This window comes from Xanthomonas sp. D-99, from assembly GCF_017746145.1.
Taxonomy (GTDB): domain Bacteria; phylum Pseudomonadota; class Gammaproteobacteria; order Xanthomonadales; family Xanthomonadaceae; genus Xanthomonas; species Xanthomonas cissicola.
Window position 1 is genome coordinate 1 of the sequence record NZ_JAGHWU010000029.1, and the last position, 49,747, is coordinate 49,747.

The 49,747-nt window shown below is 65.0% G+C and carries 42 protein-coding genes, 1 tRNA gene and 1 pseudogene; 11 read left to right on the top strand and 33 right to left on the bottom strand.

Going from position 1 to position 49,747, the window contains the following annotated elements; all coding sequences use genetic code 11:
* Nucleotides 1–43: 43 nt before the first annotated feature.
* The 9 genes from J7360_RS12490 to J7360_RS12530 form a co-directional block, all read right to left on the bottom strand.
* Nucleotides 44–1,909, bottom strand: a complete 1,866-nt coding sequence (locus J7360_RS12490; RefSeq protein ID WP_057661279.1) for a DUF885 family protein — start codon at nt 1,907–1,909, stop codon at nt 44–46.
* On the bottom strand, nt 1,906–3,723 hold the full coding sequence (locus J7360_RS12495; RefSeq protein WP_209033983.1) for a DUF885 family protein: 1,818 nt from the start codon (nt 3,721–3,723) through the stop codon (nt 1,906–1,908). Before J7360_RS12495 ends, J7360_RS12490 begins: the two co-directional genes overlap by 4 nt.
* 117 nt (nt 3,724–3,840) lie before the next feature.
* Nucleotides 3,841–5,040 (bottom strand): Xaa-Pro peptidase family protein, encoded by a 1,200-nt coding sequence (locus tag J7360_RS12500; RefSeq protein ID WP_057661259.1) that lies wholly within the window; start codon nt 5,038–5,040, stop codon nt 3,841–3,843.
* The gene (locus J7360_RS12505) at nt 5,037–6,653 is read right to left on the bottom strand and encodes an aldehyde dehydrogenase family protein (protein WP_057661257.1); all 1,617 of its coding nucleotides are present in this window, start codon (nt 6,651–6,653) and stop codon (nt 5,037–5,039) included. Before J7360_RS12505 ends, J7360_RS12500 begins: the two co-directional genes overlap by 4 nt.
* A gap of 210 nt (nt 6,654–6,863) precedes the next feature.
* Nucleotides 6,864–7,772, bottom strand: coding sequence for a dihydrodipicolinate synthase family protein (locus tag J7360_RS12510; protein WP_057661254.1), 909 nt, complete (start codon nt 7,770–7,772; stop codon nt 6,864–6,866).
* Complete coding sequence (locus J7360_RS12515) at nt 7,769–9,082, bottom strand: FAD/NAD(P)-binding oxidoreductase (RefSeq protein WP_057661252.1); 1,314 nt, start codon at nt 9,080–9,082, stop codon at nt 7,769–7,771. Before J7360_RS12515 ends, J7360_RS12510 begins: the two co-directional genes overlap by 4 nt.
* Nucleotides 9,075–9,320: a 2Fe-2S iron-sulfur cluster-binding protein gene (locus tag J7360_RS12520; protein WP_057661250.1), complete on the bottom strand. Its 246-nt coding sequence runs from the start codon at nt 9,318–9,320 to the stop codon at nt 9,075–9,077. Before J7360_RS12520 ends, J7360_RS12515 begins: the two co-directional genes overlap by 8 nt.
* On the bottom strand, nt 9,317–10,594 hold the full coding sequence (locus tag J7360_RS12525) for an FAD-dependent oxidoreductase (protein ID WP_057661248.1): 1,278 nt from the start codon (nt 10,592–10,594) through the stop codon (nt 9,317–9,319). The genes J7360_RS12520 and J7360_RS12525 overlap by 4 nt, the downstream gene beginning before the upstream one ends.
* On the bottom strand, nt 10,594–11,532 hold the full coding sequence (locus J7360_RS12530) for a proline racemase family protein (protein WP_057661246.1): 939 nt from the start codon (nt 11,530–11,532) through the stop codon (nt 10,594–10,596). Before J7360_RS12530 ends, J7360_RS12525 begins: the two co-directional genes overlap by 1 nt.
* Nucleotides 11,533–11,692: 160 nt before the next feature.
* On the opposite strand from J7360_RS12530, the gene J7360_RS12535 reads away from it, so the two are divergent.
* The 4 genes from J7360_RS12535 (at nt 11,693) to J7360_RS12550 (ending at nt 15,962) form a co-directional block, all read left to right on the top strand.
* Nucleotides 11,693–12,409 (top strand): AraC family transcriptional regulator, encoded by a 717-nt coding sequence (locus J7360_RS12535; protein ID WP_007965956.1) that lies wholly within the window; start codon nt 11,693–11,695, stop codon nt 12,407–12,409.
* Between the two features lie 205 nt (nt 12,410–12,614).
* The gene (gene ftsY, locus J7360_RS12540) at nt 12,615–14,243 is read left to right on the top strand and encodes a signal recognition particle-docking protein FtsY (protein WP_057661244.1); all 1,629 of its coding nucleotides are present in this window, start codon (nt 12,615–12,617) and stop codon (nt 14,241–14,243) included.
* Between the two features lie 346 nt (nt 14,244–14,589).
* Nucleotides 14,590–15,663, top strand: coding sequence for an A/G-specific adenine glycosylase (gene mutY / locus J7360_RS12545; RefSeq protein WP_057661242.1), 1,074 nt, complete (start codon nt 14,590–14,592; stop codon nt 15,661–15,663).
* 23 nt (nt 15,664–15,686) lie between these two features.
* The gene (locus J7360_RS12550; RefSeq protein WP_008571381.1) at nt 15,687–15,962 is read left to right on the top strand and encodes an oxidative damage protection protein; all 276 of its coding nucleotides are present in this window, start codon (nt 15,687–15,689) and stop codon (nt 15,960–15,962) included.
* Between the two features lie 375 nt (nt 15,963–16,337).
* Here the strand turns inward: J7360_RS12550 and J7360_RS12555 are convergent, their stop codons facing one another.
* Both J7360_RS12555 and J7360_RS12560 read right to left on the bottom strand, forming a co-directional pair.
* Nucleotides 16,338–17,960 carry a hybrid sensor histidine kinase/response regulator gene (locus tag J7360_RS12555; protein WP_057661240.1) on the bottom strand — a complete coding sequence of 541 codons (1,623 nt, stop codon included), beginning with the start codon at nt 17,958–17,960 and terminating at the stop codon, nt 16,338–16,340.
* 331 nt (nt 17,961–18,291) lie between these two features.
* A pseudogene (locus tag J7360_RS12560) lies at nt 18,292–18,875 on the bottom strand (hypothetical protein).
* A 307-nt stretch (nt 18,876–19,182) separates the two neighbouring features.
* Between J7360_RS12560 and J7360_RS12565 the strand changes: the two are divergent.
* Complete coding sequence (locus J7360_RS12565; RefSeq protein ID WP_005914053.1) at nt 19,183–19,383, top strand: KGG domain-containing protein; 201 nt, start codon at nt 19,183–19,185, stop codon at nt 19,381–19,383.
* A gap of 237 nt (nt 19,384–19,620) precedes the next feature.
* Nucleotides 19,621–20,475, top strand: a complete 855-nt coding sequence (gene cho / locus J7360_RS12570) for an excinuclease Cho (RefSeq protein ID WP_081027798.1) — start codon at nt 19,621–19,623, stop codon at nt 20,473–20,475.
* Between the two features lie 154 nt (nt 20,476–20,629).
* Here cho and J7360_RS12575 read toward each other — a convergent pair whose 3' ends face one another.
* Together J7360_RS12575 and J7360_RS12580 are read right to left on the bottom strand one after the other, a co-directional pair.
* Nucleotides 20,630–20,905 (bottom strand): hypothetical protein, encoded by a 276-nt coding sequence (locus J7360_RS12575; protein ID WP_209033985.1) that lies wholly within the window; start codon nt 20,903–20,905, stop codon nt 20,630–20,632.
* Between the two features lie 249 nt (nt 20,906–21,154).
* A tRNA-Phe gene (locus tag J7360_RS12580) sits at nt 21,155–21,230 on the bottom strand.
* 181 nt (nt 21,231–21,411) lie between these two features.
* Here J7360_RS12580 and J7360_RS12585 point away from each other — a divergent pair.
* The 5 genes from J7360_RS12585 to dxs all read left to right on the top strand — a co-directional run bounded on the left by J7360_RS12585 (nt 21,412) and on the right by dxs (nt 27,726).
* Nucleotides 21,412–21,948, top strand: a complete 537-nt coding sequence (locus J7360_RS12585) for a lipocalin family protein (protein WP_039568800.1) — start codon at nt 21,412–21,414, stop codon at nt 21,946–21,948.
* A 113-nt stretch (nt 21,949–22,061) separates the two neighbouring features.
* Nucleotides 22,062–22,538, top strand: coding sequence for an LEA type 2 family protein (locus J7360_RS12590; RefSeq protein WP_007974695.1), 477 nt, complete (start codon nt 22,062–22,064; stop codon nt 22,536–22,538).
* Nucleotides 22,539–22,576: 38 nt separating this feature from the next.
* Nucleotides 22,577–24,370, top strand: a complete 1,794-nt coding sequence (locus J7360_RS12595; protein ID WP_209033987.1) for an acyl-CoA dehydrogenase C-terminal domain-containing protein — start codon at nt 22,577–22,579, stop codon at nt 24,368–24,370.
* A gap of 349 nt (nt 24,371–24,719) precedes the next feature.
* Nucleotides 24,720–25,376, top strand: a complete 657-nt coding sequence (locus tag J7360_RS12600) for an HNH endonuclease (protein WP_007965971.1) — start codon at nt 24,720–24,722, stop codon at nt 25,374–25,376.
* A 433-nt stretch (nt 25,377–25,809) separates the two neighbouring features.
* Nucleotides 25,810–27,726, top strand: a complete 1,917-nt coding sequence (gene dxs, locus J7360_RS12605; RefSeq protein WP_057661278.1) for a 1-deoxy-D-xylulose-5-phosphate synthase — start codon at nt 25,810–25,812, stop codon at nt 27,724–27,726.
* 35 nt (nt 27,727–27,761) lie between these two features.
* On the opposite strand, the gene J7360_RS12610 is transcribed toward dxs, so the two are convergent.
* The 20 genes from J7360_RS12610 to J7360_RS12705 form a co-directional block, all read right to left on the bottom strand.
* Entirely contained in the window at nt 27,762–29,018 is a 1,257-nt protein-coding gene (locus tag J7360_RS12610; protein ID WP_209033989.1) for a glycosyltransferase, read from the bottom strand.
* Nucleotides 29,008–29,619, bottom strand: coding sequence for a hypothetical protein (locus J7360_RS12615; protein ID WP_057661232.1), 612 nt, complete (start codon nt 29,617–29,619; stop codon nt 29,008–29,010). The genes J7360_RS12610 and J7360_RS12615 overlap by 11 nt, the downstream gene beginning before the upstream one ends.
* A complete protein-coding gene (locus J7360_RS12620) occupies nt 29,597–30,751 on the bottom strand; it encodes a glycosyltransferase (RefSeq protein ID WP_042675674.1) in 1,155 nt (384 codons plus the stop codon). Before J7360_RS12620 ends, J7360_RS12615 begins: the two co-directional genes overlap by 23 nt.
* Nucleotides 30,742–31,701 carry an NAD(P)-dependent oxidoreductase gene (locus J7360_RS12625; protein ID WP_089096568.1) on the bottom strand — a complete coding sequence of 320 codons (960 nt, stop codon included), beginning with the start codon at nt 31,699–31,701 and terminating at the stop codon, nt 30,742–30,744. Before J7360_RS12625 ends, J7360_RS12620 begins: the two co-directional genes overlap by 10 nt.
* Nucleotides 31,698–32,546, bottom strand: coding sequence for an MBL fold metallo-hydrolase (locus J7360_RS12630; protein WP_022559455.1), 849 nt, complete (start codon nt 32,544–32,546; stop codon nt 31,698–31,700). The genes J7360_RS12625 and J7360_RS12630 overlap by 4 nt, the downstream gene beginning before the upstream one ends.
* On the bottom strand, nt 32,546–33,613 hold the full coding sequence (locus tag J7360_RS12635) for a 3-oxoacyl-[acyl-carrier-protein] synthase III C-terminal domain-containing protein (protein WP_007974706.1): 1,068 nt from the start codon (nt 33,611–33,613) through the stop codon (nt 32,546–32,548). Before J7360_RS12635 ends, J7360_RS12630 begins: the two co-directional genes overlap by 1 nt.
* 129 nt (nt 33,614–33,742) lie before the next feature.
* Nucleotides 33,743–34,759, bottom strand: a complete 1,017-nt coding sequence (locus tag J7360_RS12640; protein WP_057661229.1) for a TraB/GumN family protein — start codon at nt 34,757–34,759, stop codon at nt 33,743–33,745.
* A gap of 91 nt (nt 34,760–34,850) precedes the next feature.
* On the bottom strand, nt 34,851–35,312 hold the full coding sequence (locus J7360_RS12645) for a cupin domain-containing protein (RefSeq protein ID WP_057661227.1): 462 nt from the start codon (nt 35,310–35,312) through the stop codon (nt 34,851–34,853).
* Between the two features lie 34 nt (nt 35,313–35,346).
* Nucleotides 35,347–36,141 carry a WecB/TagA/CpsF family glycosyltransferase gene (locus J7360_RS12650; protein ID WP_057661225.1) on the bottom strand — a complete coding sequence of 265 codons (795 nt, stop codon included), beginning with the start codon at nt 36,139–36,141 and terminating at the stop codon, nt 35,347–35,349.
* 4 nt (nt 36,142–36,145) lie between these two features.
* Entirely contained in the window at nt 36,146–36,940 is a 795-nt protein-coding gene (locus tag J7360_RS12655; RefSeq protein WP_057661222.1) for a polysaccharide pyruvyl transferase family protein, read from the bottom strand.
* 37 nt (nt 36,941–36,977) lie between these two features.
* On the bottom strand, nt 36,978–38,174 hold the full coding sequence (locus tag J7360_RS12660) for a glycosyltransferase (RefSeq protein WP_057661220.1): 1,197 nt from the start codon (nt 38,172–38,174) through the stop codon (nt 36,978–36,980).
* A gap of 63 nt (nt 38,175–38,237) precedes the next feature.
* Nucleotides 38,238–39,728, bottom strand: a complete 1,491-nt coding sequence (locus tag J7360_RS12665) for a lipopolysaccharide biosynthesis protein (protein ID WP_057661218.1) — start codon at nt 39,726–39,728, stop codon at nt 38,238–38,240.
* Between the two features lie 17 nt (nt 39,729–39,745).
* Complete coding sequence (locus J7360_RS12670; RefSeq protein ID WP_057661216.1) at nt 39,746–40,795, bottom strand: glycosyltransferase; 1,050 nt, start codon at nt 40,793–40,795, stop codon at nt 39,746–39,748.
* Entirely contained in the window at nt 40,792–41,934 is a 1,143-nt protein-coding gene (gene gumH / locus J7360_RS12675; protein WP_005920309.1) for a GDP-mannose:cellobiosyl-diphosphopolyprenol alpha-mannosyltransferase, read from the bottom strand. Before gumH ends, J7360_RS12670 begins: the two co-directional genes overlap by 4 nt.
* Nucleotides 41,935–42,001: 67 nt before the next feature.
* Entirely contained in the window at nt 42,002–43,060 is a 1,059-nt protein-coding gene (locus J7360_RS12680; protein WP_209033995.1) for an acyltransferase family protein, read from the bottom strand.
* A 43-nt stretch (nt 43,061–43,103) separates the two neighbouring features.
* The gene (locus tag J7360_RS12685; RefSeq protein ID WP_057661214.1) at nt 43,104–44,195 is read right to left on the bottom strand and encodes an acyltransferase family protein; all 1,092 of its coding nucleotides are present in this window, start codon (nt 44,193–44,195) and stop codon (nt 43,104–43,106) included.
* Nucleotides 44,192–45,481 carry a polysaccharide biosynthesis protein GumE gene (locus J7360_RS12690; RefSeq protein WP_209033991.1) on the bottom strand — a complete coding sequence of 430 codons (1,290 nt, stop codon included), beginning with the start codon at nt 45,479–45,481 and terminating at the stop codon, nt 44,192–44,194. The genes J7360_RS12685 and J7360_RS12690 overlap by 4 nt, the downstream gene beginning before the upstream one ends.
* Nucleotides 45,482–45,575: 94 nt before the next feature.
* Nucleotides 45,576–47,030 carry an undecaprenyl-phosphate glucose phosphotransferase gene (locus J7360_RS12695; RefSeq protein ID WP_005920304.1) on the bottom strand — a complete coding sequence of 485 codons (1,455 nt, stop codon included), beginning with the start codon at nt 47,028–47,030 and terminating at the stop codon, nt 45,576–45,578.
* 242 nt (nt 47,031–47,272) lie between these two features.
* Entirely contained in the window at nt 47,273–48,712 is a 1,440-nt protein-coding gene (locus tag J7360_RS12700; protein ID WP_087945331.1) for a GumC family protein, read from the bottom strand.
* Nucleotides 48,694–49,392: a polysaccharide biosynthesis/export family protein gene (locus J7360_RS12705; RefSeq protein WP_209033993.1), complete on the bottom strand. Its 699-nt coding sequence runs from the start codon at nt 49,390–49,392 to the stop codon at nt 48,694–48,696. Before J7360_RS12705 ends, J7360_RS12700 begins: the two co-directional genes overlap by 19 nt.
* Nucleotides 49,393–49,747: the final 355 nt, after the last annotated feature.

Sequence of the window (49,747 nt, forward strand, 5' to 3'; positions counted from 1 at the left end):
AGTTGATCAGACCTTCCTTAAGGCCTTCACGTGCGCGCACGTGTCAGTCGCTGGCGGAGGCCTTCGCCTCTGCCGATTCCCCTGCCTGGTCATCCTGTGGGTACGGCGACACGCCGCCATCGGTGATGAAGCGGTCGATGCGCGCTTCCAGCACCGGCAATGGCACCGAGCCGGTCTGCAGCACCGCATCGTGGAAGTTGCGCAGGTCGAACTTTTCGCCCAGCGCGGCTTCTGCCTTGTGGCGTAGCTCCAGTATTTTCAGCTCGCCCAGGTAGTACGACAGCGCCTGCCCCGGCCAGGCGATATAGCGGTCCACCTCGGTGGTGACCTCGTGCTCGCTTAGCGCAGTATTGTCGCGCAGGTAGGCCTGCGCCTGCTCGCGCGTCCAGCCCTTGTGGTGGATGCCGGTATCGATCACCAGGCGGCAGGCGCGCCACATCTGGTAGGTCAGGTAGCCGAAACGGTCATAGGGCGTGTCGTACATGCCCATCTCCTGACCCAGATACTCCGAATACAGCGCCCAACCTTCACCGTAGGCGGAGATGAAGCCGTAACGGCGGAACGCCGGCAAGCCTTGCGCCTCTGCCGCGAGCGGCATCTGCAGTGCGTGGCCGGGCGAGGATTCGTGCAAGGTCAGCGCGGTCAGGTTGTACAGCGGCCGCGACGGCAGGTTGTAGGTGTTGACCAGATAGATGCCCGGCCCACCGCGACCACCGGTGTAAAACGGCGCCAGCTCCGGCGGCACCGGTTCGATGGCGAAGCGACGGCGCGGCAGCCGGCCGATGTAATCGCCCACATTGGCGTCCACGCGCTTGGCGATCCACGCCGCCTGCTTGAGCAACTCTTCCGGCGTCCTGGCGTAGAACTGCGGGTCGGTACGCAGGAAATGCAGAAACGCCGGGAACACTGCCTGCCCGGCCGGCGGCTTGAAGCCGCTGGCCGCGATGGTCTGGTCCATCTGCGTGCGCAGCTTGGCCACCTCCTGCAAGCCGATCTGATGGATCTGATCCGGGCTCAAGTCCAGCGTGGTGAACTCACGAATCTGCGCACGGTAATACGCCTGCCCGTCCGGCAATGCCTCGCCGGCCAGCGTGGTGCGCGCGCGCGGCTGGTAGTCATTGCGGATGAAGTCCAGCAGCCTGGCGTACGCCGGCACCACCTGCGTATCGATGGCCTTGACTGCCTGCTGGCGCAGTTGCGCCTGCACATCGGCAGGCAGCGTCGCCGGCATTTGCTTGAACGGCGCGTAGAACGGGTTGGCCTCGCCTTTGGCCTGCGCCACGTCGGCGATGGATTGGTCGCGCCCGGTCATCGTGACCCGCGGCTGGGTGAAACCGCGCGCCAGCCCGGCGCGCATATTGTCGGTGTGCTCGGCGAAATAGCGCGGGATGTCAGCCAGCATCTTGAGATAACGCTGGTAATCCTCGCGCGTGCGCAGCGTGGCCTCGGCGCTGAAGCCCAGATCGCTCCAGAACGCCGAGTCGCTGTTGAACGGCATTTCCCAGGCGCGAAAGCGCTGCTGGTCCAGCAATACCTGCAACTGTTGCCGGTACACCTGGTAGCTCACCTGATCTTCGGCCGACAACTGCGCCTGCGGGATGGCATCCAGTTCCTTCAACACCTGTTGCCAATACGCCGTGCGCTGGTTCTGCGTCGCGACATCGACCTTGGGCAGATGGTCGGCCTGTTGCTCCTGCGTGGCCTGGTTGTCTTCATCCACCGCGCCCGACGCCTGCGCCTGGCGCCAGCGCCACTCGCGCGTGTACAAGGCCTTGAAGCGTGCGGCCGCGGTATTCTGCGTGGCCACAGCAGCGACCTCGGCTGCGTGCACGGGCAAGGCCAGGCCGCCCAGGCTGGCTGCAATCAACACGGTCAATGTGCTCGCGCGTAACGCGCTGATGGTGCTCATCGACGTGCCTCCGGCGCCGCCTTGGCCTGCGCGATCCACTGCCGCACGCGTCGCTGCAAGAGTGCCAGCGGCATCGCGCCGCCGCCCAGCACCGCATCGTGGAAGGCGCGCACATCGAAGCGATCACCGAGTTCTTTCTCGGCTTCCGCACGCAACGCCAGGATCTGCAGCTGGCCGAGCTTGTACCCCAGCGCCTGGCCCGGCCAGACGATGTAGCGATCGGTTTCGGACTGGATGCTGGGCTCGTCGTCGGATGGATGTGCGTGGAAGAAATCCACCATCTGCTGGCGATTCCAGTGCTTGTAGTGCACGCCGGTGTCGAGCACCAACCGGTTGGCGCGCAGCAATTCGCCGGACAGGCGCCCATAGTCGTTATACGGGTCCTTGAAGAAACCGATCTCCTTGCCCAGGCGCTCGGCATACAGCGCCCAACCTTCGATATAGGCGTTGTAGCCGGCCTGCTGGCGGAACGGCGGCAGCGGCAATGTCTGCGCGAGCGAAATCTGCAGGTGATGCCCGGGCACGCCTTCGTGATAGGCAGTGGTTTCGATATTGATCAACGTGCGGCTGGCGAAGTCGCTGGTGTTGACCTTCACGATCGCCGGCTTGGTGCCTTCCGGATTGCTCTGCCAGTATTCGGCGCCCGGTGCGGTCCGCCGGAACGCCGGCATCGCCTGCACTTCCAGCGGGGTCTTGGGCAGATGGCCGAACAACTTCGGCAGCTCCGGTTCCATCGCTGCGATGTACTGGCGGTACTGCTGCAAGATCTGCTCGCCCGAGGTGGCGAAGTGACGCTTGTCGGTCTCCACGGCCTTGCGGAAGCTCGCCAGATCGGCAAAACCCTGCGCCTTGGCGATCTGCGTCATCTCGCCTTCGATGCGCGCCACTTCCTTCAGGCCGATCTGGTGGATTTCTTCCGGCGCCATGTCGGTGGTGGTCTGGGTATGGATGGCATAGCGATAACGGCGCTCGCCATCGGGCAGCGACCAGACGCCTTCCTGCGTGCGTCCCTGCGCGGCATATTCGTCGCGGACGAACGCGGCCAGCTTTCCGTAAGCCGGGCGCACCTGTTGGTCGATCGCTGCGAACAGCTGTTTGCGCAGCACATCGCGTTGGTCGGCCGGTACGGCGGCGTCGAGCTTTTTCAATGGCGAGGCGAACGGGCTCTGCTCGCCGGTCAAGGCCGCAATCTTGTCGATCTGCTCGGGCAAGCGCTCCAGCAGATAACGCGGCTGTGTGAGGCCGTCCTTCGCGCCCTGACGCGACACCGCGATCACCTGGTCGATCACCGTCGGAATCGTCTGTAGCCGCTTGATGTAGTCCTGGTAATCCTTGGCGTTTTCGAACGGAAAGGCATCGCCGTACCCGGCCAACGCCAACTGTATGCCGCCGATCGGCTCCAGCGGCATTGCATAGGTCTTCAGGTCGATGCCTTCCAGTTTGTCGCGCAACTGGCCCAGCATCATCTGCAGGCTGAGCTGGCGTTGCTCGTCCAGCGTCCTGGCATCCACCGCTTCGAACTGCTTGAGCAGGTCGGCCGTTGCGGCGCGCTCTGCTTGCACGGCCGCCAGCGAGTAATCGCTCCAGCGGTCGTTGTAGCGCTTGTCGCCGATGATGCTGGCGAACTCCGGGTTGTGCTGCAGCTGGGACTGCCACTGCTTGTCCAGCAGCGCATCGAAGGCCTTGGCAGCCTGCGCGCCGGTCGAGGCGGAGCCAGGCGTTGCCGCCTGCTCGGCTGCGGGCGGCGCCGGCTTGCAGGCGGTGAACAAGGCGGCGGCGAGTAGACCGATGGCGACGGGACGCAGGTGTTTCATGCATTCACTCCAAGATGCAAGGACAGCGGTAGGAGCGCGCCTGAGCGCGAATGGCTTTACTCGGGAATGCCCGTCGCGCCCGGATGCGCTCCTACGCGCGCGTGAGCCTTCGCAGACTCACGCAAACGGTTGATCGATCGCCACCGACGGCGGCGTGAACCACTGCGCACCATCGTCGGTCACGTAGAAATGGTCTTCCAGGCGCACGCCGAACTGCTCCGGCACCACGATCATCGGCTCGTTGCTGGCACACATGCCCGGCTGCAGCGGCAGCGCATTGCCGCGCACCAGGTAAGGCGCCTCGTGAATGGCCAGGCCGCAACCGTGACCGGTGCGATGCGGCAACCCGGGCAGCCGATAGTCGGGCCCGAGCCCGGCTGCTTCCAGCACCTTGCGTGCAGCCTGATCCACCGCCTCGCATGCCACGCCCGGGCGGATCGCTGCGAATGCAGCCGCCTGCGCGGCCTGCTCCAGGTCCCAGATGCGCTGCTGCGCGTTGTTGGCCGCACCATAGATCCAGGTGCGGGTGATGTCGGAGTGGTAGCCCTGCACGGTGCAGCCGGTGTCGATCAACACCAGTTCGCCTTCGCGCAGGTGCTGCACACCCGGGATGCCATGCGGAAACGCAGTGGCGTGACCGTACTGCACGATACAGAAGGTCGATCCGTTGTCGGCGCCCAGCGCGCGATGCGCCTCGTCGATGAAGCGCACCAGTTCATCGGTCCCGATCCCTTCGTGCGCGATACCGGCCGCCAGCCGCTGTACCAGCAAGGTCATATCGCAAGCCTGCTGCATCAATGCCAGCTCGGCCTTCGACTTGCACATGCGGCAGCCATCGATGATCGCGCCGGCATCACGAATCGCCTTGCCCAGATGCGCACGCAGACCGGTGTGCACGGCGAACGCGATGCCGGGGTCCAGCGCCAGGGCATGCGCATGGCGCTCATCCATGGCCTGTACCACCAGTGCGTACGGGTCGTCGTGCTCTTCCCACAGGTATTTGGTCGCCGGGATCTTCAGCACCGCATCCAGCGATCCTTCTTCGAACACGGGGCAGATCAACACCGGGTCGCCATCCAGCGTCAGCAGCAGTGCCACCAGACGCTCGCTCGCCCCCCACGGCACGCCGGTGAAATAGCGCAGCGACGTGCCGGCGCCGATCAACAGCGCATCCACGCCATGCGTACGCATGAGGCTGCGTGCACGCTCGATGCGGCGCTCGTATTCGTCCGCGGCGATCGGCGCGGCGCGTTGTGTCCACGGCGCGAGTTGCGTACGCGTTTGCTCCAGCGACAGCCCGCCGATCTGGCGATTCATGCCCCGGCTCCAAGATCGGCCGTGCTCCATTGCCCGTCGACCAAACGTGCCACGCCGCCCGGATTGCACTGGCGCAGTTCGGCCGGCAGCAGTGCATCGGGCACCGCGTCGTAACTGTGCAAGGCGGCAAAACGGCGGATGGCGCCGGGCATGCCCACTGCCGTGAAGCCCGGATGCCCGGTGCTCGGGAACGGGCCACCGTGGTTTTGCGCGGCGCTCACGGCCACGCCGGTCGGCATCTTGCTGTTGATCAAGCGCCCGACCCGCGCGCGCAGCACCGGGGCGATGGTCTGCCACGCGGCATCGTCGCGGCCGTCGGCCGCGCGGTACAACGTGCCGGTCAGGTTGCCTTCGAACGCAGCAGCCACCTGTGCCATCTGCGCCACATCGGCTGCGCGCACCAGCAGGCTCACAGGCCCGAAGGCTTCGACCTGCAGGGCGTGCGGGTTGGCGAGGAAGGCTTGTGCATCCACACTCAACAAGGTCGGCGCATAGCGGTAGCCATCCTCGCCGGTGTGCCCGCCGGCCAGCATGCCGGCGCCGGCGGCACGCAGGCTCGCCACACCACGTTGCACGCCTTCTACACCAGAGGCGGAGAACAGCACCATCGGCATGGCCGCTTCGAAATGCGCCTTGGTGGCCGCAACGAACGCATCGCCAGCCGCGCCATGCGGCACCACCACCACACCGGGATTGGTGCAGAACTGCCCGCTACCCAGCGTGCAGGAGGCGAAGAAGTCCTGCGCAAGCGCATCGCCGCGCTCGGCCAGCGCGCCCGGCAACAGGAAGACCGGGTTGACGCTGGAAAGTTCGGCATAAAACGGTACGCCCGCCGCGTCTGCGGCGGCCTTCAGTGCCAGCCCACCGGCACGGCTGCCAGTGAATGCGATCGCGCCCAGCCGCGCGTCGCCCGCCAATCGCAGGCCGATGGCATTGTCGAAGTGATACAGCAGTTGCACCGCCGCCGCAGGCAGACCGGCCGCGACCAAGGCCCGATGCGCGAGCTGCGCCATGCGCTGGCTGGTGGCCGGATGCAACGGATGCGCCTTGGCGATGACCGGGTTGCGCGCGGCAATCGCCGAGGCGAAATCGCTGCCGGCAATTGCATTGAACGCGAACGGAAAGTTGTTCGGGCCGAACACCAGCACCGGCTTGCCCAGCGGCGCCAGGTGCGAACGCAGATCGGCCGCGCTGTCGATGATGGGCTGGGTCCAGCTGTAGCTGCGCACGGCCCGTGCGGCCTGCCGCAGTTGGCCGCTGGTGCGCGGCAGTTCGTTACCGCGCAAGCGTGTGGGCGCCGGTAACGCCGTCTCGGCATGCGCCAGCGCGACCAGGGTATCGGCATCGGCATCCAGCGCATCGGCATAGCCTTCCAGAAAGGCCGCGATCCGCTCCACCGGTGCGGCCGCCAACTCCGCCGCCACTGCCTGCGCCGCAACCACGGCCGCTTCCACATCGTCCGCGCCACTGACCGGAAAGTAGGGCCCGATCGGTTCGCCGGTGGCCGGGTCGGCAGCACGGAAGCTGCCGGTGGCGGCGCGGCTGGCTTGCCATCGGCCTGCCAGCAGGATCTCGGCTGCTGCCGCGGAAATGGAGTGGTTCGTATCGTTCATTGCGGCACCTTCGGTGACAGGGAGTCAGGGCCTGCGCTCGGTGCGCTGGCGGCCGACCAGAAAGACGATGAGGATGCGGCACTGGATGCCACATCCGCATCGGCCGACGCATCGCCCCGCGCGCAGGCACGGCGCATGGCACGAACCCGCACGACTCGCACCCTGCGCTCACCCGCAGGCGCAACAGACGATGGCAGCATCATGGCGCCATCAAGCCAACTTGGGCGCGGTGGCGATGGCATGGTAGATGACCTTCAACGCGGCATCGCGCTCGGCGCCGGCCACCACCAGGCGCGGCGCACGCACCTGCTCGCTGCCCATGCCTACCTTGGCCTGCACCAGTTTGATCAGCTGCACGAAGGTGGGCACCGTATCCAGGCGCAGCAGCGGCAGGAACCAGTGGTAAAGCTCCCTGGCGGCGGGGTAACCGCCATCGCGGGCGAGTTCGAACAGGCGTACCGATTCTTTCGGATATGCATTGACCAGGCCGGCGATCCAGCCCTTGGCGCCCATGCTCAGGCCCTCGACGATGGCATCGTCCATGCCCACCAGCAGCGCCAGGCGATCGCCCAGCAATTCCTGCAGCGCAGCGAAGCGGCGCACGTCGCCGGAGGATTCCTTCACTGCCTGCAGGTTCGGGAATTCGGCGGCCAGCTCGGCGATCTGCGCCGGGCCGAAATCGGTCTTGTAGGCGACCGGGTTGTTGTACAGGATTACCGGCAGATCGGTTGCGCCGATCACCGCGCGCACATGCGCGCCCATCTCGCGCCAGTCGGTGGAATACACGTACGGCGGCAGCACCATCAAGCCGCCGCAGCCGATGTCCTTGGCCGCCTTGGCCAGCGCGACCGCTTCGCCGGTGGCCAGGCTGGCGATGCCCGGCACCACCGGCACACGGCCGTTCAAGGCGGTGACCAGCGTGCGCAGGATCGCCAGCTTGTCTTCCACGCTCAAGGTCGCGGCCTCACCCAACGACCCCAGCGGCACGATCGCGGTGCAACCGGCATCCACCAGTTGATTGGCGTGCTTGCCGAGGAAGTCGTGGTCGATGTCGCCGTTGGCGGTGAACGGAGTGGTGATGGCCGGCAGCACGCCGTGCCAGAACGCAGCATTGCTCATGGATGTTTCCCTTGCGAGTCGGAAGTGAACGAGTCGGCCAGCGCCGCGAGGCGGACCGGGAACAACGGCGGCCGGCGGCCGGCGTCGGTGGAAAGATCGGGCGGGCAACGCCCCAGTTCGGCCAGCGCAGCGCCGCAGATGCGGCCCTGGCAGGCGCCCATGCCGCAGCGCGAGACGAGCTTGGCGTCGCGTGCATCGTTGAAGCTGTCCAGGGCGGCCAGCGGTACGTCTTCGCAGCGGCAGATCAACGTGTCCGCCTGCGCCAGCGTGCGGATACGCGGATCAAGCGCGAAGTGCTGCTGCAGCAGATCGGCAAACGCACGCGCGGCGTGACGGCGTGGCTGCAGACGCAGCGCCGCCTCCGGTGCATCGGCCGCCATGTGTCCGGCCATCGCCCCTTCGATCAATGCGCAGTCGCGCCCGCCGATGCCGCAGACTTCGCCGGCGGCAAAGATCTGGTTAACGCTGGTACGCAACAGCGCATCCACCTGCACCTGCTGGTGCGCGCCACAGGCTTGCAGCTGGCAACCCAGCAATTGCGCAAGCTCGGTGTTGGGCACCAGGCCATAGCCCACCGCCAGTTGATCGCAGGCAAGACGCGTGCGGCCGCCGGGCCCGGCGAGTTCCACTTCGCGCAGCTGCGTGTCGCCATGCGCGGCGATCACCATGCTGCCGGCGCGATATGCCACTGCACGCAACTGCAGGCGCAAGGCCACCGCCTGCGCGGCCTTGCCCGGCCAGCGCCACAACTGCAGTGCGAACTGGCGCAAGGCGGCCGGCGAGGTTTGTTCAAGAATGCCGAGCACGCACGCGCCATGTCGTTGCAACGTGGCTGCACTGGCCAGCAACAACGGGCCACTGCCGGCCACCAGCACGCGCTTGCCGGCCAGCGGCCAGCCCTGCTTGGCCAGCGCCTGCGCCGCGCCGGCACCGGTGACACCGGGCAGGGTCCAGCCCGGAAATGGCAGCAGCAATTCGCGCGCGCCGGTGGTCAGCACCAGGGCGGCGTAATGCAGTTGCAGCGTGCCATCGGGCCCGTCGGCCAGCAGCCAGCCCGGTTGCGCCAGCAGGATCTGCGTGCGCGTCAGCACGGTGATCGATGCATTGCCCGCCACCTGCTGCCGCAATGCGCGCGCATCGGCCGGCGCGCCGTGTTGCACATCGGCGCGCCACACCTGACCGCCGGTACGTGGCTGCATGTCGACCACGCCCACGCGCACGCCTTGGCTGGCCGCCGCCTGCGCCGCCGCCAGCCCGGCCGGGCCGGCGCCGATCACCAACACATCGAAATGCAGCACGCGCTCAGCCATCGGTGCGCACCTGCATGCCATCGCATGCGTCCACCAGGCAGGCGCGTTGCTGTCCCACGCCATCGATGCGCACGCGGCATTCGAAACACACGCCCATGCCGCACAGGGCCGCGCGCGCTTGCCCACTGCTCGATTGCCGAAACTGCAAGGTCGCCTGCGCCACTGCCGCCGCCACGCTGGCACCGGCCGGCACCTCGACCATGCGCCCGTCCACGTGCAGACGCACCGTCGCGCTCATGCGGGCGCTCCTTGCGCGGCACGCGCCGGTGCGTAGGGCGCCGGGTCGATGGCCGGGGTGCGCCCGAGCAGGCTGTCCACGATCACCCGTGCGCTCCCCAGCGCCGTGGTGACCCCAAGCCCCTCGTGACCGGCGGCAACCCACACATCGCGCCGGCCGGGCACCATCCCCAAATACGGGCGCCCGTCCGGCGTGGCCGGACGCAAACCGGTCCACACGCGGATCGCCTGCAGTTCGCGCAGCACCGGCAGGTACGCGAAGGCGCGCTGCAGCATCTGCTGCAGCACCGGCATCGACAATGCGCGGTCGTGCTCGCCGAACTGGCGCGAGGAGCCGATCAGAATCTGCCCGGTGGGCCGCGGCTGCACATTGAAGGCCACGCTGGTGTCGTCGGCCCCATGCGCCGAATCCGCATAGCCCAGTTCCAGCAGCTGATGCCGGATCAGCCCCGGGTGCCGGTCGGTAATCACCAAATGGCCCTTGCGCGGGCGCAGTGCCAGCTCGGGCAGCAACTGCGGCAAGGCCACACCGCTGGCCACCAGCACCGGCCCGGCGAGCGTCTGCCCATCGTCCAGACGCACCGCATGCTCCTGCAGCTGCACCACGCGGCGGCCGGCGAACAAGCGCGCACCGGACGTGCATGCGGCGCCCACCAAGTGCCGCGCGACCCGCGGCGGATACACCACGGCTTCATCGGGCACGCGCATACCGCCAGCCAGCCCGGGCACCAGCTGTGGCTCCAGCGCATACAGCTGCGCGGCATCGATCGCTTCGGCATGCAGGCCGGCCGTTGCCAGGCGCGCGATCTTGGCAGGCACCGCCGCCAGTTCGCGCGCATCGCGGGCCACCCACAGCGTGCCGCAGCGGCTGAATTCGGCTTCGCTGAGCGTGGCGAAGCGCTCCCACAGGCGCAGCGAATACGCCGACAACGCCAGCTCGGCCGGGTCGTCGTCCATCGCCACCAAGTGCCCCATCGCCGCCGCGGTGGAGCCGCCGCCGATCGGTCCCGGCTCGACGATCGCCACGCGAAGGCCCTCGCCCGCCACCGCTTCCGCGCACGCGGCGCCCACAATGCCGGCGCCGATCACGATCAGGTCGTAACTGCGTCGCGTGCCTGCGGCAGACGCGGCGGACCCGGATTCGGTCACCGCATCCAAGCCAGGCGCCGACACCGACGCAGGCGTTGCAGCGGCTGTCCCTGTCATCGCAGCAGACACTGCTGCGCCAGACGGCGTGACCGACGCAAGCACCGGCGCGGGCCGCTGGGGTTCCATCAGGCCACGATGCCCCAGGCGAACGGGTCCGCCGGGTCGATCACCAATTGCGAGCGCGCAGTGATGAAGGCCTGCCCGCTGATGCGCGGCGCAATGCCGCGCCCGCTCAGCCGATAATTGCCTTCGAAGGCGCTGCCCAGGATGCCTTGCTGCACCCAGCGCTCGCCTTCGGCCAACTTGCCGTCCGCCGCCAGACACGCCAGCTTGGCGCTGGTCCCGGTGCCGCACGGCGAGCGGTCATAGGCCAGTCCCGGGCACAGCACGAAATTGCGCGCCACGCCGCTACCGTCGGGCGCAGCGCCGTTGACTTCGATATGGTCGATCTCGCCACCGGCCTCGCCCGTGATCCCGGCCGCTTCCAGGGCCAGCCGAATCGCCTCGGTATACGCGGTCAGCTCGCGCTGGTGCGCCAGGTCCAGCGCGCACGGCGCATGCTCGGTGATGAAAAACCAGTTGCCGCCCCAGGCCACGTCGCCGCACACCCGGCCATGCCCCGGCACCTCCACCTCAACCCCGCTGGCAAGGCGATAGCTCTCGACATTGTCCACCGACACCGTGCCGTCGTCGGCCAGCTCCACGCCCACCGTGCCGACCGGGGTCTCGATCCGGTGCTGGCCCGGCGCGATGCGTCCCAGTTCGGCCAGCGTGCGCACCACGCCAATCGTGCCGTGCCCGCACATGCCCAGGTAGCCGACGTTGTTGAAGAAGATCACCCCGGTGCAGGCGCTCGGATCGCGCGGCGGCAGCAACAAGGCGCCCACCATGGTGTCCGACCCACGCGGCTCGCAGGCGATGGCGCTGCGCCAGTGGTCGAATTCGCTGCGAAAGCGTTCGCGGCACTGCGCCAGATCGTCATCGCCCAGATCTGGAAAACCGGAAAGGACCACGCGGGTAGGCTCGCCCGCCGTGTGGGAGTCGATGACGTCGATGGTGTGCATGGCTCATGCTCCCACTGCCAACCCGCAGGCGACTAGCGTTCAATGCCAAGTGAAAATGCGGAAATCCGCACAATCACCCACGCGAATCACAACGACGCGTTTGCGCTAGGATCATTGCTGGGCTGCACCGTCGTGCAACCGTCTAATCGTGACCGCTACCATGACCCTGATGGACCTCAACCTGCCCGCCCTGGAAATGCAGACGCTGTTCGATGCACTGCCGGATGTGGTGTTCTTCATCAAGGACAGCGAGGGCCGCTACACCCATTGCAACCTGACCCTGGTGCGCCGGTTGGGACGCAAGCTGCGCAGCGAGATCATCGGCCGCTCGCCGCTGGAAGTGTTCCCGTTGCCGCTGGGCGGCAGCTACATGATGCAGGACCGCCGCGTGCTGTGTGGCGAGCTCATCGACAACCAGCTCGAAGTGCATCTATACCCCAACCGCCTGCCGGGCTGGTGCCTGACCTTCAAACGCCCGCTGTGCGAGGCCAATGAGGTGATCGGTGTGGTCGGCATCTCGCGCGATCTGGGACAGCCCGACAGCCGTCATTCCGCCTACGAACGCTTGAGCCAGGTGATGGAACACATGCAGGCCAACTTCGGAGACAACCTGCGCGTGCAAAGCCTGGCCGACCTGGCCGGGCTGTCGGTGGCGCAGCTGGAACGTCACTTCCGCCGCGTGTTTCAGGTCACCCCGCAGCAATTGCTGACCAAGTTGCGCATCGAATCGGCGATGCGGCTGCTGTACGGCGACGACAGCATCGCCAGCATCGGGCAACGCTGCGGCTTCGCCGACCAGAGTGCCTTCGCGCGTCAGTTCAAGGCCACCGTCGGCATGACGCCGCGTGATTACCGCGCGCTCAAAGGTCAGTTATAAAGACACAACTTCGCGTTGACACATCGCTGGCAAAAATGCCGAATTCGGCAGGATTTGCCACGCGCTAGCGCCCCCAGCTGAGTCGCCATGCCGACGGCAGTGCGATGCATGGGAGACGCCCGGGCGCGGAGCTGCGCTAAAGGCGGCGTCAAGGTGTCAGGAGGCCCGGATGATAGACTTTCGGGTTTCCCCTACTGCGTTGCCAATGGCCAGCTTTTTTCGCCGTAACAAGCCAACCACGCCCGACAGCTCGCGTACCTCGCGCTACAGCCTGGAAGAACTGGCAGCCGCATTCCCCACCGCGCCGTCTGCCGCCCCCCCGGCATCGCCGGTCGAGGCGATGCCGAATGCCGAGCCAGAACGCGAGGCGGCCGCAACGCCGGTTGTCGCGCCTGTCACTCCTGCGCCGGCAGACGGCGAACCTGCAGCACCCGCGGCGCCGACACCGCCGCAGACCGCCGCCGCGCCAGCCGACCAGCTGGCGCAGGAGATCGCTGCACGCACTGGCCAGGCGCAGAGTATTGCCGCCGTCCCGAGCGCGCCCGCAGCTCCTGCGACGCCCGCGCCGACCGCATTGCAGGCACTGCCAGACCCCATACCCGCCAGCGCACCCAGCGCGCCGGTCGTGGTGCCGCCGCCGGTCGTGGCGCAGCCGCAGCCCGTCCCGACGCCGCCTCCTGCCGTGCCTGCACAGCCGGTGTCACCATCGCAAAGCGCAGCCCCTGCCGTGGTCGCCCCCCCGGTCGCCGCTCCGCCGGCCTCGACGCCTGCACCGGCTGCTGCAGCTCCAGCCGGCGCGCCGCCCATCAGTGCCGCGCCGACGGTCACCGCGCCGGCGGTTGTCAGCGCACCGCTCTCGAGCCCGCAGGACGACAGCATCGTCGGCCAGCGCGACGCCCTCCCCGCCGCGTCGGCGGGAAAACCCGGCTGGCGCGAGCGGCTGCGCAACAGCACCTTCGCTCGCAGCTTCGGCGGCCTGTTCTCGCGCAATCCCAAGCTCGATGACGACCTGCTCGACGAGATCGAAACCGCGTTGATCACCGCCGACGTCGGCATCGGCGCCACCACGGCGCTGATCGACGGCCTGCGCAAGCGGATGAAGTCGCGCGAATTCGTCGACGCCCAGGCGATGTTCAAGGCCTTGCGTGCCGATCTCATCGCGCTGCTGCAACCGGTCTCCAAACCGCTGGTGATCGACCGCTCGCTCAAACCGTTCGTGGTGCTCACCGTTGGCGTCAACGGCGTCGGCAAGACCACCACCATCGGCAAGCTCGCCAAGCGCTTCAAGGACGAAGGCAACAGCCTGATGCTCGCAGCCGGCGATACCTTCCGTGCTGCCGCCGTGGCGCAATTGCAGGCCTGGGGCGATCGCAATGGCGTGGCCGTGATCGCGCAGGGGCAAAACGCCGATGCCGCGTCGGTGGCGTTCGACGCGCTGCAGGCCGCCAAGGCGCGCGGCACCGATGTGTTGATCGCCGACACCGCCGGCCGCCTGCATACCCAGACCGGGCTGATGAACGAGCTCGGCAAGATCCGCCGCGTGCTCGGCAAGATCGATGCCGCCGCGCCGCACGAAGTCTTGATGGTCATCGACGGCACCACCGGCCAGAACGCCATCTCGCAGCTGCGCCAGTTCCACGCTGCCGTGGGCGTCACCGGCCTGGTCGTGACCAAGCTCGATGGCACTGCCAAGGGCGGCGTGGTGTTCGCGCTGGCGCGCGAGTTCAATATTCCGATCCGCTTTGCCGGGATCGGCGAGCGCCCGGAGGATCTGCGCGTCTTCGACCCGGTTGCCTTCGTCGACGCACTGTTGCCAGACGCGTTGGGCGGTTGATCGGGAGATGCCTGCCCGCATCTGCAACCGCTGCGCGCGCAGGCGCGACAGGCAGGTTGCAGCGTGCGGCAGGTGTCACGCGATTGGTCCCAGGCAAGACGCATACCGGAGTTTGCCCAGCCCTCGCCCGCAGCACTCAGAAAGCAATGTCGCGCCGAGGCATCAGTGGCCGACGCCCATGCGCCGGCAACACCGCAGTGACCTGGCGATGAAGGATGGTTCTGCGAACGGTGCCTGGCCGGAATGACGTTTCCGCTGCGGTGAATGGACGCGCCGCACAACGTACGCAGCAGATCCGCTTCGCGTCCCGCCACCCTCGCCTCGCCCTCCATCGCCAGCAGAGCTCATGCCAGCCGACCACGCCACTCCCTCCGCTGATGCCTTTGTCGACCGCCTGTTGCACTGGTTCGACGGCCACGGTCGCCATGATCTGCCCTGGCAGCATCCACGCGCGCCCTATCGGGTGTGGCTGTCGGAAATCATGCTGCAGCAGACCCAGGTCGCGGTGGTCATTCCGTATTTCCACACGTTCATGGCGCGCTTCCCTGCGCTGGCCGATCTGGCTGCGGCCGACAACGACACGGTGATGGCGCAGTGGGCCGGACTGGGCTACTACGCCCGCGCGCGCAATCTGCATGCCGCCGCCAAGCAATGCGTCGCGCTGCACGGCGGGCAATTGCCGCGCGACTTCGATGCACTGCTTGCGTTGCCGGGCATCGGCCGCAGCACGGCAGGCGCGATCCTGAGCCAGGCCTGGAACGATCGCTTCGCGATCATGGACGGCAACGTCAAACGCGTGCTCACGCGCTTCCACGGCATCGCCGGGTATCCGGGCCTGCCGGCGATCGAAAAACAGTTATGGCAACTCGCCATCACCCATGTTGCGCACGTCCCCGCTGGCCGCCTGGCCGACTACACCCAGGCGCAGATGGATTTCGGCGCCACGCTGTGCACGCGCGCCAAGCCCGCCTGCGTGCTGTGCCCGCTGCAGACCGATTGCATCGCACGCCGCAATGGCCTGGTCGACGCGTTGCCCACCCCCAAACCCGGCAAGCAGCTACCCGAACGCGAGGCCACTGCGCTGCTGCTGCACAATGCCGAGGGCCACATCCTGCTGCAGCGACGCCCGCCAACCGGCATCTGGGCCTCGCTGTGGACGCTGCCGCAGGCCGATACCGAAAGCGGCATGCGCGCCTGGTTTGCGGCGCATATCGACGGCAACTACGAGCGCGCCGACGAGATGCCGCCGATCGTGCACACCTTCAGCCATTACCGCCTGCATTTGCAGCCATTGCGCCTGCGCAAGGTCGCGCTACGTCCGGCGGTGCGCGACAATGAAGACCTACGCTGGGTAGCACCTGCCGATCTTGCATCGCTAGGCCTGCCGGCGCCGATCCGCAAGTTGCTCGACGCGTTGTAAGCGCGTCTTCCAAAGGAATCCGCATGTCCCGCACCGTGTTCTGCCACTACCAGCAAAGCGACGCCGAAGGCCTGGATTTCGTGCCGTATCCGGGCGAGCTCGGCCAGCGCATTTTCGCGCAGATCGGCAAGACCGCCTGGCAAGCGTGGCTGGCGCACCAGACCATGCTGATCAACGAAAACCGGCTGTCGCCACGCGACCCCAAGCACCGCGCCTTTCTCGAAGCCGAGCTGCAGAAGTTCCTGTTCGAGCGCAATGCCGACAAACCCGAAGGCTATGTGGCGCCGGTGGGTGACTGAGCGCGCGGATGTGGGATTGCGGAGTTGTGAGTTGCACCAGTCGTGGCAGCCTTTGCTGCATCCAATGCGTCTGAGAAGTCATGGGGTGGCTGCATCTGCCGAAGAGAGCGAGTGCCGGAACGGCCAGGCCCTTCACCGACGTGGCGTGGTGTTCCTGTCGCAAAACAAGCTGGGCGATCTGGCCCATATCCGGCGCGCAGGACGTGGATGATCTGGCGGGCGCGCCATGCGCCGAGCTTCGCGGGCCTCATGGTTGCCAGCTGCGCCCGATGCCTGCTGCTCCGGGCGCTGCGCTAGCGGGCTGCCGCAATCTTGAAGCGCAACGGCGGTTGCACCGCGATGCCTCAGCGGCATCGCAGTGGCGATCTGTCGGCCTCAGCCAACCCCGGTCGGCCCATCCAGCAGCATGCGGATGCGCTTGAGCAGTTCCTTCTGCGTGTAGGGTTTGTTGACCACATCGAACTCGGCGCCACCCACATCGGTGCGCTGGATGCTGGCATCGGCGTAGCCGGTGGTGAGCAGGATCTTGACCTTTGGCAGCATACGGCGCGCCTCACGGGCGAGCATCACCCCATTCATACCGCCGGGCATGATCAGGTCGGTGAATAGCGCATCCACGTCCGGGTTCTTCCCCAAGATCTCCATCGCCTCGCGTCCGCTGGACGCAGACAGGATGCGGTAACCGGCATTTTCCAGAAACATCCGCGCCACCACCGCCACATCCTGCTTGTCTTCCACCACCAGGATGGTTTCGTTGCCACCCTTGTCGATGGCGCGGCTCTTGGCTATCTGCAAATCGTTTTCGAATTCGCTGGAGGCGGGGAAATACAGTCGCACCGTGGTGCCTTCGCCCACCTCGCTGTAGATGCGTACGGTGCCGCCGGACTGCTTGACGAATCCATACACCATCGACAGGCCCAGGCCGGTGCCCTGCCCTTCCTCCTTGGTGGTGAAGAACGGTTCCATCACCCGGCCGACCACCTCCGGCGGCATGCCCGAGCCGGTGTCGGTCACGGCAATGCTGACGTAGCGGCCCGGTGCCAGCTGGTGGTACATCGCCAGATCGTGGCCGGTGATCTCCACGTTCTGGGTCTGCACCGTCACTTCCTTGCGTTCGGCCTGGGCCATCGCGTCGCGCGCATTGATCAACACGTTCAACAGCGCCACCTCTGCCTGGGTGGTGTCGATCTGGCAGTTCCACAGCCCTTCTTCCAGCGACTGGCGCAGAGTGACCCCGCCTCCCAGCGCGCGCTCGGCCATGTTGGTCATGCCGGCCACCAGTCCGTTGAGATTGACCACCCGCCCGCGTAATTTCTGCTTGCGCGAAAACGCCAGCAGCTGCTGGGTCAAGGTGGCCGCCTTGGCAGCCGCGGCCGCCGCGTGTTCGGCACTGAAGGCAATGCGCTCGGCACTACCGCCGCCGGCGCTGGCCATCATCTGGATCACTTCCAGATGTCCAGACATCACCTGCAGCAGATTGTTGAAATCGTGCGCGATGCCGCCGGTCAGCTGGCCCAGCGCTTCCATCTTCTGCGCCTGGCGCAGCGCATCTTCGGCATCGCGGCGCCGGCTCACATCCAGCTGCGAGCCGAAGAAATACACCAGGTTGCCCTTGTCGTCGAACACCGGCGAGATGAACAGCGCATTCCAGAACGAGGAGCCGTCCTTGCGGTAATTCAGCACCTCGGTGGCAAACTCGCTGCGGCTTTCGATGGATTCGCGCACATCGCTGATGCTGGCCGGATCGGTGTCCGGCCCCTGCAGGAAACGGCAGTTGTTGCCGATGACTTCGTCGGCGGCATAGCCGGTCATCTCCAGGAATGCGCGGTTGGCGAACACGATGGGATTATCCGGAAGGTGGGGGTCAGTCACCGTCATCGGCATGCGCGTGGTTTCCACTGCAGCAAAGAAGATGTCCGAGCGGCGCTTCTCGACGGGCAGGCTGCGAGATTCGCTGATGTGAGGCGCCCGCAGCTCTCCGTGACCGGGATCGTTCAAGTGATGTTCTCCGCGGGGCCATTCCCGTGGTCATAGTCTAGTTGGGTCCGGTGAGGCGATTCGTCACATCCATGAGCATTTCCCGTACGGCAGCGCCTGCCGCTGAACCCGTGCACTGCGACTGCAGCTGCGCACCCGAGTACGCCGGGTGTCGCTCCTCTCGTTTGGCGGCGTTCCCAGCCCGACGGCGCTGCGCCCATTGCGCTGACTCGGTGCGATACCGCCGGCTCGACCGGGACACCGGCGCGCCGCGCGCTGACACGTTCGCCGTGAACCCGGCACTACACGCAGAGCGGCGACGCGCGGGCGAATGAACGCACAGCTACGCCCATCACGGTGCAGGCGTATAGGCAGATAGCAGGACCGGCTTCCCCGGGTCGGCGGCACTTTCTGTGTGCTGGCTCAGGCGCAGCGCATCGGCATCGGGCGTGTCCTGGGTGTTCATTTCCCATACGTCGGTCACGCGCTTGTGGAACACGACAGCGCAGCGGTGGCGGTCGTAACGAAAGGTGATGCAGTCGGTCCAGTGTTGTCCGCACGCCACTCCGTTTTGCACAGTGAAATAGGCGCCCTTCGCGACCCGGCCCTGGGCGCTGTCCGGAAACGGATCGCACTGCCCGCCTTCGTCGGCTTTGAAGATCACCCGCGTGTTGCGCACGGCTTGGACAAACCCAACGTCCGCATTTGCAACCAGCGCCAGCACCAGCACCAGCACCAGCAAGGTACACGGCGGTGGCGCATGTCCATTGTCACGCAGCGTCTGTTCTGCGGATGCACGCAACGCAACCACGTCATCCAGCCGGCCATTTCCGTGAGATCTGCGCTAGCGACACCCATCACCGACGGTAGGTACGATTCGGCAGCGCCTGCGGGGAGCGCTGCGACGCCGGCTGGCATGGCGAGCGTCGCCGTCATTGCCAGCACTGTTGTCCACCATCCGCATGGTGCCGTCATCGCTGTGTCCTGGTCTGCGTCGAGGCTGCCTGCATCGTCGGCCGTCGCTGTCGCGCGCGTATGGTTGAGTCGACATACTGTCGAGCGTCTGCAGCATTGCTTCGCCACACCGCGTTTTTCGCCAGTGAAGATCGCTCGTCAAGCCCGCTTGCCGGCTCACGCCTAGCTGTCGAAACGCCCACGTCCGATTGATGCCTCCACCGCGATGCTGGCCTCGCACCACGGCGTCCAGTGGTGCATTCCCCAACTGACGAAACGAGAATCTGCAATGGCAAATCAGAACGACAACAAGGGTGGCACCAGCAACCGCGGCTTTGCTTCGATGGACGAAGACAAGCAGCGCGAAATCGCATCCAAGGGCGGTAAGGCGGCCCATGAAAGTGGCAATGCCCACGAGTTCACCTCGGAAGAAGCGCGCGAGGCCGGCAAGAAGGGCGGCCAGGCAAGCGGTGGCGGCAACAACCGCTGAGCTGCGCAACACTGCAGGTACCACGGCGCTTCCGGAAGAGCTGAAGCTCTTTCGGAAGCGCGTCCTTTTCAAGGATCATGCCGCGTCTCAGCTGATGCGACAGCACATCGGCATGCTGCCGCCCGATGACAACGATTTTACATGCACTCTCACACGCCACCGTGCATACAGCAGCACCGCGCCATCTGGGAGGTTGCGCACGAGTCGATGCGCTGACGCAGCAGACCAAGGTCCGCCGTGGCCCGCAGTGAACGCGTTCGCCGCGGGCTCGGCGCGGTCGAATACGCCTACCCCGACCATTTGCGCAGCACGCTCGCAACCTTGCCAACGACTGCCGGGGTGTATCTGTTCCACGGCAAGGACAGCGGACTCCCCTTGTACATCGGCAAGAGCATCAACCTGCGGATGCGGGTGATGGATCACTTCCGCACGCCACGCGAAGCCTCGTTATTGCGCCAGACCCGGCGCATCAGCGTGTTCGAAATGGCCGGCGATCTCGGTGCGCAGCTGCTGGAATCCCAGCTCATCAAATCGATGCGCCCGCTGTACAACCAGAAGCTGCGTCGCGTACCGCGTCAGTTTTCGATCCGCCTGTATTGCGGCGCCGTGTCCATCGTGCATTCAGCCGAGCGCGATCCGGCGGTAACACCATGGCTGTATGGGCTCTATTCCAGCCCACGCGCCGCCAAGGAAGCGTTGCGGCGGCTGGCCGATCGCGACCGCCTTTGCTACGGGCTGCTCGGCCTGGAACGCGCTACCGATGGCCGCCCGTGTTTCCGCGCCATGTTGAAGCGCTGTGCCGGTGCCTGCCATGGCGCCGAGTCGCTGGGCGACCACGAGACGCGTCTACGCGCTGCCCTCCAGCACCTGGAACAGGTCGTATGGCCGTTTCCTGGCGCGATCGCATGCATGGAAGAAGGTAAGCAATTGCGCCAGTTTCACGTGCTGCGCAACTGGCACTATCTGGGCAGCGCCACCTCGCTGGCCGCTGCCCGCAAACTGCAGTCCGCACCCGGCGACTTCGATCGCGATTGCTACCGGATTTTGCGCAAGGGCCTGCAAACGCATCTGCACAACGTGGTGTTGCTATAAGCACGACATGCGCGGGCGCGCCCACTTCGGCACTCGCAGTACGCGCCGAGTTCATGCAAGGCATCGCGCGACTTGCCGCCGGTCTGTCCTGTTCCCCGCCAACCACGATCCGGACGCCTACACGCTCGAAGCGCAGGCAAGAGTCCGCGATTCTTCAGCTGCTCTGCCTTTCGCAGCTGCGGTATTCCTTGGGGTCCAAAAACTCCGCCAGACAAGACCCTACGCGCAGCGCCTGCTCGCGCGCGTCGCCCCGGTACTCGCCCTGCCCTGCGCCCTCGATCGTGGCCACGGGCGCGGCGCGGTCGCGGTGATAAACGAACGCAGTCGAAAGCCACAGCGTCGCGCCTGGCGCCTGGCTTTCCAGGGTCTCCACGCGGAATTCACCGCAGTAACCGTGGATCAGGGTGCGTCGAAGTGTCTTGTGCGTCATGCGCGCAGTATCGCCATGCACATTTGAAGATCACGTAGAAATCGATTGCATCGGACGCACGTAGCGCCTAAGCGCACGATCGGGAAGCCGAACCAACGCGCAAGCCTGTGTCCATGCTGGATCACATCAGAATTAACGCGCGCGCCTGCAACACGCACCACTGCCCACCGCATATGCAATCGAGTAAAGGACCGGGAGAGCGACAGATCCGGTGAGAACCGGGAAGCCTTGCGAACGAAGGCTTGGATATGGTGGCCGAGGACGGAATCGAACCGCCGACACGGGGATTTTCAATCCCCTGCTCTACCAACTGAGCTACTCGGCCACTTAACCTGCAACACGATGCCTGCGTTGCGAGGACGCGCACTATAGCGAGCAGGCGCAGTTTGGGCAAGCGTTGCGAGCAACTTTATTGCCGGCCGCCGTGGGGGACGCGTTTCTTGCACCGCTTCACGCCGCGCGGCCGGGGACATGGCCTAGCCTGCGCGCGTCCACCGGAGATTGTCATGCGCCTGCCCCGCCTGCTGCTGTCGTTCGTCGCCCTGCTGCCGCTGGCCGCGTTTGCGCAACAGCCGGTGCGCGCGGTGCCGCAGCTGGACATCTCGCGCTATGCCGGCCAGTGGCATGAGATTGCACACCTGCCGGTGTCGTTCCAGAAAAAGTGCCGTAGCGACATTACCGCCATCTACACCTTGCGCGACGATGGCTTGATCGGCGTGCGCAATGGCTGCCGCACCGCCGATGGCAGCCTGACCCAGGCCGACGGCGTGGCGCGCCCGGTCGCCGGCCAGCCCGGGCAGTTGCAGGTGCGCTTCGCTCCCGAGTGGCTGGGTTGGTTGCCGCTGGTGTGGGCCGACTATTGGGTGATCGCGCTCGACCCGGATTACCAATGGGCGGTGGTCGGCGAGCCGGATCGCAAGTACCTGTGGATCCTGTCGCGCTCGCCGCAGATGCAGCGCGCGCAACTGGAACGGCTCAAGGCGCAGGCCACCGCGATGGGCTACGACCTGTCGCCATTGATTGTGGCCGCGCCGGTGTTGTGAGGCCTGCCCGCGCCCCGGCCTAGGATCGCCACCTCCGCTGCGCGCGCTGGGGAGCGGCGACCGTACTGCGTAGTATTCTTGGCGCCGCCTCATTCCGCCAAGGACCCGAGTCCATGCGTCGTGCCTCTCGCCTTCTTCTTGTATCGCTGGCCTGCGGGCTGCTGCTGAGCGCCTGCGGCGGCGCAGTCCGCCGGGTGTCCGAGCCGGCCGCCAGCATCCAGCAACTGACCGTGCGTGCCGATGGCTCCTGGTCGGTGGATCTGCGCCTGCAGAACTACAGCAGCATCCCGATGCAGTTCGAACGCGTGGCACTGGAGATCTCTGCCGGCGACCAATTGGCCGGCAAGCTCGACCAGGCAGTGGGCATGTCGATCGGCCCGGAAACCGCCGATGTGGTCACCGTCGCCGTGCAACCCACCTCGCTCGGTCGCATCACCGTGGCCGACGTGCTGGCCGGCGGCCGCTCGTTCCCGTACGCGCTCAAGGGCACCGTCTGGGCGACCCCGCAGGACAAGAAACAGCGCCAGTTCAGTGTGGAATCGCGCAATACGCTCAGCCCGGCCCCCGGCCTCAACGGCGTGCTGCGCTAGCGCGCACGCCCCCCTACCCGCGCTTCCAAGGATTCCGCATGAGCAGCTATACCGCCCCGCTGACCGATTTCCGCTTCGCCCTGCACGATGTGCTCGGCGCGCACGCCCTGTTCGCCCGGCTCGGCTATACCGAGGCCAGCACCGACATCATCGACGCCGTGCTCGAAGAGGCCGGCCGCTTCACCTCGCAGGTGCTGGCGCCGCTCAACAGTGTGGGCGACGAGATCGGTTGCGCGTTCGACAAGAGCACGCACACGGTGACCACTCCGCCCGGCTTCCGCGCCGCCTACGATCAATCCGTGGAAGGCGGCTGGAACGGGCTCACCGCCGAACCGCAATTCGGCGGCCAGGGCATGCCGCACACGCTGGGCGTGCCGCTGAGCGAAATGATCAACGCCGCCAACCTGGCCTGGGGCAACTTTCCGCTGCTGTCGCATGGCGCGATGGAAGCGCTGCGCCAGCACGGCGAGACCTGGCAGCAGGACGTCTTCCTCAAACCCCTGATCGACGGCCGCTGGACCGGCACCATGTGCCTGACCGAACCGCATTGCGGCACCGACCTGGGCCTGCTCAAGACCCGTGCCGAACCCAATGCCGATGGCAGCTACGCCATCACCGGCACCAAGATCTTCATCACCGCCGGCGAGCACGACCTCACCGACAACATCGTGCACCTGGTGCTGGCCAAGCTGCCGGACGCCCCGGCCGGCGCCAAGGGCATCTCGCTGTTCGTCACCCCCAAGTTCAAGGTGGACCGCGACGGCACCGTGGGCGAGCGCAACGCGCTGCATTGCGGCTCCATCGAGCACAAGATGGGCATCAAGGGTTCGGTGACCTGCGTGATGAACTTCGAAGGCGCGCAAGGCTACCTGGTCGGCCAGCCGCACAAGGGCCTGCAGGCGATGTTTACGATGATGAATACCGCACGCCTGAGCGTGGGCCTGCAAGGCATCGGGTTGTCCGAGCGCGCCTACCAGAACGCCCTGCGCTATAGCCGCGAGCGGTTGCAATCGCGGGCGCTCAGCGGCGCCAAATTCCCGGACAAACCGGCCGACCCGATCATCGTGCACCCGGACGTGCGCCGCATGCTGCTGACCATCAAGTCGCTGACCGAAGGCAGCCGCCTGCTCGCGTTGCATGCGGCCAGCCTGGTCGACGTCGCCCATCGCGGCGAGAGCGAACGCGAACGCGCCGACGCCGAGACCCTGGTGAGCTTCCTCACCCCGATCTCCAAGGCCTGCCAGACCGAATGGTCGATCGAGAATACCTACCACGCGCTGCAGTGCTTCGGCGGCCACGGCTACATCCGCGAATACGGCATGGAGCAACTGGCCCGCGACGCGCGTATCACCACCATCTACGAAGGCACCACCGGCATCCAGGCGCTGGACCTGATCGGCCGCAAGACCGCTGCCAGCCAGGCTGCCGGGCTGAAGCTGTTCCTGGCCGATGTGGAAACCTTCGCCAACGCGCAGGACGGCAACGCCGCGCTGGCCGAGTTCATCAAGCCGCTGCGCGACAAGTGCAGCGAATGGGCGATGCTGACCCGCGATGTGCTCGATCGCGCCGCGCGCAACCCCGACGAACTGGGCGCGGCCAGCCATGACTACCTGTTTTATTCGGGTTACGTGGTGCTGGCGTACTGGTGGGCGCGCAGCGTGGCCGCTGCCGACGCATCGGCGCACGGCGAGGACTTCAGGCGCGCCAAGCGGGAGACGGCGCGGTTCTACTTCGCCCGCATCCTGCCACGCACCATGACCCATTCCGCCGCCATCCGCAGTGGCGCCGCACCGCTGATGACGCTGGACGCGGAACTGTTCGGCGAAGGCTGAGCGCCATCATCACGGCGCTGCCGTAGGAGCGGACCTGGCCGCGACGGGGTGGAGTCGCTCGGCAAGGCGCCGCGCCCGGGTGCGCTCCTACGGATAACGACGCGAGATTCCGCCGCTGCTGTAGGAGCGGACCTGGCCGCGACGGGTGGAGTCGCTCGACAAGGCGTCGCGCCCGGGTGCGTTCCGACGCTCACCAACGCCATCACTGCGTTTGACGAGTGATCCCGCAGCGCGGCGGCACGGAATCGCGGCCAACAGTACTTACTGAGCCAGTATTTTGGAGACACCTGCCAACGCCGTTCGCTGTGATACACAAACTGTCAACGATCGGGTATAAGCTGTTTTCCCGATGGAGACAGACACGCACGTTCGTGATGTGATCGTCCCCGGAGGCAGCTATGCCCCGGACGCGGGCAGCGCTGTCGCTGCAATCCACCAACTCCCCACGCTTCGCCTGTTGTCGCTCGATGCGCACGGCCGCGTGCTGGATTGGATCAACTGGCAAGACGCCGCCTGCCTATACGCCCGCGATGCGGTGTCGTGGACGCTGGGCGAGCCTTGCATGCAGATCCACGGCGGCATCTCGCGGCTGACCGGCGAGCGCAGCACGCTGGAACTGCACCCCATCATCGCCGCGCGCGGGCACGCCCGTTCGCGCGCGCTGGACCCGACCCCGACCCTCAGCAACACCGCGCTGTTCGCGCGCGATTCGCAGCTGTGCATGTACTGCGGCCAGCATTTCAGCCGCCCGCACCTGACCCGCGACCACGTCATGCCGGTGTCCAAAGGCGGTCGCGACAGTTGGGAAAACGTGGTGACCGCCTGTTTCCAGTGCAATTCGCGCAAGGCCAACCGCACGCCGCAACAGGCGCATATGCCGCTGCTGGCGGTGCCCTACCGGCCGAGCTGGATCGAGCACCTGATCCTGTCCAACCGCAACATCCTGTCCGATCAGATGGCCTTTTTGCGCGCGCAGCTGCCCAAGCGCTCCAAACTGTCGCTGTAAGCCGACTGTCCATTTGTTGCGGCTGCTGGCTGGTCAGTGGCACGCAAGCTTGCAAGGCGTGCCAAGACAGCCGCGGGTGGTTGAGCCTGGACGCGCGTGCCGTTGTCCCACTCGCGCAGCGGCGTTGGCGGCTTCACCGGCGCACCGGGTGTCCGACGTGACATCGAACCCGGCCACCGCGATCCAATGCATGAGACGCCTTGAGGCGCAGTGTCCGCCCCTTACGCAGAGGCGCGGAGCCAAGGGATCGCGGAGACACGGCGCAACCAGCACATCGCCAGGTGCGGCAGATTGCCGCAGGTGTCGGGTGAGCGTCGCGCGCGCCAGGCGTCACGGTGCGCGCGCCCATCACTTCCCGCTGACAGCTGAACCGGTTTGCTTGCCGGGCCTTCGCATGGGGAGGACAATACGGCTTCAGAAGATTGACACGATGATGATCGACACCACCCGCTATCCGCGCCTGTCCCGCATCCAGACCCCCGACGATCTGCGCCGCTTCGACGAAGCCGAGCTGACCGCGATCGCCGAAGAACTGCGCTCCTATCTGATCGAATCGGTGGGCAAGAGCGGCGGGCACTTCGCGGCCGGCCTGGGCGTGATCGAGCTCACCGTCGCCCTGCACTACCTGTATCAGACGCCGGTCGATCAGCTGGTCTGGGACGTCGGGCATCAGACCTACCCGCACAAGATCCTCACCGGCCGGCGCGACCAGATCCACACGGTCAAGCAGAAGGACGGCGTGGCGCCGTTTCCCAAGCGCGAGGAAAGCATCTACGACACCTTTGGCGTTGGCCATTCGTCGACCTCGATTTCGGCCGCGCTCGGCATGGCCATCGCTGCGCAGCGCAACGGCGACGACCGCAAGGTGGTGGCGGTGATCGGCGACGGCGCGATGACCGCCGGCATGGTCTACGAAGCGCTCAACCACGCCGGCGGCATGGACCCGGAACCGAATCTGCTGGTGATCCTCAACGACAACCGCATGTCGATCTCCGAAGCAGTGGGCGGGCTGACCAAGATGCTGGGGCGCGCCAGCGGCAGCCGCACGCTCAATGCGATCCGCGAAGGCGGCAAGAAGATCCTCGGCGACAAGAAGAACAACCCCACCGCGCGTTTCGTGCGGCGTTGGGAAGAACACTGGAAAGGCATGTTCGTGCCATCCACGCTGTTCGAGGAAATGGGCTTCCATTACACCGGCCCGATCGATGGCCACGACCTGCCCAGCCTGGTCGGCGCACTGAAGACCCTGCAGACGCTCAAGGGCCCGCAACTGCTGCACGTCATCACCACCAAGGGCAAGGGCTACGAACTGGCCGAAGGCGATCAGATCGGCTACCACGCCGTTGGCCCGTTCGATCCAAGCAAGGGCTTGGTCGCCAAGACCGGCGCCAAGAAGCCGACCTACACCGACGTCTTCAGTGACTGGGTGTGCGACATGGCCGCCGCCGAACCCAAGTTGCTGGTGATCACGCCGGCGATGCGCGAGGGCTCGGGCCTGGTGCGTTTCAGCAAGGAATATCCGCAGCGCTATTTCGATGTAGCCATTGCCGAGCAGCACGCGGTCACGCTGGCCGCCGGCATGGCGACCCAGGGCGCCAAGCCGGTGGTCGCGATCTATTCCACGTTCCTGCAGCGCGGCTACGACCAACTGGTGCACGACGTGGCGGTGCAGCAACTGGATGTGCTGTTCGCGATCGATCGCGGCGGCGTGGTCGGCCCGGATGGCGCCACCCATGCCGGCAATCTGGATCTGAGCTTTCTGCGCTGCGTGCCGCACATGGTGGTGATGGCGCCTGCCGACGAGGCCGAATGCCGTCAGATGCTGAGCACCGGCGTGCAATACCAGGGCCCGGCGGCGGTGCGCTACCCGCGTGGCACCGGTCCCGGCGCAGCACTGGACACCTCGCTTGCCACGTTGCCGATCGGCAAGGCGCAGCTGCGCCACAGCGGCACCCGCATCGCCCTGCTCGGCTTCGGCGCGATGGTGGATGCGGCCGAGGCGGTCGGGCGCGAACTGGGGCTGACGGTGGTGAACATGCGCTTCGTCAAGCCGCTCGACAAGGCGCTGCTGCTGGAGCTGGCAAAAACCCATGATGGCTTCGTCACGATCGAAGACAACGTGGTTGCCGGCGGCGCAGGTTCTGGCGTGTCAGAACTGCTCAACGCCGAAGCCGTTACCATGCCGATGCTGCACCTGGGCCTGCCGGACAGCTTCCAGCATCACGCCAGCCGCGAAGACCTGCTTGCGGAAGCCGGCATCGACCAAGCCGGCATTCGCGCCGCCGTGCTCAAGCGCTGGCCGCAGCTGACGATCAGCCTGCCGCCTGCGTTGAACGCTGCGGCAGGCTGATCGCGCCTGCCAGGCTCCTTGTGGCGCGTGCCGCCTTACATCGGCGGCACCGCGCCAGTCCGCGCGAAGCCCTCCACCAGGTGCACGATGCGCGCCTGCGATTGAATCAGTTGTAGCTCCGCCTGCAGCCGGTGCACGCCGTGTGTTACCTCGTCAGCACCGAGCGCCTCACGCAGCAACGCCGGCAACCCATCCAGATCGCGCAACCACCAGGCAGCACCAGCCACCTGCAGGCGGGCGGCGTGGTCGAACTGGTCGTAATCCAGCGGATAGACGATCGCCGGCAGTCCGGCGGCAAGGCAGGCGTAGAGAATGCCGGCACCGCCGTGGTGGATCACCAATGCGTAGCGGTGCAGATGCTGCGCGTAATCCACGTACGGCAGCCGCTGATAGTTGCCCTGCCCCGGCTGCAGCGGAGCGCCGGTGTCGCCGTCGCTGAAATGGAAGACCACCTCCGGGAACTGCGGCGCCAGCGCACGCAACACGCCCTCCATGCGCTGCTTGACCCATTGCAGATGCGTGCCCAGCGTCACCAGCACATGCCGGCGACCGTCGACGAAGGGGGGCGCCGTCACCGACGACGGCGGCGTGCATAACTGCGGCCCGACAAAGCGCACTGCCGTCGGCCAACGTTGCGCCAGCTCGAACGACGGGACTCCCAGGGCCAGGATGCACTGCGGCGAATACACCGCCTCGCTGCGATCGCTGCGATAGATCGCCGGCAACCCGCAAGCGCGCATCCGGCGCCGATAGCAACGGTGCAGAGTCCGCTTGAAACAACGCGTGAGCCGGCGCGCCGCTGCATGCCAGACACGCTGCAAGGGCGTGGTCGCAGGCAGCAACCCACCAAAGTAGGCGGGCGGCCCATCCGTGGTTTCGATCACGCACGGCGACGGCATGCTGGTCCACCAGGCAATGTCCATCGTCTGGGCGGCCAGTCCTGCGCTGGGCAGGGTGAAGTCGACGATCACCAGATCCGGCCGCCGCTTGGCGAAGCGCTGCTGTAGCGCTTCGCCAAGCTGTGCCATGAGCCCGAGTGCGCTGTGCAGCTGCCGACGCAGGCGCACCGGGTTGTGGCCCACTGCATGCGGCGGGTTGGCGATGGAAAGCAGCACGCGATCGGCATGCGCATCCAGCACGCTGGCAGCGGTGAGCCCACATGCCTCGATGCGCGCCTGCGCGGCAGGCGTGCTGATGACGCATACCTCATGCTGCGCCGCGAGTTGTTGCGCGATCGCCAGGATGGGATGCAGATGGCCGCTGTATGGCGGTGCGATCAGATCAATGCGCATGCGCTACGCCCTGTCGCTTCCGTTCGATCTGCGCGACAAAGCGCTGGCACTCGGCAAGCACCTCGGCGTTATGCAGGTACGCCATGTGTCCGCACGCAGGCCTGGCATCGACCTGCCCATCGAACAGTGCGCGAGAGATCCAGTCGCTGCGGCCCTGTACCACGCACAGCTGGCCGAACACGGCGGGCGCATCACACACCGGGCCGTACGCAAAAACCGCCAGACGTGCGCGCAGCGCATCCGGCAACCGCAATGCGGTCAATAGCTGCAGCCCGCAGCTGCCGGCAAGAAGCAGCGTCATCGGCCTCTGATCCAGCAGTGCATGCACACGCTTGCGGTCGGCCTCGGCAAGGCGGGCATGTCGGGCCGCAAGATACTGCCGCGCATTGGACAGGCTGGCACGCCACAACGGCGTGCGCCGGTGCGGCGCGCTATTGCGGCGGTACGGATAATTGCAATCCACCAACTGCCGGCCTGTGCCCTGCAGCTGTCGCAGAAATGCGCCCTGTTCCGTACTCAAGGCGCAGCTTGCCGGATCGCTTTGCCCGGTGAGAAAGGCGATCTGCAGCGGGCCCGACTCACTCCGCACGAAAGCACCCATCGGGAAACACACGGTAACGCCGCGTGCGCCAGCGGATGGTACGCACCAGCGCTGCGTGCAGCAGATGCAGCGGCTGCAGACATTCGGCGCATAGCGACAGCAGCAGGCGATGGCGAACGGCGCCGGTGACGCGCCATTGCACACCGCACAGCAGCAGCGCGCGTGCCAGCAAAACGATCAGCACGCAGAGTGCAGCCGGCCAGGTGTGCTGCACGCAAGCGCAGACCAGCATGGCCAGCAGCAGCACCGGCGGCAGCCCCTGCAACACGCCGATGGCGCTGCGTACGCGCAGGCGTTGACGGCCTAGCAGGATCGATGCGAACAGCATCCAGCGATGCATCTGGCGCACATATCCACGCAGGTCGGGCATGGCGGTACGCATCGCCACCGGCGCAATGGATTGCCAGAGCCGCCCGCCGCGGTCGCGCACCAGGGTCGCGAAGGCCAGATCGTCGGTCAGTTGCTCCAGCAATGCAGTAAAGCCACCCCAGCGGCGCAGTTGTTCGGTGCGCGCGGCATAGCACATGCCGTTGATGGTCAACGGCGCTGCGAATGGCAGCCAGCCCAGGTACGTGAGCGCGGCATTGTTGTTGACGAACTGCGCCAACAGGCGCCCGGCCAGCGTGGCGCCGTCGCGGTAATACGGCAGTGCGGTGACCACATCGGCATGCGCGAGGTCCAGCAACAGTTGCGACAGCGCACGGTCGCCAAGGTGCGCATCGTCGTCGAGAATCAGGCTCACAGGCGCATCGATGTGCGGCAGCGCGTAATCGAGTTTCCAGGCCTTGGGGTTGATGCCAGGTGGCGCCGGGGGCACCAGCATGCGCGCGATACGCAGCTGCGGATATAGCGCGACGACTGCATCGGCAGCGGCGTTTCCCGGGCCATCGTCGGCATCCAGCAACCAGACGAACTGCGCCTGCGGCAATGCCTGCACGTTGGCGGCAAGCACCTCTTGCAAATGCGCATCGCCACCAAGAATGGGCTGCAGGATCGCCACCTCGGCCGGTGTTGCAACGGCACTGTGCGCTGACCTCACCCGTTCGCCGCGCACGACCCACAGCGCGGCCGCCGTCTTGACCAGCAGCACGGCCAGATACAGCGCTGCCAGGATTGGGACGATCAGGTCCACTGTGCTGCCTGCCAGCGCACGAAGGCGTCCACACCCTCGTCCAGGCCAACACTGGGCGGGCCAAGATCGGCAAGCGTGCGGCGCGGATCGAAGGTCTTGGAATACGCGAACACGCCAACGCCGAAGCGCGTGATCGGCGGCTCGCCCCGCAGCCGCAGCCCGCGATATACCGCCTCCACCACGCTGGCCATGCGCAACGCGGTGCCGATGCGTACCTCGCGCCGTGGCAACGGCAGCTGCAGGCGCGCCAGCACCTCCAACAACACGTGCTGCAGGTCCACCGGTTGTGCGTTGGTGAGATTGTAGGCAGCCTGCAACTGCGGCGCGGTGGCCGCGCGGTACAGGTAATCGCACAGCGTATCGATATAGATCAGGTCGCCGATCACCGGCCGGGTCTGGCCGACGAAACGTGGCAACGCGCCCTTGCGCGCGGCGGCGATCACGCGTGGAAACAGCACCGTGTCGCCGGGCCCGAACACCGCACGCGGGCGCAGGACGCACTTCTGCCCCGGATAGGCATCGAGCAGGGTTTCGCCAAGATATTTGGTTTCTGCGTAAGTATTGACGAACGCCGGGCCGATCGGGCTGTCTTCGTCCAGATCGTATTGATGCGCTTCGCGATAGAACACCGAACTGGAGGAGACATACAGCAGGCGTGGGCAGCCGTTGCGTTTGCAGAAGTCGATGACATTGGCGGTGGCCTGGACGTTGTGCAGCTGGAACTGCGCACGCGTGCCCCATGGCGAGGCCAACGCAGCTGCATGAATCACCACATCCGGTTGCCAGTCCAGCGCAAACGCCCGGCTCAGGTCGATGCGATGGTAGTTGGGAAGATCGCTGGCGCGACGACCGATGCCTCGAATCTCGACACCTGGCTGCTCCTGAAAGCGCCGCAGGAACGCACCACCGACAAAACCGGACGCACCGGTCACAAGAATGCGCAGGCTCATCGCCACTCCGGTTGATAACGGTCAAGACTCGGCTGGCAATGCGAGGGCAGGATCGCCAGCTCCGGATGGGCGTGCGACAAGGCGTGCAAGCGATGCACGGTGCGCTGGAATGCGTACCAGTCGTGCATCAGCAGGCGCGTGGGCCAGGCCGGCCATTGCAGCGTGGCCCAGGTGGCCGAGGACCATACCGCGTCCGCACACAGCAACACCTCGCGGTCGTGCTGGTCGCGTACCCGTAGCCCCATCTGGCCGGGCACGTGTCCGGGTAGCGATACCGCGAGCACGCTGCCGTCCTCGAACAGATCGTAAGCCGGGCCGAGCCCCTGCCAGGCTCCAGTCAACGCGCGCTGCGGAGCCTGGTCGGCAAACTGCAGCCGCTGGTCGAAGTCGTCGGGCAGCAGCTGCGGCAGCAAGGCCCGGCGCAACCCGCCCACGCGCGAGCAGCTACGCAACTGCTGGTAGTCCGCGCGCAGGCACATGAAGCGCGCATTCGGCAGATCGCGCAGACCGCCGACATGGTCGGCGTGGAAATGCGAAATCAGACACCAGGCGATGTCATCCAGCGACACGCCGCGTTTACTCAACTGCGCGCCCAGGGTTTCGTCGACGGGCAAGTTTACTGGCGTGGTCCAGCGGTACAGGCGCTCCGGCCAGGGATCGGTGGCGCGGAAAAAATGCGCCGCGTAGCCGGTGTCGTACAACAGCGCGCCGCGCTGCGGATGCCGGATCAGCACGCTCAATGCGGGGAATTCCACCGCGTGCCAGTGACCATCGGCGCGCACCATGCGTTCGCAATGGCGACAGTGGCCCACGCGCAGCAGCTCGAGCGACACGCGTACCGGCATCAGTAGCGCAACACCATGCCGCCGATGGCAAGCCCTGCCCCGGTGCCAAGCAGCGCGAACAGATCGTCGCGCTGCAGGCCCAGCTCGACGCGTGCATGATGCAGCGCATGCGGCAACGACGCGGCAACCTGATTGCCGGTGGTTTGCAGGATGCGTACCACCTGATCGGGGCGCAGTCCCAAGGTCTGCACCACATGATCCAGGCCGCCGCCGGAGGCCTGGTGCGGCACCAGGCAGCGCAAGGCAGCAGTCGTGGTGCCGGCCTCGTGCAGCAGTTGTTCCCAGAACGCCGGCAGATGCCGCGCGGCGAAACGGTAGGCGCCGCGTCCGTCCATGCAGAACACGCGCGAAGCATCGGGCGCGCTGTCTTCGCCGTGCGGATAACGCGTGCCGCCGCCGCGAATGCGGCACAGCTCCGCGCCATTGCCATAACTGGACAGCCGGCTGGAGAGCAGCGCCGAGCCCTGCCCTGCGTCGCTGCGGCCAACGACCACTGCGGCTGCGCCATCGCCGAACAAGCCGGCCGTGGCCGGCGTCGCTGCATCCAGCCCGGCCGATGCGACTTCGCTGGAGACGATCAGCACGCGCTCGTACCGGCCTAGCGCCAGTGCGTTGGCCGCCATGTCCAGGGCCACCAGAAAACTCAGGCAGGTGGCATTGACGTCGAATGCGGGGACGCCCGAATCGCCGAGGCCGAGCGCGCGCTGGATCAGCACTGCCTGGCAGGGAATCGGCTGCTCCATGACGCTGCAGGCGGAGATCAGGCAATCGATCCGACTGGCATCGAGCCCGGCGCTGGCCAAGGCCTGTTGCGCAGCGGCTGCCCCCATCGACGCTGCGGTCTCGCCCTCGCCCACGTAATGGCGCGTCTGCACGCCCAGACGCGCGAACGTTGTTCCGGCCGGCAACTGCCAGCGCTCGTCCAACTGGTGCGATGTCACTTCCGTCGCCGGAACATGGCGCCCGGTGCCCAGAATGCGCAGCGGCAATGCGTTCAACGCGCAGCTCTCAAAACGTGAAGGCGCGCAGCATACCCTGGCCACATCGGCAGGCCCACCGCCATGCATGCCGATACACATCTAAGCGCAAGCACCGCGACGCACGCCGCGCAACAGCCGCCTGCCGCATCCATTGGATCGATGCCAGCTCCTGTGCTCGTGCTGCATGACACCCCTGGCGCACGCGGCGACATCGGCTCAAGGCGCTTCCACGGCATAGCCCAACGCCTGCAGGCGTGCCAGATAGCCGTCCGGCGCGGTCAGCCGGCTGATCGGCAGCACCGCAAAAGTGCTGCGATTGCGTTGCAACGCGGCGGTGGCGATGCCCAGCCAATGCTCGCGCATGCGCCGCTCCAGATCGTCGATGCCGCGTTTTTTTGCGGCACCAGAGCTGGCCATTGCGCCCATGCAGGCGGCCTGCGGGTCTTCGCGCGGCAGCTGACGCAAGGCCTCGATATCGCCCACCGACCAGGCATTGGCGCGCTCCACCATCGTCGGCAGATCGCGTTCCACCGTGACCAGAATGCTGCGGAAACACGCGGTATCGTCCATTCCTCCCGCACGGAATTCCCTGAGCGCCTGACGTGGATCCTTGATCTTGTAATCGAGCGCGGTCGGGGTCGGCTTGATCCCCGCGCGCTTGGCCGCGCGTTCCACCACCGGCCAAACCACCGGCGAACGGGCCAGGCCGGAGCGCTTGATTGCCGCCTGATACAACTCGCCGGCGGCCAGCATCGGGCGCTTGCGCTCCACGCCGCGGTCGCTGCCGAGATAGCGCGCCTTGGACACGCTCCAGCGCGCATACAGGTCGGCCGGCAAAATGTCGCGCAGCTCGCGTCCGTCTTCATTCTTCATCGCTTTCATGGCCGACGGCAGCAAGGTCAGCTTGCCGAAAAATCCCATGTCCGCATCCACCTGCACGGTTGGCGCCTCCAGCACCTGCTGGGACTGGCCGATGATGGTCTCCACTTCGGTCGACTGCCACTGCAGTCGCTTCGGCAACGGCGACAAGGTGCCCAGGATCCACAACACATGATCGCCCTTGCTGACCTTCCACAAGCCCGGCCCGGGCTGCACGCCGCGCACGACCATGGCCTCCAGATCCACCACTGCTGGTGCCGGCGCCGCCACCTTGGGCGGCGCAGCTTCACTGGCGGTCGCCAGCAGCGACACCAGCGTCAAACCCATTCCCCATCCTGCGACCTTGCATTGCATGGTGTGTCGCCCCCTGTCTGAGGCGGACAGTACGCCAAGCCGGCAGCAGCCGCGTTAGGGAAGCGTTCGGAACCGCAAGCGCCGTCGATGATTAGCGTGGCAGCAGCGTCGCCAGGTGTGCGGCCAACGGCGAGGCCTTGTCGAGCAGCGCAAATCCTTCCCAGACAAATCCCGGCGATACCGTGCATCCCACCAGGGTGAAATCGCCGAGCGAGCGTGCCGCCTGCCAGCAGCCTGCCGGCACCACATGCATCGGCTCGCCGCGTTCGGCGGCATCCACGATCACATGCTGCACTTGCTCGGTGCAGGTGTCGTAGATCAGCAGTTCCAACGCATCGCCGAGCTGCCAATGCCAGGTTTCTTCCGCATCCACGCGGTGCCATGCACTGCATTCGTCCGCACTCAGCAGGAAACGGATGGCGGTCATTGCCGGACGGGTCTGGCCGTTGTCGGTCACCTGACGTGCAGAGGCGTAGACGCGGCGATAGTGCCCGCCTTCCGGATGCGGGGCGAGGTCCAGCGAGCGGATCAGGGCGGCGGCGGTCGGATGCATGCGTGCATGCTAGGCCAGACGCATTCCCCCTGCATCAGGGTAGCTGCTTTCCTGCGCGCAGACAGGTGCGGAAGAACACCAGCAGATCCCAGCTATAGCGCTTGAGCAAACGGCGTGGCTCGTTGAGCAGCCGATACATCCATTCCATATGCAGGCCTCGCACCCACTCGGGCGCACGCTTGGCGGTGCCGGACAGGAAATCGAGCAACGCGCCCACGCCAAACACCAGCGGCACGCTCAGCGCATGGCTGTGGTCCAGGATCCAGCGCTCCTGCAGCGGGTTGCCGAACGCCACCAGCAGCACATCGGCACCGGAGCGATTGATGCGCTCGGCCAGGCCCTCGCCCGCGGCCGCAAATTCGCCATAACCGTCGCACATGCCGACCACCTGCTGCCCCAAGGTCCCGGTCAGCGTCGCCGCAGCGGTCTTGCCCACACCCGGACGGCCGCCCAGCAGAAAGAACTTCAGCGGCTGCGCGCTCTCGCGGCACAGATACGGAATCAGGTCGGTGCCATTGAGGTTGCCGGCAAAGCGGCGGCCGTGGATCAGCCGCGCAGCCAGATCCATGCCGATCCCGTCGTTGACGATACGCACGCTGGGCTCGCGCATGCGCATCCGTAGCGCCTGGCACTGCACGATGAAATTGGTATTGGCAAAGAACACCCGCCGCGGCTGGCGGGCGGCCAGCGCATGAAATAGATCCAGCGCGAAGGCTTCCTGCGTAGTGGACAACACCGGAAAGCCGCCTAACGGAATCACCACACCCGGCGGCGTGGCCCCGCTGGCAATCCCCGTTGTTTCCACATCCACGCGCTGGCCCTGCATCATCGAATCACCAAAGGTCGTAAGGGAAGGCAGCCAACAGTCCAGCCTGCAGCCTTTCCAGATCGAAATCGCCGTTGCCGCCCAGCTGCAGACACTCTTCCACGCTGTTGCCGGAATGCCATTGCATACGCCCGGTGCCGTTGTAGTAGTCGTCGTACTTGAAGCGATCTTCGCCGTTGCCCCAGTCCAGATACACCGCCGGGATTCCATAGGCTTCGGCAAGGATCAGGCCGTGCAGCGAGCTACTGATCACCAACTCGGCGCCAAGCAACGCGCTCATGAAGGTTGCGGGCTTGACGTTGGGAAATACCAGGTGGTCCTTGTACGCGCTGTACTTTTCGACCGGCTCGTTGAAGTGCGGAACGATGGCGAACGGGCGCTTGTTGATCGCGCCGAGCGCATCGGCCGGGAAGAACATCGGCGTCAGCAGCCCGGGATCGCCATACACTTCCGGCACTGCGATGCCGCGGTCAAGCAGAAACTTGCGCGTCTTCGGCCCACGCACCGCACGGACATCGAGCGTACGGAAGGTGTTGCGCTCGCCAGGAATCTTGCCGTTGATGCCACTACCCCAGACGGTGTCGCCGTCTTTGGCGAAGTGCAGTACCGAGCCGATCGCGATCAGCTTCTTGCTCAGATCCCGCTTCTCGATCAGCGTTTTGTCCTGCAACGACAGCACGCAGGAGACGATCACCTTGGACAGGTGATCTCCCATATTCACGCCAGCGTTCTTGGGCTGCCACCAGAACAGCGCACGACGTTCTGCATGTTCTATCCATTTCTGCAGCAAGGCGTTGGCCATAACGTATGAGTCTCCTAAAGAAAAAATGTGCGCCGCATCAGTGCGAAAACGCAGCCTCCGACGAGGTATGCACCGCTGCGCTTTGCCGTGGATACAACCGGGTTTCCGGATACGCACTGGGATCCAGCACGCGATCGGTGGTGTCGGACCAATTCAGGCACTGGCGATAACGCACGCGCGGTGCTTCCAGGGCGCGGCCGATTGCTGCAACGACAGAATCGGCGTTGCCCGGAGTGTAGCCGAAACGCGACTGATACGGCCCCACCACGGCATTCGGACACACAGCAGGCAAGCCGAAAAAGTCGTATTGCAACAACTTCATCGAACTGTCGGCCAGGTAGACCGGCACCTGCTCGGACGCATACGGCGCAATCCCGAACCGCGCGTGTTTGATGTAGCCAATGGTCTCGGCGTGTTTCATCTCGCCATAGACCACCACGTTATCGCCATAGCCTGGATGCCGGCCCATGCCCGAGCCGATCACATGAAACGTCACCTGCGGGAAGGCCTTGCTGGCAACCACGAAGAATTCCGGATCGAACAACATCGAACCGACGGCCACTGCGTGGATGCCCTCGCCGTACGGCGACGGGTCGCCGAGTTGATCCAGGTTGTGATCTACACCATGGCCAACGTGATAGACATTGTCGCGGCTGGCGATTTCTTCTGCCATTGCCGGCGATACCAGTGCAATCACATCGAGCTTGGGTGCCACGCGGTCGAACTCGCGTTCGATATACGACGCAACATTGATCGTGCTCAGTCCGTCTGACGCGCGGTACACCAGTTTGGCTGCAGGATTGACGCGCTTGGCCAGTTCGATGAAAGCGACCGCAATGCCGCTTTCGAACACGATCACATCCGCCTCGCGCATCCAGTCGAGTAACTGGCGCGGCGGATGCGCGGCATACCAGCGGAACATCGCATCCTCGACCGGCCGCAGCCACGGACGGCGCGTATTGAACGGATGCACGGTCGTGCGCCACAGATAACAGTCGACGCCCTTGTGCGAGACGACCGTGTTTGCGGTCTCGTCCAGCGGCAGCCGCATATCGCCCTTCATGCGCGACAACCGGCTGTAACGTAGCGAGAAGAACCGCGTGGTCCCGCGCAATGCCAGTTGATCGGTGATGAAGTGGATATTGGCGCGCCGGGGCGTGCGGTAATCGTGGGCGGACAAGACCAGATAGCAGGGCCGGCGGATGCCGGAAGCGGCGGCGGGTGTGTCGCTCATGGGCCGTGTCCTATGAATGAGTGAGAAAAAGCATGACCGACTGCAGGCGAAGACAATGTCGACTCATCGAGGTGCCTTGGCCTGCGTCAGCAGCTTGCGGATGTTGACGATGGCAACCACATCGCGGCGGAATGCAGGCCAGATCGCCAAGGCAAGCAGGCAAACGGCAAGCATCGTCACTGCGCCGACAGCCAGTTGCTCCCACAGCGGGCCGCCAACCGTGATGGAGGCGTAATACGCACTGCCACCCGCCACGCCGTAGGCGACCATGGCGCGCAGCGCATTGGTGAAGAGAGCTCCGACCGGCGCGTCTGAAATCTTGCCAATCCATAGCAGCGACAGCGGCCAGGTCACCAACAGACCGAACGAATAGCCGATCGCCACCCCCATCGCGCCCCAGCGCGAACCGACGAAAATGCAGGCAATCAGCAGCACGCGGCTGACCAGCGAATACACCAGTTGCGCGCGCATCAGTCCCCGCGCAAGGAATACCCAATACGTTGCATAGGCCGCCGTCTGGAAGATGCCGCCCAGTGTCAGCACCTGGAACAGCGGCACCGCCTCACGCCACTGCTCGCCCAGTACCAGCACGATCAGCGGCATCGCCAGTGCGCAGGCGAACGCGAACAGCGCGAAGATCAGGTGCACCATCACGGTCTGCCCGCGCAGCAGGAACGCGCTGAAGCGCTCGCGGTCGTCCTGCAGCTGCGACAACACCGGCAGCGCCACGCTGGTGGCAGGCGCATTGATCTGGTTCAACGGCATCATCAGCAACTGGAATGCGCGGTTGTACAAGCCCAGCGCGTCCGGTCCTGTCCGCCAACCGATGATCACCTGGCCCACGTTGCGACTGGCATACCCGAGCAACTGCGCCGCCATCAGGTTCCAGCCGAAACTCATGAAATCGCGCATCGGCGCCGAACGCTGGTAGCCACCCGGCAACCAACGCGCGCAGCTCGCGGCGATGATGAAATTGACACCGGCCTGCACCACCTGCTGTACCACCAGCGCCCAATAGCCCCAGCCCAGTAGCGCAGCAGCAACCGCTGCGCCAAGACCGAGCACCTGCGAGCCCACATCGCTTAGCGCCACCTGCCCGAAGCGCAGCCCGCGACTCAGGTGCGCGCGGTATTGCGTGGTCATGCCATTGATCAGGAAGGTCACCGCCAGCGCCTGGGAAATCGTCACCAGGGCCGGCTCTTTGTAGAAGTTCGCAATCAGATGCGCCGAGGCGAACACCACCAGCGACAGCGCCAGACCAATGCCGCTATTGATCCAGAACAGGTTGTCGCGTTGCTCGCGACTCACTTGCTTGGCTTGCACCGCTGCGGCCGACAGGCCGAAATCGCGCAGGATCTCGGCGGCGCCGACGATGGCAGTGACCATTGCCATCAGACCGTAGTCGTAGGGCGTCAACAAGCGCGCCAACAGAATGATGCCGCCGAACTGCACCACCATCTTGGCCGACTGGCCAAGCATGGTCACCGCTGCGCCGCCGGCGGCGCGCGACCCCAGACTGCGCTGTGGCGGTGGCGGCGGCGTGGAAGATGTCATCGTAGGTGTCTCTGCGGTCACAGCGCGGCGTCTCCATCCTTGCCCAGCGCTTCCAGATAGGTGCGGTAATGCAACTGCCCGATCCGCGGCCAGTCGCGCTGCGAGAGATCCGGCGCCGGGCCGCGCGGCGCAGCACGCACCTTGTCCAGCACGCCCGTCAGCAGCGCGGCATCGAACTCGCCTTCATACAGGAACACCCAACCGGGGCCGACTTCCTTGGCGATGGCCGCATTGGATTCGCTCCACGGCGCCAGCACCGGACGCGCCAGCGACAACGCCAGCAGCAACGTGCCGGAGTTATGCATCTGCCGATACGGCAATACCACCAGTTCGGCCGCGCTGACTTCGCGCGCCAGCACCGGCTCTTCCACATAGGCCAGCAAAGCGCTGATCCGCGGATCCTGCGCGCAGGCGTCCTCCACCAAGGTGCGCATCTGCGGCGTGGCCGGATTGCCGACGATACGCAGGCTGAGACGCGCATCGTTCATCCCGCGCATGACCTCCAGCAAGGTTTCGACACCTTTGTAGGGGCGAATCAGACCAAAGTGCAGCAGCCGCCCGGGCACCGTGCTGCCCTGCTCCATGCTCGCGAACCAGTCGCGATAATGGCCGTGCAGAATCGTATCGGTGAACGGCGGACGTGGCGGCGTGGTGGCATTGATGCGAATCCAGCGCCGCGTCAGCCGGTCGATCCAGCGCAGCAGGCTACGTTCGCGCCAGCCGCGGTCCTCATGCGGCGCAAGATTGTGCAGGGTGCGCACCACCGGCGTGCCGGTCAGCTGCAGCTTGAGCAACAACAGCGCAGCGCAGACCTGCTTGGCCAAGGTGCCGGCAGTGGTCGGATGGCGCAGCAGGTATTCGGGCCAGTGCAGATGCAACACGTCGTAACGCGACAGCAATGCATCGCGCATCGAAAAGAAACGCGGGTGCACTGCGGCAGGCAGCGCGTCGTAGAGCTGGGTCAGGTACGGGTTGGTGTTGGCATTGGGCTTTTCAGTGGAAAACAGCACCGTCACCTGCGGCTGTGTTGCCGCACGCGTCATTGACGCAGAAGCTGGCGCGCTCATCGCACAGCCTCCTGCACGCGCGGAATGCCCAACGCGTCGTGGTATTCGTCGACGTAGCGCCCGACCACGTGCTTCCAGTCATAGCGGCTCACATAGGCCATGGACGCCGAGCGACGGGTATCGAAATCGCTGTCGGACTGCAACGCAAGCGCCTGTACCTGATCTGCTGCCGCTTCGATCCTGTCGCGGTTGACGATCACGCCCTGGCCCGATTCGCTGGCAAGCCGCACGAATGGCGGAATATCGCTGAGGATTGGAATCAGGCCCGCGCTCATCGCTTCCACCGCCGCAATACCAAAGCCTTCATGCCGCGACAGGCACACGAAGAACTGCGCCTGCTGCATCAATGCGCGCAACTGCTCCTGCGAGGGCGACATGCTCAGCTGCACCTTGTCCTGCAGCCCGCGCTCGGCGATCGCCTTGCGCAGATCCGCCTCGTTCAGATCGTATTCGCGGCCGGCAATGATCAACCGCCATTGCGGGTCGCGCTTGAGCGCCGCCTGCAACAACTCCAGGGTTTCGATCAGCCCCTTGTTGACCGACCAGCGCCCGAAATACAGCATGGTCCGGCCGGGCGTGGTCGCCCCCTGCCCTGCATATTTTTCTACGTCCACACCGTTTTCGATCACCCGTAGCCGCGCCGGTGCCACCACCTTGGCGAACAGATCGCCATCGTTTTCGCTGGTGGCGATCACCCGTGCATAAGCCAGTGCCGAGGTGCGCGTGAGCGTTTGAAACCACAGCTGCTTCATGCGCGATGCGTAGGCGGTATGGAAAAACCCGCCGTGCGTGGACACCACCATCGGCTTGCCGTGCAGCGGCTTGGTCAATGCCAGATAGTCGTAAAAAAAGTCGATGCCATGCAGATGCACGACATCGGCCGAACGAATCGCACCAAGCACCGAGGGCGCCAGCGGGTAGCGCGACGAGCCGCGATAGCCAATCCGCCGGATCGACAGCCCTTGATGCGTGTCCTGCGCCGCAAGCTGCGCACCCGGATCGGTGAACACACGATCCAGCGTCACGACCTCGACCGTATCGGCGCTCGTGGCTTGGTGTTGGCGGGCAACATTGAGAACGACCTCTTCCATGCCCCCGATCGAAGGATGGAATTGGCGGACGACATGCACCACTTTCATTACGCCACTCTCCTTTGCCAGCGGCGCGCACTCAGTTGCTGCGACGGCTGATGATTCTGAAAATTCGTCATTTGCGTTTCAACCCCAGCATCCACGGCGCCATCGGCACCAGGACCGCGCGCATCGGCACGCTTGCAGCAATCGCGAACGCGCTCAGCCCCAACGCCCAGGCAGGTGTGCCGATTGCGCTGCGTGCGATCAGGCCCGTACGCGCAACCACGCTGGTGGTCACCAAGAAAACCAGGGTATGCGTGCACAGAATCAGCAAGGTGTTGGTACCGATCCATTGCACCCAGCGCAGACGCCGAATGAAATGGGCGAGGCAAAACGTCATCGCCGTTCCGAGCAGACTGACCAGCAGGAAGACGGCAGCCGACTGCCCGAACTGCAGGTTGTTCACGTCCACCTGCCCGTTCCACCGGGCCAACCACCACCACAGTGCGGCCAGCGGCAACAAGGCAAGTGCCCACACCTGCGCGCGCAGCGATCGCAACGCATCGGCGAACCGCGATAGCCAACCGCCAAAGGCAATGAAGAACAGCGCGACCGGCAGCACATCCAGCGCGAGCGGCAAACGCTGCTGCAGCGAAGGGAACCACCCCGCCCACGCCAGTGCTAGTAGCAGACTGATCGCCGCCACCGCGGCCGCACTCAATCGCGCACGCAACGCGATGTAAGCCAGCGTTGTGACAAATAGCGCGGGCAAAAACCACAGCGCGGGAAGCACATACAGGCGTGACCCATTGGCCCACAGCAATCCCGTGAGCGGGTGCCACCACGGGCGCGTCTGCGGATGCCCCGCATGCCCGTCGATCGCAGCAGTCAACAGCCACAGCGCATAGGCGACCATGAAAAAAGCGAGGTACGGCACGAGCAATGTGCGCGCCAGCTTCGCGACGGATGCCGCCGTCAACGCCCGATGTCCAAAACGCTCGCCAACCCAGCCCGACAACACGAAAAACAGCGGCACATGGAAGCTGTAAGCGAACAGCTTGTACGCTGGCGGCATGCCGCTGGCATGGCCCAGCACCACCAGCGCGATGGCCAGCGCTTTGGCGGCGTCGATCTGCCAATCGCGCGTCAGCGCAGGCGCCGCGTTGGCGTCCGCGAGGTCATGCGCACGCATATCGTGTGGTGAAGAGAATCCGCTTGTCATGCCAAAGCGCCGCTCATGCCGCCACCGGGCGCGCACCCAGCGCCCACGGGGCGAAGCGCATCAGGATCCAACGCAGCGGCACGCTGGCGGCCAATGCGAACAGCGTGACGAAGATCGCCCAACCAAGCCCCGGACGTGCGCCGCCCAATCCACCAGCCAAGGCCGCGACACCGGACAGCACGAAGAACACCAACATGTGCGTACAGAGAATCAGCAAGGTGTTGCGGCCGATCCACTGCAGCCACGCCCATCTCTGCACCAGCCGCGCCGCGCAGATCACCATCAACGAACCAAGCAACGCGCTAACCAGGAACAGCGCGTAATTGTGTCCGAACTCGAGCATGTTGACGTCGATTCGCCCATTGGCCTGGGCCAGCCAGGCCACCGCCAATGCCAACACGACCGTTGCCAGGGCGCTGCCGGCCAAGGATGTCGGCAGGCGTGGCGAGAGGTAGATCAGCAAGGCGCCCAATGCGTAAAAGCATAACGACACCGGTAGCACGTCCAAACCGAAAAAAATCCGCACGTGCTGGGCCGGGACCCAGTTCATCCAGAACCATGCCACGATCAATGCCAGCCCTGCGATCAGGATCGGCGACATCAGGCGGCGCAAGACCATGTAACTCACCACGGTCACCAACATGACGGGCAGAAACCACAGCGGAGGCTGCACATACAGGTCCGGGCCGACACCGGTAAACATCGCCACGATGGGCTCCCACCACGGGTGACTTCCCCAGCGCGCAGCCTTCTCGCCGATATTGCGGGTCAGCAACCAGTAGACATAGCCCAGCAGATAAAAGGTGACGTATGGCAGGAGCAGGCTACGTGCCTGCTTGCTGATCGTCTGCGTCAAGCCGGTATTGCGCGACGCATAGCCGGCTGCCAGCCAACCGGATACCAGGAAAAACAGCGGCACGTGGAAGCTGTAGGCGAACAAGGTCATGCCATGCGGGACGCCCTTGGCATGACAGAACACCACCAGCAGGATCGCGATGGCCTTGGTGGCATCGATGCGCGGGTCGCGGACGCGACCGCTGGTCGTGAGCTGCGCGTCGGCGGCCGGCAGAGCCGACGGCGACGCCGGCATTGTCGACACGCTCATCGTGCCGCTCCCGCAGGCGATGGCAACTGCGCGCCATCTGCCGTTGGATCGTCCTTGATCGAGGCAGTCTGCGTGCCGGACGCAGACCAGGTCGGCAGCATGTGCCACATGCAACCACAGACGAACCACCACAACGCCGAGGTCTTGATCGAGAAGTAGCCGTTGGAAACAAGCAGGCTCAATGCGAACGCAAAGATCGCCAGGTTCTTGAAGAGCTGCCCTTCCTTGCTCGGCATCAGCAGCAGAAACGAATAGGCCAGCAGGAAGGCCAGCACGCCCACGATCGATTGCGATGCGATGAAGTACGAAATGCCACTGTCGAAGTAACGATACGCCTGTGCAAAATCCAGCCCCATCCACGACTCGAACGACAGGTTATTCATCGAATAAACGGTGAAGAACACACGCCCCATCGTGGTGTCCTGGTACGCGGTGATGCCCGTGACCCAGACCAGCAGCCATGCGCTCATGATCACCAGCAGAAACACCAGGAAGGCCAGCCGCTGATCCAGCCGCTTCAATAGCGGCGTCAGCAGCACCATCAAGACACAGGTGCCCGCCGCCAATCGTCCGTCCGAGGCGACGATCATGAAGCCGATCAACCCTACCGACAGGATCAGTGCCGCCGGTCGCATCCAACGCCAGAACACCAGCACGATCGCGGTGAAAAAGCAGATGTAATTGCCCATCGTCACCGGCTCGATGAACATCGAGGAGGCGCGCGGCAGATTGGAGCCCGGCAGGAAGTTACGCTCGCCCGGCCGGGTGGCGCTGACGAACAGATTACTGTCTTCGTTCCAAAAGCCCTCGGCGCTCATGCCGCGCGCGTTGACGAAGAAACTCTTTGGATTGATCAGATCGCCGTATTTGACTGGCATCGCCAGCTCGAATGCTGCCACCAGCGAAACGATGACGGTCATGCGGATAAACAGCTTGGGCACCGAGCCGGTGTAGGCAGAGCCAAGCACGACGAAGGCGAACACCACCAGGGCGTCGCGGAAAAACTTGGGATCGATCTGCCAGTTCACCAAGAACCGCACGAACATCAGCGTGACGATCAACCCGAGTCCACTGACGATCAGGGCGATCCGCTTGCGGCTCAACGAGCCCATGCCAAGCAGGAAGCAAGCCGCGTAAACCATGAACTCGACCGCATAGGTGATCACCGGTCGCACGGTGAACACGTTCGCGTTGATGAACGCCAGCACCAGGTTGTAACCCACACCGACCAGCAACGTCAGCTCGATCAACAGGTTATGCCAGCGCACGCGAGTTTCCGCGCTCATTCGAATCAGCATGCACATGCCTGCCTGAAAAGGGCGGCTGCGATGCAGCCGCCCGCGGCGCCGGACGCGCCAGTTCGCACGCTCCCCGCCGTCATCAGTACGCGGTCTTCTGTCCGAGGACGCGTACAGCGGTCAGCACGATGATGCGGATATCCAGCCACAACGACCAACGGCGGATGTAATCGAGGTCGTACTGGATACGCTTTTTCATCGTCCGCAGTTCCGGGGTTTCGCCACGGAAACCGTTCACCTGCGCCCAACCGGTGATGCCTGGCTTGACGTAGTGACGCTGCATGTAATGGTTGATCAGCTTTTCGTAGTGCGTGTTGTGCTGCGCAGCGTGCGGACGCGGCCCGACGATTGACATGCTGCCACCCAGCACGTTGAAGATCTGCGGCAATTCGTCCAGGCTGCTGCGGCGCAGGAACGCACCGAAACGCGTGATACGTGCGTCGTTCTTGGTCGCCTGCTGAATCGTCGTGCCATGGTCGTCGTGCACACGCATCGAGCGGAACTTGAACATGTAGAACTCACGGCCACCCAGTCCATGACGGCGCTGGCGGAAGAACACCGGGCCCGGCGAGCTCAACTTGACGCCCACTGCAATGGCGGCCATCAGCGGCCACAGGCCAAGCAGCGCGATCACGGCCAGGATCTTGTCCTGCAACGCCTTGGCCACCACGAAGTAATTGTCGCGGTCCACACCACCCTGACGCAGATTGATCACCGGCACGTTGCCGATCTGTTCGCCGGACTGATTGAGCAGACCGAAATCGAACAGGTCAGGCACCAGCTTGACGTTGATCGGGTAACGGTCCAGGCGCTGCAACAGCTGCTTGATGTGGTCGCGTTCGCCCAGCGGCAGCGAGATCCAGACCTGTTCGACCTGATTTTCCTTCAGATAGTCGATCAACGCGTCCGGCTCGCCCAGGCACGGCAGCGACTGACGCTGTTCGGTCACGGCGATGTCGTAGGGAGTGCGGAAATAACCGACCAGGTTCATGCCGACCCACGAGTTACGGCTCAGGTAGTGGTTGATCTTCATCACCGGGTGGCGCAGCCCCACCACCACCACGCGTTGCACGTCCACGCCTTGGGTACGCAGATGGTTCAGAAAGCCACGCAGCACCGTGCGTGCAGCCACCAGCGAGGCCAGGCCGCCGACGAACCACAAGCCGATCCAGCCGCGCGACACCTGCTCGCCCACCTGCACGATCAGCGCATGCACGGCAAACAGCGCGAACACGCCGCCGAATGCACCGCCCAGCACCATCAGTTCGCTCAACAAGCCACGGCCGCGCCAGCTGCGGTACAGCGGAAACAGCGCAAAGCAGATGACCGAATACAGCAACGTTGTGGCGATCGCCAGCCGATACGGCGCTGCCGGCACCCAGGAACCAAACACGATGCGGTAAGCGACCAGACCGGACACCACAACCATGGTCAGGTCGAACACGCGCAGAACCAGATCGGCCGCAGCCGAATATTTGGACAACAATCGCGGCGAGGAAGTTGTGTAGGTCGCGCTACTCAAGTCTGCCAAAAGCATGGGGATGTCCTCCAAACTCGATACGACGCATGCGGGGGAACATACGAATCGCACGCGAGCTTTCAATCATCTCCGCCAAGCGATCACCGCGGTAAACCTACCGACCCCAGATCACTCGACAGCCCTTTGTTTCAACAGAGACAAACTTTCAAACGAAGGAGCCCGAAACATACGGGATCCCACCTTTTCCACGCTGAATCAGTTGTCACTTTAATTAACCATCGTTTTGCAACATCACGATGTCAGTTCAGCCGCGTTTCCTGGCCATTGACGCGCAAGAAGTACCGCACGAGCGCCACAGCCAAGCCTAGGAATACGCCAAAGATCAGGCCCAAGGCGAGGTTCAATTTCAGTTTCGGCGAAGTCTTCGACGTAGGCACATCTGCGGTATCGACGATGGTCACGTTGTTGGCGCCGACATTGCCTGCCACGCCGATTTCCTTGTAGCGCTGAAGAAGCGCATCGTAGAGTTGACGGTTGGTGTCGACGTCGCGCTTGAGCATGTTGTAACGAATGCTGCGGCCCTGCAGATCCAGCTCGTTGTTCCGCAAACCGGCGATGCGCTCGTTGAGCAAGTCCTCTTGATGCACGGACGCATCGTAGGTCGCCTTCAGCGACTGGCGCACGTTGACGACCTCGCCGTTGATCTGCCGACGCGACTCTTCGATTTGCGCCTTCAGACGCTGCATTTCCGGGTAGTCCGGCTTGAAGGTCGATAGCTTTTGTTGGTATTCGGCGGTGAGACGCACCTGCTCGCTACGCAGGCTCTGGATCAACGGACTGCTGAGCACCTGCGGCAACGACATGCCATCGCCACTGGATGCCTGGCGCCAGGCGGCCTCGGCCTTGATACGGGCATCCTGCGCAGAAGCGAGCAAGGCGTTGAGATCGGTCAGGTTCTGCGCCGGCAACGAAGGTTTGTCGTCGCCCACCGACACAATCTGCTCGTCGGTCGAGTACGCAACCAGCGACTTTTCAGAGTCTTCGACCTTGCTGCGCAACTGCTCCAGTCGCTCGGCAAGGAACTTGGTCGCAAACGAGGACGCCTTCATGCGGCGTTCCTGCGTACTGATGATGAACATCTTTGAATACGTGTTGGCGATCTTGGCCGACAACACCGGGTCCGGCGAATCGTAATTGACGTAGACCAGGCGCGAATTGAGGATGGGCTCGACCACCAGACCGGCCAGCAACGTGTCGGTAAGGCTGCGCTCGACGATCGCCTGACGCGAATCGACCGATTTCCCCGCTTCGGGATTCTTCGCCGCGGCCTTCTCCAGCGCCTCGTCCACCTGGTCCTTGAACGCCGGCTCCTTGTCGAGCTTGGCTTCGCGGATCACGGCACGTGCCAGCGAACGGCTCTGCAGCAACTGATACTGGGTCTGGTAGAAGTCGCGATCCTGCGGCGACTCCACCGGCATCAGGTTGTCGACATTCACCACGTTCAGCGAATCGCGTTCGATCTGCAGCGTGCTGGTCGCGCGGTACTTCTCCGGCATGAGCAACGTGATGGCCAGCGCCAGCAGCAATGCCGCCAGTGCGATCGCGATAATCAACCAACGCTGCGATACCAGGGCGCGCCAGTAATCGAGCAACCCCACATCGGCAAGTTCGAGATGCCCATGACGCTGAGACGAAGAGGAACGATTGTCGGAATTCATGCTCATCGGTAAGCGCGCCACACCATCACAAGAGGAGTCAGTTCGAGCATGGTGCGCAACCACACGCGCGCATCCGAGCGGTACACCACGACGATGTCGCCGCCATAAATCTCAGGATCCGGATTGGTCCCCTTCTCGATTTCGGTCAGGTCGAACCGCGCGAGCATCTTCTGCCCGTTGACCATGCGAAACACGATGACGTTGCCGCGGCTGGCGACCGTACTCACACCCTTGGCCTGCGCAATGGCTTGCTGCAAGGTCAGGTTGGCGCCGATCACCGGATAAATGCCCGGCTCGTCGACCGCCCCGGTCACGGTGACGCGACGGCCGTTGGACTCCTGCACGAACACCGACACCTGCGGATTTTGCAGATAGCCGTTGCGATACCGGTCGGCCACCATCTTTTCCAGCTCACCGACGCCCATGCCGGCCGCATTCACATCGCCAATGAGCGGCAACGAAATGTGGCCGTTCTGATCGATACGGACCTGCCGCTCCAGATCGTCGATCTGGAAGACCTTGACCAGCAACAGGTCGCCTGGCGAAAGCCGATACTCGGGCTGCACTGCCGACATTGCGAGCGCGTCAGGCAGCGGCAACGAGGTCGCCATGTCCTTACCGGTGCTGCAAGCGCCCAGTGTCATCGAGCAGATCAACGCCAGGCTGAGCGCCTGACAAAATCGTCCGATCAGTTTCTTCATGCGTGTGGCTGGCTGCCTCGGTTGGGTGGGACAGGAGCTCGCGCAGCATTCAACCGGCCAAACGCGCCAGCACGAACGTACGACAGAAGATTCATCCCGGGACATCGGGATCACGACAGGTGACGCGTGTTGCACTGCACTATCGCACAGAAAAATCGCACCGCAAGAGACCGCACGCCATTTTTTTGACAGCGTTGGCCTATTGATTCAAGTTCGTCGATATCGCGTTAACGAACCGTGATCCACGTTTGAATCTGGACAAAATGTTTCGGAGTGTTTTCGGACACTTAGGGAAGGTCTGAACAACGAGACCTGACAGGGCGGAAGGTGGCGTCGTTCCGAAGAGTGGCTGTGG

Coding starts and splice junctions, on each gene's coding strand:
- J7360_RS12490 (WP_057661279.1), bottom strand. CDS start 1,909: ATGAGCACCATCAGCGCGTTACGCGCGAGCACATTGACCGTGTTGATT.
- J7360_RS12495 (WP_209033983.1), bottom strand. CDS start 3,723: ATGAAACACCTGCGTCCCGTCGCCATCGGTCTACTCGCCGCCGCCTTG.
- J7360_RS12500 (WP_057661259.1), bottom strand. CDS start 5,040: ATGAATCGCCAGATCGGCGGGCTGTCGCTGGAGCAAACGCGTACGCAA.
- J7360_RS12505 (WP_057661257.1), bottom strand. CDS start 6,653: ATGAACGATACGAACCACTCCATTTCCGCGGCAGCAGCCGAGATCCTG.
- J7360_RS12510 (WP_057661254.1), bottom strand. CDS start 7,772: ATGAGCAATGCTGCGTTCTGGCACGGCGTGCTGCCGGCCATCACCACT.
- J7360_RS12515 (WP_057661252.1), bottom strand. CDS start 9,082: ATGGCTGAGCGCGTGCTGCATTTCGATGTGTTGGTGATCGGCGCCGGC.
- J7360_RS12520 (WP_057661250.1), bottom strand. CDS start 9,320: ATGAGCGCGACGGTGCGTCTGCACGTGGACGGGCGCATGGTCGAGGTG.
- J7360_RS12525 (WP_057661248.1), bottom strand. CDS start 10,594: ATGGAACCCCAGCGGCCCGCGCCGGTGCTTGCGTCGGTCACGCCGTCT.
- J7360_RS12530 (WP_057661246.1), bottom strand. CDS start 11,532: ATGCACACCATCGACGTCATCGACTCCCACACGGCGGGCGAGCCTACC.
- J7360_RS12535 (WP_007965956.1), top strand. CDS start 11,693: ATGACCCTGATGGACCTCAACCTGCCCGCCCTGGAAATGCAGACGCTG.
- ftsY (WP_057661244.1), top strand. CDS start 12,615: ATGGCCAGCTTTTTTCGCCGTAACAAGCCAACCACGCCCGACAGCTCG.
- mutY (WP_057661242.1), top strand. CDS start 14,590: ATGCCAGCCGACCACGCCACTCCCTCCGCTGATGCCTTTGTCGACCGC.
- J7360_RS12550 (WP_008571381.1), top strand. CDS start 15,687: ATGTCCCGCACCGTGTTCTGCCACTACCAGCAAAGCGACGCCGAAGGC.
- J7360_RS12565 (WP_005914053.1), top strand. CDS start 19,183: ATGGCAAATCAGAACGACAACAAGGGTGGCACCAGCAACCGCGGCTTT.
- J7360_RS12575 (WP_209033985.1), bottom strand. CDS start 20,905: ATGACGCACAAGACACTTCGACGCACCCTGATCCACGGTTACTGCGGT.
- J7360_RS12585 (WP_039568800.1), top strand. CDS start 21,412: ATGCGCCTGCCCCGCCTGCTGCTGTCGTTCGTCGCCCTGCTGCCGCTG.
- J7360_RS12590 (WP_007974695.1), top strand. CDS start 22,062: ATGCGTCGTGCCTCTCGCCTTCTTCTTGTATCGCTGGCCTGCGGGCTG.
- J7360_RS12595 (WP_209033987.1), top strand. CDS start 22,577: ATGAGCAGCTATACCGCCCCGCTGACCGATTTCCGCTTCGCCCTGCAC.
- J7360_RS12600 (WP_007965971.1), top strand. CDS start 24,720: ATGGAGACAGACACGCACGTTCGTGATGTGATCGTCCCCGGAGGCAGC.
- dxs (WP_057661278.1), top strand. CDS start 25,810: ATGATCGACACCACCCGCTATCCGCGCCTGTCCCGCATCCAGACCCCC.
- J7360_RS12610 (WP_209033989.1), bottom strand. CDS start 29,018: ATGCGCATTGATCTGATCGCACCGCCATACAGCGGCCATCTGCATCCC.
- J7360_RS12615 (WP_057661232.1), bottom strand. CDS start 29,619: ATGGGTGCTTTCGTGCGGAGTGAGTCGGGCCCGCTGCAGATCGCCTTT.
- J7360_RS12625 (WP_089096568.1), bottom strand. CDS start 31,701: ATGAGCCTGCGCATTCTTGTGACCGGTGCGTCCGGTTTTGTCGGTGGT.
- J7360_RS12630 (WP_022559455.1), bottom strand. CDS start 32,546: ATGCCGGTACGCGTGTCGCTCGAGCTGCTGCGCGTGGGCCACTGTCGC.
- J7360_RS12635 (WP_007974706.1), bottom strand. CDS start 33,613: ATGCATGGCGGTGGGCCTGCCGATGTGGCCAGGGTATGCTGCGCGCCT.
- J7360_RS12640 (WP_057661229.1), bottom strand. CDS start 34,759: ATGCAATGCAAGGTCGCAGGATGGGGAATGGGTTTGACGCTGGTGTCG.
- J7360_RS12645 (WP_057661227.1), bottom strand. CDS start 35,312: ATGCATCCGACCGCCGCCGCCCTGATCCGCTCGCTGGACCTCGCCCCG.
- J7360_RS12650 (WP_057661225.1), bottom strand. CDS start 36,141: ATGATGCAGGGCCAGCGCGTGGATGTGGAAACAACGGGGATTGCCAGC.
- J7360_RS12655 (WP_057661222.1), bottom strand. CDS start 36,940: ATGGCCAACGCCTTGCTGCAGAAATGGATAGAACATGCAGAACGTCGT.
- J7360_RS12660 (WP_057661220.1), bottom strand. CDS start 38,174: ATGAGCGACACACCCGCCGCCGCTTCCGGCATCCGCCGGCCCTGCTAT.
- J7360_RS12665 (WP_057661218.1), bottom strand. CDS start 39,728: ATGACATCTTCCACGCCGCCGCCACCGCCACAGCGCAGTCTGGGGTCG.
- J7360_RS12670 (WP_057661216.1), bottom strand. CDS start 40,795: ATGAGCGCGCCAGCTTCTGCGTCAATGACGCGTGCGGCAACACAGCCG.
- gumH (WP_005920309.1), bottom strand. CDS start 41,934: ATGAAAGTGGTGCATGTCGTCCGCCAATTCCATCCTTCGATCGGGGGC.
- J7360_RS12680 (WP_209033995.1), bottom strand. CDS start 43,060: ATGCGTGCGCATGACCTCGCGGACGCCAACGCGGCGCCTGCGCTGACG.
- J7360_RS12685 (WP_057661214.1), bottom strand. CDS start 44,195: ATGAGCGTGTCGACAATGCCGGCGTCGCCGTCGGCTCTGCCGGCCGCC.
- J7360_RS12690 (WP_209033991.1), bottom strand. CDS start 45,481: ATGAGCGCGGAAACTCGCGTGCGCTGGCATAACCTGTTGATCGAGCTG.
- J7360_RS12695 (WP_005920304.1), bottom strand. CDS start 47,030: ATGCTTTTGGCAGACTTGAGTAGCGCGACCTACACAACTTCCTCGCCG.
- J7360_RS12705 (WP_209033993.1), bottom strand. CDS start 49,392: ATGAAGAAACTGATCGGACGATTTTGTCAGGCGCTCAGCCTGGCGTTG.